The organism is Mycolicibacter heraklionensis (assembly GCF_001021505.1).
GTDB lineage: Bacteria > Actinomycetota > Actinomycetes > Mycobacteriales > Mycobacteriaceae > Mycobacterium > Mycobacterium heraklionense.
Window position 1 is genome coordinate 1 of record NZ_LDPO01000005.1, and the last position, 57,001, is coordinate 57,001.

52 protein-coding genes, 2 pseudogenes and 3 riboswitches (1 of these 57 cut by a window edge) are annotated in these 57,001 nt (G+C 69.4%); of the genes and pseudogenes, 21 read left to right on the forward strand and 33 right to left on the reverse strand.

Annotated elements, in window-relative coordinates; all coding sequences use genetic code 11:
• Positions 1-480: PPW family C-terminal domain-containing PPE protein (locus ABW16_RS08080; RefSeq protein ID WP_459542293.1), on the forward strand; the 480-nt coding region annotated here is incomplete at its 5' end.
• A 256-nt stretch (positions 481-736) separates the two neighbouring features.
• On the opposite strand, the gene ABW16_RS08085 is transcribed toward ABW16_RS08080, so the two are convergent.
• From ABW16_RS08085 to ABW16_RS08100, 4 genes are read right to left on the reverse strand one after another with little or no spacing between them, the layout of a single operon-like run.
• Positions 737-1,315: a DUF7676 family protein gene (locus tag ABW16_RS08085; protein ID WP_047318654.1), complete on the reverse strand. Its 579-nt coding sequence runs from the start codon at positions 1,313-1,315 to the stop codon at positions 737-739.
• 14 nt (positions 1,316-1,329) lie between these two features.
• Entirely contained in the window at positions 1,330-3,084 is a 1,755-nt protein-coding gene (locus ABW16_RS08090) for an ATP-binding cassette domain-containing protein (RefSeq protein ID WP_047318655.1), read from the reverse strand.
• Entirely contained in the window at positions 3,081-4,121 is a 1,041-nt protein-coding gene (locus ABW16_RS08095) for a FecCD family ABC transporter permease (RefSeq protein ID WP_047318656.1), read from the reverse strand. Before ABW16_RS08095 ends, ABW16_RS08090 begins: the two co-directional genes overlap by 4 nt.
• Complete coding sequence (locus ABW16_RS08100; RefSeq protein WP_047318657.1) at positions 4,118-5,308, reverse strand: ABC transporter substrate-binding protein; 1,191 nt, start codon at positions 5,306-5,308, stop codon at positions 4,118-4,120. The genes ABW16_RS08095 and ABW16_RS08100 overlap by 4 nt, the downstream gene beginning before the upstream one ends.
• A gap of 37 nt (positions 5,309-5,345) precedes the next feature.
• Positions 5,346-5,534: riboswitch (cobalamin riboswitch) on the reverse strand.
• A 5-nt stretch (positions 5,535-5,539) separates the two neighbouring features.
• Positions 5,540-5,636, forward strand: a riboswitch (cobalamin riboswitch).
• Between the two features lie 31 nt (positions 5,637-5,667).
• Between ABW16_RS08100 and cobN the strand changes: the two genes are divergently transcribed.
• From cobN to ABW16_RS08120, 4 genes are read left to right on the forward strand one after another with little or no spacing between them, the layout of a single operon-like run.
• The gene (cobN, locus tag ABW16_RS08105; protein WP_047318658.1) at positions 5,668-9,243 is read left to right on the forward strand and encodes a cobaltochelatase subunit CobN; all 3,576 of its coding nucleotides are present in this window, start codon (positions 5,668-5,670) and stop codon (positions 9,241-9,243) included.
• A complete protein-coding gene (gene cobF, locus ABW16_RS08110; protein WP_047318659.1) occupies positions 9,240-9,974 on the forward strand; it encodes a precorrin-6A synthase (deacetylating) in 735 nt (244 codons plus the stop codon). Before cobN ends, cobF begins: the two co-directional genes overlap by 4 nt.
• Complete coding sequence (locus ABW16_RS08115) at positions 9,974-11,425, forward strand: cobyric acid synthase (protein WP_047318660.1); 1,452 nt, start codon at positions 9,974-9,976, stop codon at positions 11,423-11,425. The genes cobF and ABW16_RS08115 overlap by 1 nt, the downstream gene beginning before the upstream one ends.
• Positions 11,422-12,156, forward strand: a complete 735-nt coding sequence (locus ABW16_RS08120; RefSeq protein ID WP_047318661.1) for a cobalt-precorrin-6A reductase — start codon at positions 11,422-11,424, stop codon at positions 12,154-12,156. Before ABW16_RS08115 ends, ABW16_RS08120 begins: the two co-directional genes overlap by 4 nt.
• On the opposite strand, the gene ABW16_RS08125 is transcribed toward ABW16_RS08120, so the two are convergent.
• Entirely contained in the window at positions 12,142-12,588 is a 447-nt protein-coding gene (locus tag ABW16_RS08125) for a hypothetical protein (RefSeq protein WP_047318662.1), read from the reverse strand. The genes ABW16_RS08120 and ABW16_RS08125 overlap by 15 nt on opposite strands.
• Positions 12,589-12,710: 122 nt before the next feature.
• Between ABW16_RS08125 and ABW16_RS08130 the strand changes: the two genes are divergently transcribed.
• The gene (locus tag ABW16_RS08130; RefSeq protein WP_047318663.1) at positions 12,711-13,001 is read left to right on the forward strand and encodes an antibiotic biosynthesis monooxygenase family protein; all 291 of its coding nucleotides are present in this window, start codon (positions 12,711-12,713) and stop codon (positions 12,999-13,001) included.
• Positions 13,002-13,155: 154 nt separating this feature from the next.
• Entirely contained in the window at positions 13,156-13,296 is a 141-nt protein-coding gene (locus ABW16_RS27140; protein WP_233424721.1) for a nitroreductase/quinone reductase family protein, read from the forward strand.
• A gap of 1 nt (position 13,297) precedes the next feature.
• On the opposite strand, the gene ABW16_RS08140 is transcribed toward ABW16_RS27140, so the two are convergent.
• The 5 genes from ABW16_RS08140 to ABW16_RS08160 all read right to left on the reverse strand — a co-directional run bounded on the left by ABW16_RS08140 (position 13,298) and on the right by ABW16_RS08160 (position 21,478).
• Positions 13,298-15,475: a glutamine synthetase III family protein gene (locus ABW16_RS08140; RefSeq protein WP_047318664.1), complete on the reverse strand. Its 2,178-nt coding sequence runs from the start codon at positions 15,473-15,475 to the stop codon at positions 13,298-13,300.
• Positions 15,476-15,646: 171 nt separating this feature from the next.
• Positions 15,647-16,570 carry an adenosylcobinamide-phosphate synthase CbiB gene (gene cbiB / locus ABW16_RS08145; protein ID WP_047318665.1) on the reverse strand — a complete coding sequence of 308 codons (924 nt, stop codon included), beginning with the start codon at positions 16,568-16,570 and terminating at the stop codon, positions 15,647-15,649.
• Positions 16,567-18,921, reverse strand: a complete 2,355-nt coding sequence (locus ABW16_RS08150) for a cobyrinate a,c-diamide synthase (RefSeq protein WP_233424722.1) — start codon at positions 18,919-18,921, stop codon at positions 16,567-16,569. Before ABW16_RS08150 ends, cbiB begins: the two co-directional genes overlap by 4 nt.
• A gap of 5 nt (positions 18,922-18,926) precedes the next feature.
• Positions 18,927-19,541: a cob(I)yrinic acid a,c-diamide adenosyltransferase gene (gene cobO / locus ABW16_RS08155; protein ID WP_047318667.1), complete on the reverse strand. Its 615-nt coding sequence runs from the start codon at positions 19,539-19,541 to the stop codon at positions 18,927-18,929.
• A complete protein-coding gene (locus ABW16_RS08160) occupies positions 19,541-21,478 on the reverse strand; it encodes a VWA domain-containing protein (protein WP_047318668.1) in 1,938 nt (645 codons plus the stop codon). Before ABW16_RS08160 ends, cobO begins: the two co-directional genes overlap by 1 nt.
• A 21-nt stretch (positions 21,479-21,499) precedes the next feature.
• Positions 21,500-21,626: riboswitch (cobalamin riboswitch) on the reverse strand.
• A gap of 46 nt (positions 21,627-21,672) precedes the next feature.
• Here ABW16_RS08160 and ABW16_RS08165 point away from each other — a divergent pair.
• Together ABW16_RS08165 and ABW16_RS08170 are read left to right on the forward strand one after the other, a co-directional pair.
• Positions 21,673-22,470: a dienelactone hydrolase family protein gene (locus tag ABW16_RS08165; RefSeq protein WP_047318669.1), complete on the forward strand. Its 798-nt coding sequence runs from the start codon at positions 21,673-21,675 to the stop codon at positions 22,468-22,470.
• Positions 22,471-22,472: 2 nt separating this feature from the next.
• A complete protein-coding gene (locus ABW16_RS08170; RefSeq protein ID WP_047318670.1) occupies positions 22,473-23,672 on the forward strand; it encodes a bifunctional cobalt-precorrin-7 (C(5))-methyltransferase/cobalt-precorrin-6B (C(15))-methyltransferase in 1,200 nt (399 codons plus the stop codon).
• Here the strand turns inward: ABW16_RS08170 and cobM are convergent.
• From cobM to ABW16_RS08200, 6 genes are all read right to left on the reverse strand, one after another.
• Positions 23,658-24,428 carry a precorrin-4 C(11)-methyltransferase gene (gene cobM, locus ABW16_RS08175; protein WP_047318857.1) on the reverse strand — a complete coding sequence of 257 codons (771 nt, stop codon included), beginning with the start codon at positions 24,426-24,428 and terminating at the stop codon, positions 23,658-23,660. The two genes, ABW16_RS08170 and cobM, sit on opposite strands and share 15 nt — an antisense overlap.
• Positions 24,416-25,927, reverse strand: a complete 1,512-nt coding sequence (gene cobJ, locus ABW16_RS08180; RefSeq protein ID WP_047318671.1) for a precorrin-3B C(17)-methyltransferase — start codon at positions 25,925-25,927, stop codon at positions 24,416-24,418. Before cobJ ends, cobM begins: the two co-directional genes overlap by 13 nt.
• Positions 25,924-26,580, reverse strand: a complete 657-nt coding sequence (locus tag ABW16_RS08185; RefSeq protein WP_047318672.1) for a precorrin-8X methylmutase — start codon at positions 26,578-26,580, stop codon at positions 25,924-25,926. The genes cobJ and ABW16_RS08185 overlap by 4 nt, the downstream gene beginning before the upstream one ends.
• Positions 26,581-26,591: 11 nt before the next feature.
• Positions 26,592-27,416, reverse strand: coding sequence for a nitrite reductase (locus tag ABW16_RS08190; protein ID WP_047318673.1), 825 nt, complete (start codon positions 27,414-27,416; stop codon positions 26,592-26,594).
• A 174-nt stretch (positions 27,417-27,590) separates the two neighbouring features.
• Entirely contained in the window at positions 27,591-28,250 is a 660-nt protein-coding gene (locus tag ABW16_RS08195; RefSeq protein WP_047318674.1) for an enoyl-CoA hydratase-related protein, read from the reverse strand.
• A complete protein-coding gene (locus ABW16_RS08200) occupies positions 28,247-28,858 on the reverse strand; it encodes a TetR/AcrR family transcriptional regulator (RefSeq protein ID WP_047318858.1) in 612 nt (203 codons plus the stop codon). The genes ABW16_RS08195 and ABW16_RS08200 overlap by 4 nt, the downstream gene beginning before the upstream one ends.
• Positions 28,859-28,936: 78 nt before the next feature.
• Between ABW16_RS08200 and trpS the strand changes: the two genes are divergently transcribed.
• A complete protein-coding gene (gene trpS, locus ABW16_RS08205; protein WP_047318675.1) occupies positions 28,937-29,956 on the forward strand; it encodes a tryptophan--tRNA ligase in 1,020 nt (339 codons plus the stop codon).
• Positions 29,957-29,963: 7 nt separating this feature from the next.
• Positions 29,964-30,860 (forward strand): inner membrane protein YhjD, encoded by an 897-nt coding sequence (yhjD, locus tag ABW16_RS08210; protein WP_047318676.1) that lies wholly within the window; start codon positions 29,964-29,966, stop codon positions 30,858-30,860.
• 21 nt (positions 30,861-30,881) lie between these two features.
• Here yhjD and ABW16_RS08215 read toward each other — a convergent pair whose 3' ends face one another.
• The 8 genes and pseudogenes from ABW16_RS08215 to ABW16_RS08245 form a co-directional block, all read right to left on the reverse strand.
• Positions 30,882-31,169, reverse strand: a complete 288-nt coding sequence (locus ABW16_RS08215) for a GNAT family N-acetyltransferase (RefSeq protein WP_047318677.1) — start codon at positions 31,167-31,169, stop codon at positions 30,882-30,884.
• A 9-nt stretch (positions 31,170-31,178) separates the two neighbouring features.
• On the reverse strand, positions 31,179-32,297 hold the full coding sequence (nagA, locus tag ABW16_RS08220; RefSeq protein ID WP_047318678.1) for an N-acetylglucosamine-6-phosphate deacetylase: 1,119 nt from the start codon (positions 32,295-32,297) through the stop codon (positions 31,179-31,181).
• On the reverse strand, positions 32,294-33,700 hold the full coding sequence (locus tag ABW16_RS08225; protein WP_412178189.1) for a sugar porter family MFS transporter: 1,407 nt from the start codon (positions 33,698-33,700) through the stop codon (positions 32,294-32,296). Before ABW16_RS08225 ends, nagA begins: the two co-directional genes overlap by 4 nt.
• 45 nt (positions 33,701-33,745) lie before the next feature.
• Positions 33,746-34,141, reverse strand: a complete 396-nt coding sequence (locus ABW16_RS08230) for a DUF4345 domain-containing protein (protein ID WP_052956808.1) — start codon at positions 34,139-34,141, stop codon at positions 33,746-33,748.
• Positions 34,135-35,358, reverse strand: a complete 1,224-nt coding sequence (locus ABW16_RS08235) for a D-alanyl-D-alanine carboxypeptidase family protein (protein WP_047318680.1) — start codon at positions 35,356-35,358, stop codon at positions 34,135-34,137. The genes ABW16_RS08230 and ABW16_RS08235 overlap by 7 nt, the downstream gene beginning before the upstream one ends.
• A gap of 172 nt (positions 35,359-35,530) precedes the next feature.
• A pseudogene (locus tag ABW16_RS28095) lies at positions 35,531-35,638 on the reverse strand (hypothetical protein); the annotation flags it as partial.
• Positions 35,631-35,834 carry an antitoxin gene (locus ABW16_RS08240; protein WP_327083212.1) on the reverse strand — a complete coding sequence of 68 codons (204 nt, stop codon included), beginning with the start codon at positions 35,832-35,834 and terminating at the stop codon, positions 35,631-35,633. The pseudogene ABW16_RS28095 and the gene ABW16_RS08240, both read right to left, overlap by 8 nt.
• Before the next feature lie 54 nt (positions 35,835-35,888).
• Positions 35,889-36,890, reverse strand: a complete 1,002-nt coding sequence (locus ABW16_RS08245; RefSeq protein ID WP_047318682.1) for an SMP-30/gluconolactonase/LRE family protein — start codon at positions 36,888-36,890, stop codon at positions 35,889-35,891.
• 52 nt (positions 36,891-36,942) lie between these two features.
• On the opposite strand from ABW16_RS08245, the gene ABW16_RS08250 reads away from it, so the two are divergent.
• On the forward strand, positions 36,943-37,857 hold the full coding sequence (locus ABW16_RS08250; protein WP_047318860.1) for a sigma-70 family RNA polymerase sigma factor: 915 nt from the start codon (positions 36,943-36,945) through the stop codon (positions 37,855-37,857).
• A gap of 2 nt (positions 37,858-37,859) precedes the next feature.
• The gene (locus tag ABW16_RS08255; protein WP_047318683.1) at positions 37,860-38,351 is read left to right on the forward strand and encodes a PPOX class F420-dependent oxidoreductase; all 492 of its coding nucleotides are present in this window, start codon (positions 37,860-37,862) and stop codon (positions 38,349-38,351) included.
• Here the strand turns inward: ABW16_RS08255 and ABW16_RS08260 are convergent.
• The 6 genes and pseudogenes from ABW16_RS08260 to sdhC form a co-directional block, all read right to left on the reverse strand.
• Positions 38,326-38,955: pseudogene (locus tag ABW16_RS08260) on the reverse strand (carboxymuconolactone decarboxylase family protein); the annotation flags it as partial. The gene ABW16_RS08255 and the pseudogene ABW16_RS08260 overlap by 26 nt on opposite strands.
• 98 nt (positions 38,956-39,053) lie before the next feature.
• Positions 39,054-39,845 carry a phosphatidylethanolamine N-methyltransferase family domain-containing protein gene (locus tag ABW16_RS08265; protein WP_047318685.1) on the reverse strand — a complete coding sequence of 264 codons (792 nt, stop codon included), beginning with the start codon at positions 39,843-39,845 and terminating at the stop codon, positions 39,054-39,056.
• A gap of 143 nt (positions 39,846-39,988) precedes the next feature.
• The gene (locus ABW16_RS08270) at positions 39,989-40,858 is read right to left on the reverse strand and encodes a succinate dehydrogenase iron-sulfur subunit (protein ID WP_230987196.1); all 870 of its coding nucleotides are present in this window, start codon (positions 40,856-40,858) and stop codon (positions 39,989-39,991) included.
• The gene (gene sdhA / locus ABW16_RS08275; RefSeq protein WP_047318686.1) at positions 40,858-42,630 is read right to left on the reverse strand and encodes a succinate dehydrogenase flavoprotein subunit; all 1,773 of its coding nucleotides are present in this window, start codon (positions 42,628-42,630) and stop codon (positions 40,858-40,860) included. The genes ABW16_RS08270 and sdhA overlap by 1 nt, the downstream gene beginning before the upstream one ends.
• Positions 42,631-42,673: 43 nt before the next feature.
• Positions 42,674-43,141, reverse strand: a complete 468-nt coding sequence (locus tag ABW16_RS08280; RefSeq protein WP_047318687.1) for a succinate dehydrogenase hydrophobic membrane anchor subunit — start codon at positions 43,139-43,141, stop codon at positions 42,674-42,676.
• Positions 43,138-43,575, reverse strand: coding sequence for a succinate dehydrogenase, cytochrome b556 subunit (gene sdhC, locus ABW16_RS08285; RefSeq protein WP_167344266.1), 438 nt, complete (start codon positions 43,573-43,575; stop codon positions 43,138-43,140). The genes ABW16_RS08280 and sdhC overlap by 4 nt, the downstream gene beginning before the upstream one ends.
• Before the next feature lie 239 nt (positions 43,576-43,814).
• Between sdhC and ABW16_RS08290 the strand changes: the two genes are divergently transcribed.
• From ABW16_RS08290 to ABW16_RS08300, 3 genes are read left to right on the forward strand one after another with little or no spacing between them, the layout of a single operon-like run.
• Entirely contained in the window at positions 43,815-44,207 is a 393-nt protein-coding gene (locus ABW16_RS08290) for a cytidine deaminase (protein WP_047318689.1), read from the forward strand.
• On the forward strand, positions 44,204-45,505 hold the full coding sequence (locus ABW16_RS08295; RefSeq protein ID WP_047318690.1) for a thymidine phosphorylase: 1,302 nt from the start codon (positions 44,204-44,206) through the stop codon (positions 45,503-45,505). Before ABW16_RS08290 ends, ABW16_RS08295 begins: the two co-directional genes overlap by 4 nt.
• 7 nt (positions 45,506-45,512) lie before the next feature.
• Complete coding sequence (locus ABW16_RS08300) at positions 45,513-46,601, forward strand: adenosine deaminase (RefSeq protein WP_047318691.1); 1,089 nt, start codon at positions 45,513-45,515, stop codon at positions 46,599-46,601.
• Between the two features lie 68 nt (positions 46,602-46,669).
• Here ABW16_RS08300 and ABW16_RS26870 read toward each other — a convergent pair whose 3' ends face one another.
• Positions 46,670-47,233, reverse strand: coding sequence for an LGFP repeat-containing protein (locus tag ABW16_RS26870; RefSeq protein WP_200900629.1), 564 nt, complete (start codon positions 47,231-47,233; stop codon positions 46,670-46,672).
• A gap of 216 nt (positions 47,234-47,449) precedes the next feature.
• Entirely contained in the window at positions 47,450-48,730 is a 1,281-nt protein-coding gene (gene satS / locus ABW16_RS08310) for a protein export chaperone SatS (RefSeq protein ID WP_047318692.1), read from the reverse strand.
• Positions 48,731-48,950: 220 nt separating this feature from the next.
• Between satS and ABW16_RS08315 the strand changes: the two genes are divergently transcribed.
• From ABW16_RS08315 to upp, 4 genes are all read left to right on the forward strand, one after another.
• Entirely contained in the window at positions 48,951-50,417 is a 1,467-nt protein-coding gene (locus ABW16_RS08315; protein ID WP_233424723.1) for a PE-PPE domain-containing protein, read from the forward strand.
• Between the two features lie 165 nt (positions 50,418-50,582).
• The gene (locus ABW16_RS08320; protein ID WP_233424724.1) at positions 50,583-51,998 is read left to right on the forward strand and encodes a PE-PPE domain-containing protein; all 1,416 of its coding nucleotides are present in this window, start codon (positions 50,583-50,585) and stop codon (positions 51,996-51,998) included.
• A 3-nt stretch (positions 51,999-52,001) separates the two neighbouring features.
• Positions 52,002-53,387, forward strand: a complete 1,386-nt coding sequence (locus tag ABW16_RS08325; protein WP_047318694.1) for a PE-PPE domain-containing protein — start codon at positions 52,002-52,004, stop codon at positions 53,385-53,387.
• 17 nt (positions 53,388-53,404) lie between these two features.
• Positions 53,405-54,028, forward strand: coding sequence for a uracil phosphoribosyltransferase (upp, locus tag ABW16_RS08330; RefSeq protein ID WP_047318695.1), 624 nt, complete (start codon positions 53,405-53,407; stop codon positions 54,026-54,028).
• A 199-nt stretch (positions 54,029-54,227) separates the two neighbouring features.
• Here upp and ABW16_RS08335 read toward each other — a convergent pair whose 3' ends face one another.
• The gene (locus ABW16_RS08335) at positions 54,228-55,838 is read right to left on the reverse strand and encodes a phospho-sugar mutase (RefSeq protein WP_047318696.1); all 1,611 of its coding nucleotides are present in this window, start codon (positions 55,836-55,838) and stop codon (positions 54,228-54,230) included.
• A 134-nt stretch (positions 55,839-55,972) separates the two neighbouring features.
• Between ABW16_RS08335 and ABW16_RS08340 the strand changes: the two genes are divergently transcribed.
• A protein-coding gene (locus ABW16_RS08340; RefSeq protein WP_233424725.1) for an ArnT family glycosyltransferase crosses the window boundary here: on the forward strand, positions 55,973-57,001 show its 5' portion. Its footprint extends 426 nt past the window's final position; the window shows 1,029 of its 1,455 coding nt (coding positions 1-1,029); it begins with the start codon at positions 55,973-55,975; its stop codon lies off the right edge, out of view.

The following is a 57,001-nucleotide window of genomic DNA, read 5'->3' on the forward strand; positions in this document are numbered from 1 at the left end:
GCCCCGGCCGCGGCCGCCGCACCGCCCCCCGGCGCGCCGCCGCCGACTCCCGCCGGGCCACCGTCGGTCACCATGCCGGCCTACATGTACATGGTGGGCGGTCTGGACATGGGCGCTCGACGGGGCTCGGGCACCAGCACTCGCAAGAAGGCGGCACCGAAACCGGACAGTGCGGAGGTTCCCGAGGCCGCCGCGGCGGAGCAGGTCGCGACGCAGCGGCGCCGGCGTAAGACGAAGGCCGGCATGCTCGGGCGCGGCTACGAGTACATGGATCTGGAGCCCGGCCCGGTGCCGGAGGTGCCGGAACTCGCCGGGGCGGTCGCCTCGAGTCGAGGCGCCGCGGCGCAGGGCTTCGCCGGTGGCACCCACCGGGTTGCCCGCGCACAGCCGAGCGGGCTGACCGCGCTGGCCGACGATGGGTTCGGGGGCGGCGCGGTCAGCCCGATGATGCCGAATACCTGGCAGGGCTCCGAGGAATAGCGGGGGACCAGCCCCAATACCGTTCAGTCAAGACTGGACGGTATTGGGGTAGGCCGTGTTCACGGCGGGCCTCGTAGGGATAGTTGCCCGCCTCTGCGCGACAAACCGCCGCGGGCGCATCCACACCCGCAGTTTGTCGCGCAGAGGTGGGCAACTCTGCTATTCCCCGGTGCCGCCGCTACGCCAAGGACTGCCCGGGGCTAGCCGCCGGGTCTGTTGGGGCGGTCCAGCTTCGGCTCTCCTTCGTCGAGTCTCGCTAACCGCCGCAGCGGATCTGACTCCCGCCGCGGTCCAGCGGGTCCGGCCCCAGGCCGAGGTACTTGTCGCGCAGCTTGTCCCACAACTCCAGCTGGCCCCACTCGGGCTCGTCGCGCATCTGCTGGTCGTTGGTGAGGAACGGGTTCGGCAGCATCACCGTCATCATCTGCTCGTCGCGGCCGTTGAACAGGCGCACGCCCCACGACTGCGGGTTGCCGTCCTTGCCGATCCGGCGGTACAGCTCGGCCCGGGTGCAGCGGCGAATCCGGCCCAGCTCGTTTCCGCTGGCTCGGTGCTTGCCGATGCAGAGGTGAAAGTGCCAGCGGCCGAAATCGATAGTGGCGTAACCGTCGAGCATGGCGATCTTGCGCGGCGCGTTGGGCGCGGCCACCTCCCAGGCCGCGCCCTGCATGATGATGCCGAACCAGATCTCGTCCCAGTACTCGTCGAAGCACAGGTGCAGCAGATCCAGCAGGCTCTGCTGGTCGGTCGGCAACGGCCAGAGTTGTTCGCGGCCGCGGTCTTCGGTGTCGACGATCGGGGGATCGGCAACGACGGTGCCGGTGTTCTCGGTCATGGGAATCCCTTCCTCTATCGGTCCAAGCGAACCGGGGGTTTGTGGGTCAGTGCGCAGTCGCCGCACAGGCCGCCGCCGGGCGTGCGATAGAACAGGCAGCAGCTGGTACGCCGGTAGTCCGTATCGGAACCGTTGAAACATATTGTGCCGGTGAGGCGTTCGTCGTCGCATAGCTTGCGGGCGAGAGCCCATCCCGGTTCGTCGGCAAGATCGCCACCGCTATGCCAGCGCAGGGCGCGGGCGGCACCCAGTACCGCGGAGGCGGCATTGCCGAGCAGCAGCCGCTCCGAGATCGGACCAAGTCGTTGCACCGCGGCGGCTAACGGCTTCAAATGTCCGGTCAAGATCATGTCGGCCAGCGCCGGCTCCAGACTCTCGTTCGCCGACGATCCCTGCCAGGCCACCGGATTCGGCAGGTGCAGGCGGACGGCCCCTTCCGAATCGGTGTACCAGAGCTGATCGGGGTCCAGGTCGATCAGCAGCCCGTGTTCGGCGAGCCCGCCCAGCCCGATCGACCACAGCCGCGCCGCGAATCCGAGGAAGAAAGTGGATACCGCCACGCGGAGATCCGGTGCCCCGATGCGCTCCCGGACGTGGGCGACCGCGCCGGCGAGCAGCTTCTCATCGGTGTAGAGCTGCGTCACCGGACGCCAGTCGGCGTCGTCTGCGATCCCGGTGGAGACCGCGAAATAGGAGCTGACAGCGGATAACTCGGCGAGCGCCGCGGTCGTCTCATTCCGGGATGCGCAACGGTGCGGGATCGTCGGCAGCGCGCGCAGCCGCTGCGGCAGGTCGCGCAGCTCGGAGAGCTGGTTGCCGCTCGCGGTGCGCACGGCGATGGTGCCGGGATCTGTTGCCGTGAGCACGATTTCGGCGGAGTCGCCGATACCCCAGCCCTCCCGGGACAGCACCCGGGTCAATGCTGAACGCAACGGTTCTCCGGCGTCGACCCGGGCGGTGCGCTCGTTCTCGTCGCCGACGAAGGTGAACATCCCGCTGCCCGGGTCGAAACGCAGGGTGTCGTTGCCGAACATGTCTCCGATCCGCCCGGACAACATCAGCTCTTCGCCGACGGTGTCCGTTAGGGTGCCCGCCGGGTCCATCAGCCACACCCGGTCGGCCACCCGCAGCGCCAGTTCCAAGTCGTGAGTGCTCAGCACCACCGCCAACTGCTGGTCGCGGGCGAGCTCGCGCAGCAGCCCGAACAGGGCGGCCCGCGACGACACATCCAGAAACGCGGTCGGCTCGTCGAGGATCAGCAGACCTGGTTGCTGGGCCAGCGCCCGCGCGGTCAGGACCCGCTGGCATTCGCCGTCGGACAGTTCGGCAGCCGGCCGCGACGCCAGATGCCGCGCGCCGGTCGCTGCCAGCGCCCAGTCGATGATCTCCTCGTCGGCCGGACGCAGCCGGCCACCCAAACCCAGGTGCGGGATGCGGCCCAGCCCGACCAGCTCCCGCGCCGACAGCAGGCCCGGGTCGACTCGTTCGGTCAGCACCACCGCGACCCGGCGGGCCAGCTCGTCGCGGGGCAGTGCGGTCAGGTCGGCGCCGTCGAGCAGAACACGCCCGCCGAGCGCGGGCTGCAGTCCGGCCAGCGTGCGGATCAGGGTGGACTTGCCGGCGCCGTTGGGCCCGATCAGCACGGTCAGCTCGCCGCGGCGGGCCTGGGCGGCCAGCCCGGCCGCCACCGTCACCGACCGGCGCCGGCTGCGGTAACCGATCACCAGGCCGGCGAGCTCGACGGCCGGTGTCACCGGAGCCGGTGTCATGACGGCAACCCCGATCCGCGACGGGCCCGCAGCAGCACGGTGATCACCACCGGCGCCCCGACCAGCGCGGTGACCGCGTTGATCGGGATGACCAGGTCGCTGCCGGGCACCTGGCTGACGAGGCCGCAGCCCAGCGCGGCGACCGCGCCCAGCAGGATCACCGCCGGGACCACCACCCGGTGATCGGAGGTACCGACCACGATGCGGGCCACGTGCGGCACCACCAGCCCGAGGAAAGCGATCGGTCCGCAGAACGCGGTCGTCACACCCGCCAGCAGGGACGCCGAGATGACCGTGACCACTCGCGCCCGATGCACGTTGATGCCCATCGTCGCCGCATAACTCTCGCCGAGCAGCAGGGCGTTGAGCGGCCGGATCGTCACCGCCGCGGTCACCAGCCCGAGGACCACCAGCGGCAGCAGCAGCTCCAAATCGGCCCAGCCGGTCCCGGCGAAACTGCCCAGGCCCCACAGCAGGTACTGCTGCACCCGCTGCGGATCGGAGTACACCATCGCCAGACTCACCAGCGCGGTGCTGGCCGCCCCGAGCATCACCCCGATCAGCAGCAGCGTCGCCGCCGAGCGGGTCCAGCGCGACAGCACCAGCACCAGCGTGAGCATCGCCGCGGCGCCCAGGGCCGCCGCGATGACCTCCCCGGCGCGGCCCGCGCCGGCCATACCGGTGGAGAAACCGGCGCCGGCTGCACCGCCGAACAAAACCACCACCGCGACGCCGAGGCTGGCCCCGGAGCTCACGCCCAGAATGTAGGGATCGGCAAGCGTGTTGCGGAACAGGGTTTGCAGCTGCAGGCCGGCGACGCCGAGCGCGGACCCGGCGGCCAGCGCGGTCAGCACCCGAGGTAACCGCATGTTCCACACGATCACCTGCCAGCGCGGGTCGGAGGGTTCGGCGCCGAACAGCACCTGCACGGTGTCGAGCACCGGAACCCGCACCGGCCCGAGCACCAAACCCAGCAGGGCCAACAGGACCACGGCAGCGCCGAGCGCGGCCAGCACCAGGGCGAGACGCGGCTTCACCGCGGCACCCGCCGGTAGAACTCGAACGCGTGGTTGGCGACGAGCTCGGGGTGCAGGATCGCGACGAGGTCGCCGAGCAGCAGATCAGGTCGCGCCGTGCCGCGTTCCCAGTAGAGATTGCCGCCTCCGGGTGTGATCGCCTTGGTGGCCGACCACACGTGACCGGTCCGCAGCGCGGTGAGCTCGCCGTAGCGGCTGTCGCGGGCCACCGCGTCGCCCAGGGTGTGCCAGTCGTCGGTGACCAGCCACACCGGCGCCGTGCCGGCACGGGCGTACACCGACTCGAAGTTCAGTTGCCGGTTCTCGGCGCCGGTGTCCGACAGCCAGGGGTAGGTGCCGCCGGCGTCGGCGACCAGACGTCCCGAGTAGCTGTCACCGGTGGGCATCGACCAGCTGCCGGAATACATGGTGCCGGCCAAGACCTCGACGGGCTTCGCTGCGGTGGCTTGGGCGGCCAGCGCGCGGTAGCGGTCGCGAATGGACTCATACGCCTGCCCGGCCTGACGCTCGGTTCCGGTCAGCGCGGCGAACACCTTCACCCACTCGGCCCGGCCCAGCGGAGTGGATTCCAGCCATTCGGCGTCGGCCAGCACGGGAATACCGGCTTCGCGCAGCTTGGCATAGCCGGGGTCATCGATCCCCTCGGTGACCAGCAGGTCGGGGCCCGCGCCTATCACGCGCTCGACATTGATCTGCCCGCCGGGGGCGTAGCCGACGATCTCACCGCTCTCGATGTGCGCGCGGATCTGCGGGTCGGCGACGGCGGCCGGGCTCGCGACCCCGGTGACCACGCCGGCTTGGCCGAGTTCGGTGATCATCGCCAGGTGCGTCGTCGAGCCCGAGTAGAGGCTGTGTACCGGGACGGTGATCCGCTGGGAGTGGGCAAGCTCGCCGGTCAGCGCCGGCGCGGGCGCGCCGCAGCGCACCAGCACATAGGACACCGGCTTACCGCCCAGGTAGGGCCGATTGACGGTCAGGATCTGGTAGCTGCCGCGGTAGGTGATGGAGAAGTTGGTGGCCTCGGTCAGCGTCGACTTGTCCGGAAAGTAGTCGGCGGCCGGATCGAAGTCGGTGATGCAGCCGGCACGTGCTTCCGGTGTGCGAGAGGCGGGTTCGCCGGAGCATCCGGCCAACGGGGTGGCCAGCGTGATCAGCAGCGCAAGGACTACCCGCAGCGCACGACACATGGGCGTGAGTCAGCTTCCTCGGGGTACACCGCCCCGGTACGCAGGACGCGATGACGTGAGTCTCCTGGCTCTCGGATCACTGCTCGCCTCGCCTTCCAACCCCACAAGTGGCGGGCCGTGGCTGATGAGGGTCGCTCCCCGATGACAGTGGCGGGACCGCGCCGGATTCGCACCGGCTTCCTCAATCGTCATCGCCTTACCGGCGACATTCTTACATGCCGTGCTGCGTTAGGCTGGCCGCCGTCTCGTGGCGTCAGGAACCCGGTGCGAATCCGGGGCGGTTCCGCCACTGTGTTAGCCAGATACTGGCCGCGGGACATCCGACTATGCGGGGCGCGAACCCCCAGGAGGAACCGGCTATGCGGCGCATCGCGCTCCTGTCCACGTCCGACACCGACCTGCTGTCCGCGCGAGCCAGCGGCGCGGCGTATCGGTTGGGCAACCCCGCACGCCACGACATCCAACCGCTGCTCGACGGGGTCGATGTGGTGGTGCTGCGAATCCTGGGCTCGTCGGCCGAGATCGCCGATGAGCTGAAGCTGCTGCGCGCGACCGGCTTGCCGCTGGTGGTGCTGGGCGGGGAGCGCTCACCCAACGCCGAGCTGATGGAGTGCTCCACGGTCCCGATCGGGCTGGCCGCGCAGGCGCATGCCTATCTCGCCGAGGGCGGGCCGGCCAACCTCGCGCAGCTGCACGCGTTCCTGTGCGACACGGTGCTGCTCACCGGGGAAGGCTTCGACGAGCCGGCGGTGATCCCGGAGTGGGGTTACGGGAAGCGGAGCGAGCCGGCCGCGGCTCCCGACGCGGTGCGGATCGGGGTGCTCTACTACCGGGCGCATGAGGTCAGCGGCAACGCCGGGTTCGCGCACGCCCTGGCCGACGCCATCGATGCCTGCGGCCGGGCAGTGGGGGTGCCGATCTTCGCCGCGTCGCTGCGCAACGCCCCCGACGAGCTTTTCGGCGCGTTGGGGCAGCTCGACGCGGTGGTGGTCTGCATGCTGGCGGCCGGTGGGGCGATGAACGCCACAGCCGGTGTCAGTGCCGGCGACGACGACGGCGCCTGGGACATCGAACGGATCGCGGCGCTGGACATCCCGGTGTTCCAGGGACTGTGCCTGGCCTCGTCACGAGCGGACTGGGAGGCCAACGACGACGGCGTGACCCCGCTGGACTCGGCCACCCAGATCGCTATCCCGGAGTTCGACGGCCGGATCATCACGGTGCCGTTCTCCTTCAAGGAGATCGACGACGACGGGCTGCCGCACTATGCCGCCGACGCCGAACGCTGCGCCCGGGTGGCGGGTGTGGTGGTGAATCACGCTGTGCTGCGCCGCATTCCGAATGCGCAGAAGAAGCTGGCGTTGGTGCTGTCGGCCTACCCCACCAAGCACTCCCGGGTCGGCAACGCCGTCGGGCTGGACACCCCGGTGTCGGCGGTGCGGCTGCTGCGCCGGCTGGCCGACGAGGGTTACGACGTCGGGGACGGCTTCGGGGTGCTGGACATCGATGACGAGACGGCTGCCGGGGATCGGCTGATCCACACCCTGATCGAGGCCGGCGGGCAGGACGAGGACTGGCTGTCCGCTGCGCAACTGTCCGACGCGCAGGTCCGGGTCACCGCGCAGCAGTACGCGCAGTGGACCGCCGAGTTGCCCGACGAGCTGCGCGACGCGATGGCGACGGCGTGGGGCCCGGCGCCGGGCAAGCTGTTCGTCAACGATTCCGGCGAGATCGTGCTGGCCGCACTGCAATCCGGCAACATCGTGCTGATGATCCAGCCGCCCCGCGGGTTCGGGGAGAACCCGGTGGCGATCTACCACGATCCCGAGTTGCCGCCCAGTCACCACTATCTGGCCGCATACCGTTGGCTGGCACATGGTTTCGGTGCGCACGCGGTGATCCACCTGGGCAAGCACGGATCGATGGAATGGCTGCCCGGTAAGACCGCGGCGTTGTCTTCCGCGTGCGCCACCGACGCGATGATCGCCGACCTGCCACTGGTCTACCCTTTCCTGGTCAACGACCCCGGCGAGGGCGCCCAGGCCAAGCGGCGGGCGCACGCCACCATCGTCGACCACCTGATCCCGCCGATGGCGCGTGCGGAGTCCTACGGCGACATCGCTCGGTTGGAGCAGCTGCTCGACGAGTACGGCAACATCGCCACGATGGACCCGGCCAAGCTGCCGGCGATCCGCGGCGAGATCTGGAACCTGATGCGGGCCGCGGAGATGCACCGTGATCTGGGCCTCGACGAGCGGCCCGAGGATGAGGAGTTCGACGACTTCCTGCTGCATGTCGACGGCTGGCTCTGTGAGATCAAGGACGCCCAGATCCGCGACGGTCTGCACGTGCTCGGCGGTGCACCGACCGGCCCGGAGCGGGTGAATCTGGTGCTGGCGATCCTGCGCGCCCCGCAGGTGTGGGGCGGGGTGGACCACGCCGTGCCCGGACTGCGGGCCGCACTGGGCCTCAAGGAAGGCGCTGCCGCCGCCGCAGTCGACGAGATCGAGGACCGCGCGCGCGAACTGGTCGAAGCCATGGAGGCGGCCGGCTGGGAGACCGGTGTCGCCGACACGCTGCATCCCGACCCCGAGGTGTGTCGGGTGCTGAGATTCGCGGCCACCGAAGTGGTTCCGCGGCTGGCCGGCACGGCGGCCGAGCTGGACTCGGTGCTGCACGCGCTGGCCGGCGGGTTCGTACGGCCGGGACCTTCCGGGTCACCGTTGCGCGGCCTGGTCAACGTGCTGCCCACCGGGCGCAACTTCTACACCGTCGACCCCCGCGCGGTGCCGTCCCGGCTGGCGTGGCAGACCGGTCAGGCGATGGCCGACTCGCTGGTGCGGCGCTACCTCGATGACACCGGCGTCTACCCGGAGTCGGTCGGGCTGTCGGTGTGGGGAACCTCAGCGATGCGCACCTCGGGCGACGACGTCGCCGAGGTGCTGGCCCTGCTCGGCGTGCGGCCGGAGTGGGATGAGGCGTCCCGGCGGGTCTCTGGGCTCGAAGTGGCTTCGCTGGCCGAGCTCGGTCGGCCCAGAATCGATGTGACGGTGCGGATCTCGGGGTTCTTCAGGGATGCCTTCCCACACGTGGTGACGATGCTCGACGACGCGGTGCGGCTGGTGGCGGCGCTCGACGAACCCGACGAGGCGAACTTCGTGGCGGCGCACGCCCGCGCCGACCTCGCCGAGCACGGCGACCTGCGCCGGGCCACCACCCGGGTCTTCGGTTCCGCACCCGGTTCGTACGGGGCCGGGATCCTGCAGGTGATCGAATCCGGAACCTGGCGTGACGACAAGGACCTGGCCGAGGTGTACACCACCTGGGGCGGGTTCGCCTACGGCCGCGGACTGGACGGCTGCGCCGCATCCGAGGACATGCGCACCAACTACCGCCGGATCAAGGTGGCGGCCAAGAACATCGACACCCGCGAGCACGACATCGCCGACTCCGATGACTACTTCGTCTATCACGGCGGCATGATCGCGACCGTGCGGGCGCTGACCGGCGCCGACCCGAAAGCCTACGTGGGGGACTCGACGTCGCCGGATGCCGTCCACACCCGCACGCTGGCCGAAGAGACCGCGCGGGTGTTTCGGGCCCGGGTGGTCAACCCGCGCTGGATCTCCGCGATGCGCCGACACGGCTACAAGGGTGCGTTCGAACTGGCCGCCACCGTCGACTATCTGTTCGGGTTCGACGCCACCGCGGGAGTGGTGCACGACTGGATGTACGAGAAGCTCGCGGCCGAGTACGTCCTGGACCCGCAGACCCGGGAGTTCCTCGACAAGTCCAACCCGTGGGCGCTGCATGGCATCGTGGAACGGTTGACCGAGGCTGCCGACCGGGGCCTGTGGGAGCAACCCGACCCGGAGACCCTGGCGGCACTGCGGCAGGCTTACCTGGACGTCGAGGGGGACCTGGAGGACCGGTGAAGGTTTGGATTCTCGGTATCGGCATGGGGCCTGCGCACGTCACCGCCGAGGTCGCCGACGCGCTGCGATCGGCCGACTACGTCGTGGCCCCCGAGAAATCCTCCGACGACGCCCTCTTGGCACTTCGGCGGGCAGTCGTGGACGCGTACGCCGGTACGGTCCCGATCGTCACCGTCTCCGACCCGCGCAGGGACCGTTCCCCGGGGCTGACGACGGCCGGGTATGAGAACGCCGTCGCCGACTGGCATGCGGAGCGCGCGGCGCGCTACGCCGAGGTGCTGCGTGAGCGGGGAGGCACTGCAGCATTTCTGGTGTGGGGTGATCCGGCGCTGTACGACTCGACGATCCGCATTGTCGAGCAGGTGAAAGCCCTTGGGCTTGAACTGGATTACGATGTGCTGCCCGGGATCAGCGCACCGCAGCTGCTGGCGGCCCGGCACCGGATCGTGCTGCACGAAGTGGGCCGGCCGGTGCACATCACCACCGGCCGACGGCTGATCGAGGCGGTCGATGAAGGCCAGGACAACATCGTCGCGATGCTCAACAGCGAGCTCGATCTTTCCGCGGTGGCCGACTGGACGATCTGGTGGGGCGCCAACCTCGGCGCGACGGGGGAGCGACTGGTCAGTGGCCGAGTCGCGGACGTCGCCGACGAGATCGCGGCCGCCCGTGGCGCGGCCAGGGCCGAGGCGGGTTGGGTGATGGACGTGTTCCTGGTGCGGCGAACCTGATGGCGGGCATCCTGATCGCCGGAACCACCAGCGACGCCGGAAAGACCGTGGTGGCCACCGGTGTGTGCCGGGCACTGGACCGCCGCGGGGTGCGGGTGGCGCCCTACAAGGCGCAGAACATGTCGAACAACTCCATGGTGTGTGTCGATGCCGACGGCTTGGCGACCGAAATCGGCCGGGCGCAATGGATTCAGGCCTGCGCAGCGCGGGCGGTCCCGGAGCCGGCGATGAACCCGGTACTGCTCAAGCCCGGTAGTGACCAGCAAAGTCACGTGGTGCTGATGGGCCGGCCGTGGGGGACACTGTCGTCGTCGAACTGGATGAACGGCCGGGCGGAATTGGCCGCGTCAGCACACCGTGCCTACGACGATCTCGCCGGGCGCTACGACGTGATCGTCGCCGAGGGCGCGGGCAGCCCGACCGAGATCAACCTGCGCACCGGCGATTACGTGAACATGGGCTTGGCGCGCCACGCCGGCCTGCCGGTGGTGGTCGTCGGCGACGTGGACCGCGGCGGGGTGTTCGCGGCGTTCTTCGGCACTGTCGCCCTGCTGTCGAGCGAGGACCAGGCGCTGGTGGCCGGGTTCATCGTGAACAAGTTCCGTGGCCAGCAGCGGCTGTTGGAGCCCGGGCTGGCCGATCTGGAGCGCCTCACCGGCCGGCGAGTGTTCGGCACGCTGCCGTGGCACCCGGAGCTGTGGCTGGACTCCGAGGACGCGCTCGACCTGGACCGCCGGCGCTCGGCGCGCACCGCGGCGCGCCGGGTTGCGGTGATCCGGCTGCCACGGATCAGCAATTTCACCGACCTGGACGCACTCGGGCTGGAACCCGAGCTGGACGTGGTGTTCGCTGCCGACCCGCGCGGGGTGTCCGACGCCGATCTGGTGGTGCTGCCCGGAACCCGGGCAACGATCAGCGATCTGGCCTGGCTGCGGTCGCGCGGAATCGACTCCGCGATCGCCGCGCACGCCGCCGCGGGCAAGCCGGTACTGGGGATCTGCGGGGGCTTCCAGATGCTGGGCCGGATGATCCGCGATCCCCAGGGAATCGAGGGAGCGCCCGCCGAAGTAGCCGGGCTGGGCCTGCTCGATGTTGAAACCTGTTTCGCCGCAGACAAGGTCCTGCGCCTGTCCGACGGCGGATACGAGATCCACCACGGCCGCATCACCCGCGGTGACGGTGCCGGTGAGTTTCCCGGCGGTGCCCGGGCTGCTCAGGTGTTCGGCACCATGCGGCACGGTGCCTTGGAGTCCGACGCGCTGCGCACGGCATTCCTGCGTGCCACCCTGGGCCTGGAACCGTCGGGTGTGTCCTTTCCCGCCGCCCGGGAGCGTCGCCTCGACCTGCTCGGGGATCTGATCGAAGAACACCTGGACGTCGACGCCCTGCTGGAGCTGGCGGGCGGCGGGCCGCCGACGGGGCTGCCGTTCCTACCGCCGGGGGCACCGTGACGCGCCTGTTGCTGCTCGGCGGCACCGCCGAAGCCCGAGCGCTCGCCGATCGGCTGGTCGCCGCGGGTGTCGACGTCACGACCTCGCTCGCCGGCCGGGTCGCCGACCCACGGCTGCCGACCGGGGCGGTGCGGATCGGCGGATTCGGCGGAATCGACGGCCTGCGAGCGGCATTGGCCGACTACGACGCCGTCGTGGATGCCACCCACCCGTTCGCGACGACGATGTCGGCCAACGCGGCCGCGGCATGCGCGGCGGCCGGGCGGCCGCTGCTGCGGCTGGAGCGGCCCGGCTGGTCGCAGCGCGCCGGACAGTTGTGGCAGTGGGCCGACTCGCACGCCCACGCCGCGCAGCTCACCGCCCGGCTGGGGCGGCGGCCGGTGCTGACCATCGGGCGTCAGCAGTTGGCGTCGTACCTGCCGGCGCTGGCCGACGCGGAGGTGCTGGCGCGGGTGGTCGAGCCGCCGTCGATCAGCCTGCCGCCCAACTGGTCGGTGATCAGGGACCGGGGTCCCTACGCGCTGCCCGGAGAACTCGCGTTGCTGCGCGATCACCGCGCCGATGTGGTCGTCACGAAGGACTCCGGGGGCGAATACACCTGGCCGAAGATGCTGGCCGCCGAGGAACTCGGCCTGCCGGTGGTCATCGTGCGCCGCCCGGCCCGGCCGGCGGGCGTGCCGGCGGTGTACGACGTCGAACGAGCGCTGGCCTGGGTGCTATCCGGCGATTGAGGCGACCTGCAGTGCGGCGCCCGCGGTCAGCAGTGCGGCGACCTTGACCACTTCCAGCCCCGCGTAGGCGTAGTGGGCGCGGGAGCGCTCGATGATGCCGCCGGGTGGGGCGGTCTGCGCGGCCAGCACCGCATCCGAGCGGCGGCGCAGTCGGGGCCGGACCACCAGCACCTGAACGGTCAGCACTGCCACCGCAACGCAGACCCCCGCCAGCGCCAGCGGCCCCGGGCGATCGGCGGCCACCGCGAGCACCACCACCGTCGCCAGCGCGATCTCCACCGCATTGAGGGCCCGGAACACCAGGCGACCGATGCCCAGCCCCAGGGGAATGGTGATCCCCGGCGCCCGGAACTTCAGCGGCGCTTCCAGGAACGAGATCGCCAACACCATGCCCAGCCAGGCAAAAACGACTGCTGCCGCGAGAGCACCCATAGCGCCACCTCCAGGGATACCTGTGTCCGTCGGTTGCAGGTAACGTATCTGTGTCGCGTCGTAACAGACAAGAGTCTTTGGTCGGTAATCCTGGCCACCCGCCGTCGGGCAGACTGGCAAGCGTGATTGTGGAACATGGAGTACTGCCCATCCGGCCGGGCAGCGAAGCCGATTTCGAAGCAGCGTTCGCCAAGGCGCGACCGCTGATCTCCGCCCAGCCCGGGTTCCTGGGCATTTCGATGTCCCGGTCGGTCGAGTCGCCGAATCTGTACCTGCTGCTGGTCCAGTGGGAGAACATCGAAGCCCACACCGAGGGTTTTCGGAAGTCCCCGGAATTCGAACAATGGCGTGCGCTGTTGCACGGTTTCTACGAGTCACCGCCGGTGATCGAGCACTTCGTGGGCATCGACTGAGGAGATGGTCGCCCGTGGACGCACAGCGAACCCTGGAGTTCAACGCCCGTAACATCGTGGAGTTCCGCAGCAGCGGCGGAAAACTCGGCGGACGGTTCACAACCTGCGGGCAAACCCCTCGGCGACTGTCGAACTCGGCACCGACACCTTCCCGGTGACGGCCACCGAGATCACCGGCGCCGAACATGACCGGCTCTATGGGATTCAGGCGCAGCGTTACCCGGGTTTCGCCAGCTATCGCGAACGCACCGAGCGGGTCATCCCGGTCGTCGAGCTGAGTCCCGTGAACAGCTAACTCAGAGGATGTAGAGCATCTCCTGATAGGTCGGGAGCGGCCACAGGTCGTCGGCCACCACACTCTCCAACGTGTCGGCGGCGGCCCGGACAGCATCCATGGCGGGCAACAGCGTCTGCTGGGCATGCTTGGCCTCGTCGAACGCGGATTCCGCCGAATGATCGGACAGGGCCTTCTTCAAGGTGTCCAGGGCTCCGATTAGCGCGCTGATCGGCTCCGAGACGTCCTGCAGGAGTGTCAGACTCGGGGTCATACCTGCCGCGGTCAATGCAGCGGCGTTCTGGGCGAGCTCTGTTTGGTAGCGGATCGCGGCCGGAAGGATGGTGGTCGAGCCGAGTTCGAGCGCCAGCTTGGCCTCGACGCCGATGGTCAGTGCGTACTGTTCCAGTCGCACCTCGTAGCGGCTGTGCAGCTCGCGTTCGTTGAAGACGCCGTATTTCTCGAAGACTTCCACCGCCTCGGGTTTGATCAGTTCCGGGATGGCGTCCAGCGTGGTCTTGAGGTTGGGCAGCCCGCGGGTGGCGGCCTCGGCCTGCCAGTTCTCGGAATAGCCGTCCCCGTTGAAGACCACCGCCCCATGTTCGGTGATGACGTCGGTCAGCAGCTTCTGCACCGCGGTGTCGAACTCTTCACCATCGGCTACCGCTGTCTCCAGCGCGGTGGCCAAGTAGTCGAACGAGTCGGCCATGATGGTGTTCAGGACGATCATCGGCACGGCGACGGTCTGGCCCGCGCCGGGTGCCCGGAACTCGAATCGGTTGCCGGTGAAGGCAAATGGGCTGGTGCGGTTGCGGTCGCCCGGGTCGGTGGGCAGCACCGGCAGAGTGTCGACGCCGATGATCATGCTGCCCTTACCTTTTGACGACGTCGCAGCGCCCTTGGCGATCTGCTCGAAGACGTCTGCGAGCTGATCGCCGAGGAAGATCGAGATGATCGCCGGCGGCGCCTCATTGGCGCCCAGTCGGTGGTCATTGGTGGCTGAGGCCACCGAAACGCGCAGCAGCCCGCCGAACTTGTGCACGGCACGGATGACCGCCGCGCAGAACACCAGGAATTGGGCATTTTCGTGCGGAGTGTCACCCGGCACCAGTAGCGAGCCCAATTCAGCATTGCCCACCGAGAAGTTGACGTGCTTCCCTGAGCCGTTCACCCCGGCAAAGGGCTTCTCATGGAACAGGCACTCCATACCGTGCTTCTTGGCGATGGTCTTGAACACGGTCATCAGCAACTGCTGGTGATCTGAGGCGATATTGGCCTGCTCGAACATCGGGGCCACCTCGAACTGAGCCGGGGCAACCTCGTTGTGGCGAGTCTTGACCGGAATGCCGAGCTTGAACAGCTCCCGCTCGGTGTCCATCATGAACCCCAGCACCCGCTCGGGGATCGCCCCGAAGTAGTGATCGTCGAACTCCTGCCCCTTGGGTGGCTTGGCTCCGAACAAGGTGCGGCCGGCGTTGATCAAGTCGGGCCGTGCCAGGAAGAAGTGCCGGTCGACCAGGAAATACTCCTGCTCGGGGCCACAGAACGAGACCACCTTCTCCAAGTCCTTGTGCCCGAACAGTTTCAGAATGCGCTCGGCGTGTGCACCCATGGCCTGTTGGCTGCGGAGCAGGGGCGTCTTGTAGTCCAGCGCCTCGCCGGTCATCGACACGAAAACCGTGGGGATGCACAGGGTGTTGCCGTTGGGATTCTCCAGAATGTAGGCGGGGCTGGTGACGTCCCAGCCGGTGTAGCCGCGGGCCTCGAACGTCGATCGCAGACCTCCGGACGGGAAGCTCGATGCGTCAGGCTCGCCCTGGGTTAGGGTCTTGCCGGCGAACTCAGCCAGCGCCTGTCCGTCCGAAACAGGCTCGAGAAAGCTGTCGTGCTTTTCTGCGGTCAGCCCTGTCATCGGATAGAACACGTGCGCGTAGTGGGTCGCGCCCTTCTCCAACGCCCAGTCTTTCATCGCCGCGCCCACCGCGTCGGCCACCGTCGGGTCAAGCTTGGCGCCCTTTTCGATGGTCGCTACCACCGATTTGTAGATCGCCTTGGGCAGCCGGGATCGCATCTCCGCCTTGGTGAACACGTTGGCGCCAAAGATCTCACCCGGGGCTTTTGCAGGGTCGAAGCTGCAAGCGGGGGGCACATGGGCTTCCACTTGCGCAATCGCCTGCAAGCGGGTGGTGTTTCCACTCAATGGAGTTCCTATCGTGACAGGTGGCGTGAGTGGCTTCACCCTAGGAAGGTTGGATGGCGGAGCTGTTACAGACGTGTCACGGGCGCAATTCAGGCACCGGCCCAATCGTTAAATTATCGACGGGCACCCGCAGCTCCGGTCGGTCAGGGGATTGGAGAGCCGCCGCCGTCCTCATCTCCCGCGACCCAGACACCACGCCACCGCGGTGAGCAGTGCACCCACGCCCACCCGCCGCGCCAGCCGCGTCGACCGCGGAATATCGGAGGGCACCGGCACCCGGCCGTAACCCATCCGCGCGCGATCCTCCCGCCGATTCCCGTAATAGGTGTTGACCCCGCCGAGCTGCACGCCCAGCGCCCCGGCGAAAGCGGCCTCGACCACTCCGGCATTGGGACTGGGATGGTGGCGGGCGTCGCGGTGCCACGCCCGCAGTGCGCCGGCACCATCAGGGCCCAGAGCAGCCGCCAGGACACCGCTCACCCGGGAGGCCGGCAATCCCAGCACGTCATCCAACCGGGCTGCCGCCCAGCCGAACCGGTCGTAGCGGGCGTTGCGGTGCCCGATCATGGCGTCCAGCGTGTTGGCTGCGCGGTGCGCGATCAGGCCGGGAATCCCAGCCACCGCGCCCCACACGAACGACCCCACCACCGCATCAGAGGTGTTCTCCGCGACGGATTCGACGACGGCGCGGGCGACCTCGTCGGGGTCCAGTGCGGTCGTGTCACGACCGACCAGGTTGCGCACCCGGGTCCTGGCCGAGTCCAGGTCGCCGGCGGCCAGGAAGGCGTGCACGGTATCGGCTTCGCGTTCCAGGGACCGGCCGCCGAGCACCGCCCAGGTAACTGCCGCAGTCAGGACCGTGCGCGCCAACGGATTTCGGGCTGCACGCTCACCCGCGCAGGCCAGTCCGATGGCGCCCCCGACCAGGATCAGAACATGGGCGACCCCGCTCGCCCGATTGTCGCGGTAAATCTGCCGCTCCAGCGCCAGTGCGCACGTCCCGAATCCGGCGACCGGGTGCCGCCGCCTCGGATCACCCCAGACGCGGTCGGCACCATAGCCGAGGGCCAGTCCGAGTGCCCGGGCCGCAATCACCGCCGCGTCCGGTCGAACGTGGCCAGCAGCTGATCGGTCAGGTCCGGGGGCCGCACCGCGATCCGCACCCAGCTGTCATCCAGGCCCGGAAAAGTGTCGGCACGCCGCACGGCAATACCGTTCTCGCGCAACGCCGTATGCGCCCCGCGGCCGACCTGGGCCAGCACAAACGGTGCCAAACCTGCGACGAACCGCACCTCGCGCGCGGCGAGGCCCTCACTCAAGTGCACCCGCCAGGACGCCAATTGCCGCGCCCGACGGTCGCTTTCGTGCGCCGCCCGCTCATCCGAGCACACCAGCATGGCCGCCAGCGCCGACGCGGACACCGACCAGGGGATCTGTAGTCGTGCCGCGTCGGCGAGCAGCGCGGGGTCGCCGAGCAGATATCCCGCGCGTACCCCGGGGATCGACCAGTGCTTGGTCAGGCTGCGGCTGACCAGCAGTCCCGAATGCCGCTCCCCGGAGAGGGTTTGCGGCTCAGCGGGTATCGCATCGAGGAACGCCTCGTCGACCAGCACCACCCGGCCCGGGCGCAGCAGTTGGCGCAGCGTCTGCGCCGGATGCAGTACCCCGGTGGGATTGGTCGGGTTGCCGACGACGACGAGGTCGGCGTCGTCGGGCACCGCGTCGGAGTGCAGTGCGAAGCCGTCGTCGGCCCGGCACAGCACCGTGCCGACGGTGTGACCGGCAGCGCTCAGCGCGGCATGCGGGCCGGTGTACTGCGGATGCACCACCACCGGGCAGCGCCACGCTCGCATTCGAGCCACCAGGTCGAAGGCCTCCGACGCCCCCGCAGTTGGCAGTACCTCCGGGGCGGTGAGACCGTGCCGGGCGGCCAACGCGGCGCGGGCCGCCGACGCCTCGGGGTACGCCACGGCGTCGTCGAGGGAGGCATGCAAGGCGTGCTCGAGCCAGTCCGGGCGTGCCCCGGCGTAGACGTTGACCGCGAAATCGAGCAGCCCCGGTGCGGCCTCGACGTCACCGTGATGGTGCAGATCCGGGCCGCTGAAACCATGCACGGCGTCGGCGAACCGCTGGGCCAGTGCGGGATACCCGGCCCAATGGGTGTGCAGGTAGGACGCATGCAGGCTCGCCGAGGCAAAGCCATCCGGCCCGTCGGGAAGCTGCCAGGCCGCGCTGACCGGGCGATCGAAAACGACCTGGGTGCGGTGAAATTCGTGCCCGGTGACCTGATCTCCCGCCCGCGCCAGCAGATTGTCGGCCACCGCCGTGGCCTGCCGGTAACCCAGCGTCAGGCGCGGGGTCATCGCCGCACAACCCGGCAGCGCGCCCACCCCGGCGTCCGCACCCACCCGGCGGGACAGGTAGGCCAACCCGCCACACTCGGCGACGGTCGGCACTCCCGCGGCCATCGCCGCCCGCAGCGCACCCAACAGCGCGGTGTTGGCCCCCAAGTGCTCTGCGTACACCTCCGGGAACCCGCCGCCCAGGTAGATCCCGGCGGTACCGGTCGGCAGACACGTGTCGGTGAGCGGGTCGAAGCTCACCACCTCGCAACCGGCGGCGCGCAGCAGCTCGAACGTCTCGGTATAGCCGAACGTGAACGCCCGCCCCGCGGCGACGGCCAGCACCGGCCGCCGCCCCGACGCGCCGGTGACCTCGGCAGCCGGATCCCAGGCGCTGCCGGTCAACTCCGGAGCCTGGCGCGCCACCGCCGACACCGCGTCCAAGTCCACGTACTGCTCCACCAACCCGGCAAGTCGAGCCGCCATGGCCGCCGCCTCGTCGCGCTCGCCCGCCGGTACCAGGCCGAGATGCCGTGACGGAGTCTGCACGCCCGCATCGCGAGGCAGCACCCCGAGCACCGGAATACCGCAGGGGCGCAACGCGGCAACGACTTCATCAGCGTGCCGTGCACTGCCGGCCCTGTTCAGCACCACCCCGGCGACGCGCACCGCCGGATCGAAACCAGCCAGGCCCGCCACCACCGCCGCGTGTGTCCGGGAGGCATGCGAGACGTCGACGACCAGCACCACCGGGGTCGCCGTCAACGCCGCGACATGGGCGGTGGAGGCCTCGCCGCCGGTGCCCAGGCGCCCGTCGAAAAGCCCCATCACGCCTTCGATCACGGCGACATCCGCGCCCGCGGCGCCGTGCAGCAGCAGCGGCACGATCCGGTCGGCGCCGACCAGATACGGATCCAGGTTGCGGGCCGGCCGGCCGGTGGCCAGCGCGTGATAACCGGGGTCGATGTAGTCCGGGCCCACCTTGTGCCCGCTGACCCGCAGGCCGCGTGCCGACAGCGCCGCCATCACCCCGACGGCCACCGTGGTCTTGCCATGCCCGGACGCGGGTGCGGCGATGACCAGACGGGGAAGGGGAACGCCCACCACGCTCACCATTCGATGCCGCGCTGGCCTTTCTGGCCGGCGTCCATCGGGTGCTTGATGTTGCCCATCTCGGTGACCAGGTCGGCGACCTCGATCAGCCGCGGATCGGCGCGCCGGCCGGTGATCACGACGTGCTGGTGGCCCGGCCGGTTGGCCAAGGTCTCCACCACGTCGTCGACGTCCACCCAGCCCCAACCCATCGGATAGGTGAACTCGTCGAGGATGTACAGGTCGTGGGTCTGCGCCGCCAGGCGTTCCTTGATCTGGGCCCAGCCTTCGGCGGCGTCGCCGGCGTGATCCTCGACGCCGCCGGCCTTGCGGCTCCACGACCAGCCCGACCCCATCTTGTGCCACTGCACCGGACCGCCCTCACCGGTCTCGGCGTGCAGTGCGCCCAGGCGCTCGAGCACGGTCTGTTCGCCGACCCGCCACTTCGCGGATTTTACAAACTGGAAGACCCCGATGTTGAAGCCCTGATTCCAGCCGCGCAGCGCCAATCCGAATGCGGCAGTGGACTTCCCCTTGCCGTCACCGGTGTGCACCATCAACAGCGGGCGGTTGCGCCGCTGACGGGTGGTCAGGTTGTCGTCGGGCACCGTCAACGGCTGTCCCTGCGGCATCAGGCGGCTCCCTTCACGATTCGGGTGAGCGCCTCGGCGTTCACCTCGGGCAGCGCGACGTAGTCGGCCCGCAGGCACTCGGCCAGGCCACGCGCCAACCCCATCCGCATTCGGCCGCTCTCGCAGTCGATGACCACCGACGAAATTCCTTGTTCGGCAAGGTGAGTCGCCGCCTGTTTGGATCGCCCGACCGGGTCGGCCCCGGCGGTGGCCCGCCCGTCGGTGACGACCACCAGCAGAGGCCGGCGGGCCGGGTCGCGCAGCCGCTCCCGCCGGATCACCTCGGCGGCTTCGGCCAGCCCCTCGGCCAGCGGGGTGCGGCCGCCGGCCGGCACCTCGTCGAGACGCACCGCGGCGATCTCCACCGACCCGGTCGGCGGCAGCAGCACCTGGGCTCCGGTGTCACGGAACGTCACCACACCGACGCGGTCCCGCCGCCGGTAGGCGTCCAGCAGCAGCGAGACAATCGCGGTCTTGACGTGCCGCATCCGCTCGACGGCGGCCATCGACCCGGAGGTGTCGACCACGAACAGCACCAGGTTGGCCTCCCGGCCCTCCCGCACGGCCCGGCGAAGATCGCCGGCCGCCAACAGAAGTCGCCCGCTGCGGCGCCCCCGGGCGACCTGATGGGGGGCGGCGGCCCGCACCGTTTCGAACAGGTGCAGCCCGCCCGCGGTGTCCGCGGTGGCGCCGACTCGCTGGCCGGCGCTGGTGCGGGCCCGGCTGCGCTGCCCGGCGTGCCCCTCACCGACTCCGTCGACCGTGAAAAGCCTTGCCCGGTATGGCGAATCAGCGCCCACGGTCGAGGTGGAGCCCCCTCCGGACGGAGTCGGTGCACCCTGGCCGGGTGCGGCCTGCCCACCACCGTCCGGGCCGCCGTCGGGATCCGGCTCCGGGCCGGAATCCTCCGGTGGGAGTAGCTCGTCGAGCTCAGCCTCATCGAGGCCCGGGGCGTCGAACGGCTTGCGTCGCCGCCGATGCGGCAGGGCCAGCCGGGCGGCCACCCGCAGGTCCTCGAGGGTGACCGCGTCGCGTCCCTGCCACGCCGCATGTGCCACCGCGGTGCGGGCACAGACGATGTCGCCGCGCAGACCGTCGACGTCGAATGCCGCGCAGATCTCACCGATCTTGACCAGCGCCGCGTCGGTCAGCGCCACCTGCGGCAGCAGGTCCTGGGCTTGCCGGATCCGGGCCCGCAGCCGGTCTTGGGCCGCGGCGTAGGCCGCGGCGAAGGCATCCGGATCGGCGTCGAACGCCAGCCGCCGGCGCACCGCCTCGGCACGCAACACCGGATCGCGCGGGGCGGACACCTCGACGGTCAGCCCGAACCGGTCGAGCAACTGGGGGCGTAGCTCGCCCTCCTCGGGATTCATCGTCCCGACGATCACGAAACGGGCGGCATGGGTGACCGAGACCGCGTCGCGTTCCACGGTCAACCGGCCCATCGCCGCGGCGTCCAGCAGCAGGTCCACCAGGTGGTCGGCCAACAGGTTGACCTCGTCCACGTAGAGGATGCCGCGATTGGCGCGCGCCAACAGCCCCGGTTCGAAGTCGACGGCGCCGGCGCTGAGCGCCCGCTCCAGGTGGATGGAGCCCACCACCCGGTCCTCGGTGGCGCCGACCGGCAGCTCCACCAGCCGCACCGGGCGGGTCTCGACGGCGGCGTCGCTGGGGAACGGGCCGTCGGGGGAGAGCGGGTTCGCCTCAGTCGGATCGGAAGAGAACCGGTCGCCGGCCACCACGTCGATGGGCGGCAGCACCTGGGCGAGCGCACGGACCAGCGTCGACTTGGCGGTGCCCTTCTCGCCGCGGATCAGCACCCCGCCGATACCGGGGGAGATCGCGCTCAGGACAAGCGCCAGCGCCATGTCGTCGAGGCCGCCCGGGGCATCCGGGTCGCCGCCGAGGACAGCGGGAAAGGGGTACAGCTGTTGCATTGAGGCTCCGCTCGTGATGCCCAGTGTTGGCAACGCGAAGCCGGTATTCGGACTGACCGTGGCGCACCGAAATGCGCCGCGGAACACCGTAGCGGGCCTGCGTCGGAGTCACACCGACTTCCCTGGCACTTCGCGCCGATACCCTAACACCCATGGCGTGAGACGCCGACCTGGGCGAAAGGACTAGAGGACCCATGACCGCACCCGAAGCAGACCTGACCGGATGGGTTGCCGAGCCGTTCACCGGCGGCGGATTCACCCACGACGTGTACCGCAAGGGCGAGGGCCCCGGCGTGGTGCTGATCCCGGAGATCCCAGGGATTCACCCCGGGGTGCTGGCGTTGGGAAATCACCTGGTGGACAACGGTTTCACCGTGGCGATTCCCTCGCTGTTCGGCGAGCCGGGTAAGGCGATCACGCCGGGCTACGCCGCGGCCACGATCGCCCGGGCCTGCGTGACGCGGGAGTTCGCCGCGTTCGCCACCGACAAGCAGCGGCCGGTCACCCAGTTCCTGCGGGCGCTGGCCCGCGACCTCAACGAGAAGACGCCCGGCAAGGGCGTCGGGGTGATCGGTCAGTGCTTCACCGGCGGTTTCGCGCTGGCCGCGGCCGTCGACGACTCCGTGCTGGCCCCGGTGCTCAGCCAACCGTCGGTGCCGATACCGCTTACGCTGAAGCAGCGCCGCGACCCGGGGCTCTCGGAGGTCGAGCTGGGTGTCGTCGCCGACCGGGCCGCGGGCGGCGAGCTGTGCGCTCTGGGCCTGCGGTTCAGCGAGGACAAGATGGCCCCCGGCGACCGTTTCGCTACGCTGAAAGCTCGCCTCGGCGATGCGTTCGAGGTGATCGAGATCGACTCGTCGCCGGGCAATCCGGACGGCCTGTCCCGGATGGCGCACTCGGTGCTCACCGACCAGGTCCGTGAGGTCGACGGCCATCCCGCCTACGAGGCGCGCAAGCGGGTGGTGCAGTTCCTCACCGAACGCCTGACCTAGCGGTGCCCGCCGCGGAACGCATCGCCGTCGTCGGCATCGGCGCCGACGGCTGGGCCGGGCTGGGCGGGCCGGCGCGGGACACGGTGCTGGCGGCCGACGTCGTGATCGGCGGGTCGCGCCACCTCGACCTGCTGCCCGCGGTCGAGGGCCAACAGCGCCACACCTGGCCGTCGCCGCTGCGGGCCGGGCTGACCGGGCTGCTCGACGGGCTGGCCGGGCAGCGAGTGGTCGCGCTGGCCTCCGGCGATCCGCTGCTGTCCGGGGTGGGCAGCACGTTGATCGAGCTGTTCGGAGCCGACCGGGTCACGGTGGTCCCGGCGGTCTCGTCGGTCACGCTGGCCCGCGCCCGGTTGGGCTGGCCCGCGGAGTCCGCCGCGGTGATCAGGGCCGCCGATGTGCACGCGGTGCTGCGCGAGCTGGCGCCGGGCCGGCGGGTGCTGGTGCTGTCGTCGGACCAGACCACCCCGGGGCAGCTGGCCGCCCTGTTGACCGAGCGCGGCTACGGGGCGAGCCGGATGGTGGTGCTGGGTGACCTCGGCGGCGCGGCCGAATACAGGCGGGACAGCACCGCGGCCACCTTTGCCGGCCCGGTGCCGCGGCTCAATATCGTCGCCCTGGAACTCGCCGGCCCGCTGGTCTCCGGCTGGGCGGCCGGCCTACCCGACGACGCCTACGAGCACGACGGGCAACTCACCAAACGCGACCTACGGGCGTCCGCGCTGGCGCGGCTGGCCCCGGCGCCCGGGCAGCTGCTGTGGGACGTGGGCGCGGGCGCCGGCTCGGTGGGCATCGAATGGATGCGCTCGCATCCGACCTGCCATGCCCTCGCTGTCGAGGCGAACGATGCCAGAGCACAACGTATCTCGGACAACGCTCGCAACCTCGGGGTCCCCGCGTTGCGGGTGGTTCACGGCACGGCCCCGCAGGTGTTGGCGGACCTGCCCGCCCCGGACGCGGTGTTCATCGGCGGCGGCCTGAGCCGGGACGGGGTGCTGGCGGCCTGCCTGGCAGCGCTGGTACCGGGCGGGCGGCTGGTGGCCCACGGCGTCACGCTGGAAACCGAGGCGCTGCTGGCGACGGCCTACCGCGAACACGGCGGCGAGCTGACCCGCATCCAGGTCGAGTACGCCGCACCGCTGGGGTCCTTCACCGGCTGGACGCCGGCCCGGGCGGTCACCCAGTGGGCGCTAACCCGGCCCTGACCGGTCCCGAGCCGGGTCATAGAGGTGGCTCTCGCCGGCACACGGATCGGGCAGATCGGCCACCGCCCGGCCGACCAGGATGACCGCGGCCGACCGCAGGCCCGCCGCCTCGACCGCGTCGGCGATGTCGGTGATCGTCCCGCGCAGCACCAGCTCCTCGGGCTGCGAGGCGCGATAGACCACCGCGACCGGGCAGTCCGGACCGTACTCGGATTCCAGCTGGGCCATCAGTTCTCGGGTCCGAGTGATCGCCAGGTGCAGTACCAGGGTGGCTTGCGTGGCGGCGAATGCGGCCAGCGATTCCCGCTCCGGCATAGCGGTGGAGGAGGCCTGGACCCGGGTCAACACCACCGACTGCGTCACCAGCGGGACCGTGAGCTCGCGGCCGAGCACCGCCGCGGCGGCCGCATATGCCGGCACTCCGGGCGTCACCTCCCACGGCACCCCGGCGGCATCGAGGCGGCGGGTCTGTTCGAAGACCGCGCTGTACAGCGACGGGTCCCCGGAGACCAGCCGCACCACCGTGCGTCCCGCCCGGTGCGCGGTGACCAGCCGGTCGGTGATCGCGTCCAGGTCCAGATCGGCGGTGTCGACGAGGTCGGCCGTACCCGAGCAGTGGGCCAGAACCTGTGGGTCCAGATAGCTGCCCGGATAGAGCACCACGTCTGCCTCGGACAACAGCCGGGCGGCCCGCACCGTCAGCAGTTCCGCCGCGCCCGGACCGGCGCCGACGAACTGGACCGCTAGCGCACCCATCGCGGCGTCCACACCCGCCCAGCCGTCACCCGGGTCGACGAGGCCCCCACCAGGACAAGGCATTTCATGTCGATGGTGTCGGTGTCCAGCTCGCCCAGGGTGGTCACGGTGAGCGACTCGGACTCCCGGCCGATGTCACGGCCGACCACCACCACCGTCGCCGCGTCCCGATGTTCCAGCAGCACCTTGCGGGCGATCGCGATCTGGTCGGGCCGGGCGCGAGACGCCGGGTTGTAGATCGCCAGCACCAGATCGGCCTCGGCGATCGCCCGCAGCCGCGACTCGATCACCGCCCAGGGCTTGAGCCGATCCGAGAGGCTCAGCACCGCGAAGTCGGCACCGATCGGGGCGCCGGCTGCCGCGGCCACCGCCTGCACCGCCGACACTCCGGGCAGCACTCGCACCGAAACATGTTGATATTGCTCGTTATCGGCCGCCTCGAACACCGCTGATGCCATCCCGAACACCCCGGCATCCCCGCCGGAGACCACCGCCGCCCGCTCGCCGCGCGCGGCCAGGTCCAGCGCGAAGCGGGCCCGGTCGAGCTCGACGGTGTTGCCCGAGGTGTGCCGCTGCAGTCCCTCTCGCTGCGGAACCCGCGCGACGTAGGGGCCGTAGCCCACCACATGATCCACCTGCTCCAGCGCGGCGGCCGCTTCGGCGGTCAACCAGCCGTCGGGCCCGGGTCCCAGCCCGATGACCAGCAGCTCGGCGGGCTGGGAAACCTGTTCGACCACGGCGGGGGCCGGCTCGGCCGACGTCCGGGAGCGCTGCCCGTTGCGGGAGTCGCCGTCCACGACGATCAGCGACAGATAGGGAACCTCGTCGGATTCGTCCATGCCGGCCACCGGCAGCCAGCGCTGTTGCGGATGACTGGCCCGCTCGACGTAGTAGGCGTGCTCCAGGCGGCCCGCCGCTGCCAGGGCCCGACGCACCGCCGGAAAGGTACGACCCAGCTTCATGATGATGGCGCCGTCGGTGTCGGCCAGCCTCATCGCCAGCTCGTGCTCGCCCAGGGTGCCCGGCAGCACGGTCAGCACGTCGGTCTGGCGCACCAGCGGCATCCCGAGCGCGGCGGTGGCGGCGCTGAATGCCGGTACACCGGGGATGATCTCGGTGTCGTAGCGCGCCGACAGCCGGTCGTGCATGTACATGAACGAGCCGTAGAACAGCGGATCGCCCTCGGTCAGCAGCGCCACCGTGCGACCCGCATCCAGGTGGGCGGCCAGCCTGGACGCCGAGGCCTCATAGAAGTCGGCGAGTGCGCCGGCATAGCCGCCGGGGTGATCGGTGACCCCGGTGGTGACGGGGTAGCGCAGCTCCTCTTCGCGGACACCCGGCCGGATCAGGTCGGCGGCGATGGTGCGCGCATACGACGCCTTGTTGACCCCGGCGTGGTAGGCCACCACGTCGGCGTCGGCGATGATCCGGGCGGCCTTGCGGGTGATCAGTTCCGGGTCACCGGGGCCCAGGCCCACCCCGTAGAAGGTGCCGGTCATTCGGCATCCGAGGCGAGTGCGTTGAGGGCCGAGGAGGTGATCGCCGAGCCGCCGCGCCGGCCGCGCACGGTCACGAACGGGATGTCGATGCCGTGGTCGGTGTGCAGGGCGGCCAACGCCGCCTTGGACTCGGCGGCGCCGATGAAGCCCACCGGGCAGCCGACGATCACCGCTGGGCGCGGCCCGCCGTCGAGGATCAGCTCCAGCAGGTGGAACAGCGCGGTGGGGGCGTTGCCGATCGCGACGACGGCACCGGCCAGCTCGGGTTCCCACAGCGAGACGGCCGCCGCCGAACGGGTGGTTCCCCATTCCTTCGCCAGCTCCGGTACCCGCTCGTCGCGCAGGTAACAGCGCACCTCGTTGCCGGCCGGCAGCCGCCCCGCGGTCACCCCGACCGCCACCATCCGGGCATCGCAGAGGATCGGTGCCCCGCCGTCGAGCGCGGCCCGGCCGGCCGGCACCGCGTCGGGGTGGATCACCAGGTCCTTGGCAACATCGGTCTGCCCGGCGCCGTGAATCATCCGCACCGCGAGCCGCTCGGCGTTCGCGGGGATATGGGACAGGTGGGACTCGCGGCGGATGGTCGCAAACGACTCGAGGTAGATGGCCGGGCCGTCGGCGATGTAGTCGTAGCGCTTGGTGGGTCTGTTCACGAAGCCAACTCCTACGCGGGGACGAAGATGCCGTGCCACGGGGTCACGACGACCTCGGCGGCGACCGGAAGCGTGCGCGCGCGATCCGGGGTGAGCACCCCGTCAGGCATCGGCACATGGGTGCCACCGGGCACCGGACCGTAGGGTAACGGACCCGACGGGGCGGGCAGGCGTACGTCGGCGGACACGATGGCGGCAAGCGGCCCGGAAAGCTCCCGGATGTGCCAGGGCGCGTCGGGTCCGTCGCCGCGGGCGGTCTGGAAGGCTCCGGCCACCGCGGCCAGCCGACCCGCGGCGTCCTCGAGACCGATCACGGCACCCCAGTGCTCGCCGACCCGCAGCTGCGCCGCCGTGCTGCTGAGCGCAACCAGGCCGATATCGGCGGAGCGGTCCAGCAGGTCGCCGCGGCCGTCATCGAGGACGAACAGGAAGCGGCCGGGCAACCCGGCGAGTCGCGGATCACCGCACAGCAGGGCGTCCAGCCGCGCCGCCACCGGCCGCAGGTCCGCCCGCCCGCCGGCGTAGCCGGTCTGCGGCGAGACCAGGATGTTGCGGACCAGCTCGTGGCTGCGCGACGGCAACAGCCCGGTCGACTCCAAGGCGGCCACCGCCCCGGGGGCCAGCTCACCCCCGTGGTCGGCCAACCCGCGCAGCTGCAGGTTGGCCCGCTTGGTCAGGTAAACCGAACCGTCGGCGAACTCGGCGCTGACCTGCAGTAAGCGGGCCAGCGATGCGGCCGGCAGCCGACCGCCGACCAGGCGCAGCCGCACCAGCAGTCCATCGTCGGCCACCCAGGGGCGCAGCACGCCCGGGCACCGGTCGGCCCTCGTCCTCATCTGTCACACCCGCCACGCGGGGGAAGGCATACCGCAGTTGCCCGCCTTTGCGCGACAACACCCGTTAAGTCAGCGCTGCCGGCGGCGGGTTTGGCGTGCACGGACTGAATTGTCGCTCAAAGGCGGGCGACAGACATGCCCCCGCCCTCCGGTGACAGGTGGGACGTGTGGGGCTCAACCGCCCAGTGCCGCCACCGCCGGGCCGAACATGGTGTCCTTGATCGCGCCCAGCGTGCCCGAGTCCTTGCCGGCCAGCGGTCGCAACAGCTCGGTCGCGACCGGAGTCACCGCGCCCTCGGCGGCGGTGCTGTCCACAATGCCGAAGGCGGCGGCGTCCACCCCGCCGAACCGGCGGCCGGTGGTCATCGACGCCACCTGGGCCTGTGGGGTGAGCTTGGCCTGGATCAGCGCCGCCATTCCCGCCGTGAACGGAATCCGGATGTCGACCTCGGGCAGGCAGAAGAAGCCGCGATCGGCGCGCATCACCCGGAAATCGTGGGCGAGTGCCAGCATCGCGCCGGCCCCGAACGCGTGGCCGACCACCGCCGCCGCGGTGGGGATCGGCAAGGTCAGCATCCGCGCGAGCAGGGCGTGCACCCGGCCGACGTACCAGTCGGTGCGGTCACCGTTGGCCATCAGCCAGTCCAGGTCCAGGCCGTTGGTGTAGAACTTGCCGCCCGCGGTGGTCACCAGGCCGTGCGCTTTCCCCTGGCTGTTGGCGTCCAGCACGTCGTCGAGAACGCGATTGATCTCATCGAGAAAGCCGGGGGAGAACCGGTTTTCGTCGTCGCCGAGGTCCAGCACCGCGATCTGGCTGTCATAGGTCAAGTTCACTTCGAGGGATCCTTTCTAGAGGGTGGTCCGACCGACAGCACGGCGCGGACCGCCGCGTGCAAGTGGGCGCGGGCGTATGTGCTGCCCAACCGGTTCCGGCTGAGCACGATAGCGGTGGGCAGGTCGACGACGCAGGTGGTGATGGTGTCGACGGCGGCGGCGTCGCGGCGCGCCCACAGCGCGTCCGCGAGCCGGATGAGCAAGCCGACCAGCTGGGCATCGGCGCCGCGCAGCTGCTCGGCCAGCTCGGGAGCAAGATCGTCGTCGGGCAGTTCGTCGCGCCGGATCGCGAACAGCAGCTTGCAGGCGTCGGGATGACGCTCGGCGAACGCCACCGGGGCGTCGGCAGCGGCCACCACGGCCTCGAGTGGGTCCGACACCGCGTCCACCAGCGCGCCCTGTACTGCCAGGAAGCGCCGGGTGGCCCGCAGCCAGGCGGCGGCGACCAACCCGGCACGCGAGCCGAACTCGTGGTAGACCGCGCCATTGGAGGCGCCGGTGGCCTCCCCGATCGCGCGAATCGTCACCGCGGCGGGCCCGGACCGCGCGGCAAGCGACTCGACGGCGTCGAGCACCTGCTCGGGGTCGTGCACGCGCGGGCGGGGCATGGCCGCCACCGTAACAGAGCGCCCGCTCTGTTACCAGGTGCGGTCGTCCGGTCTCGGGCGTGACAGGATCGAGCAATCATGAGCACTCCCGGTTCCCGTCCCGTCGTATTCTCCGGCGCCCAGCCGACCTCCGACTCGCTGCACCTCGGAAACGCCCTCGGCGCGGTCGCTCAGTGGACCAGCCTGCAGGACGATCACGAGGCGTTCTTCTGCGTCGTCGACCTGCACGCGATCACCGTTGCGCAGGACCCGGCGACGCTGCGGCGCCGCACACTGGTGACGGCCGCCCAATACCTGGCGCTGGGCATCGACCCGGCGCGCAGCACCGTCTTCGTGCAGAGCCACGTGCCCGCCCACGCCGAACTCGCCTGGGTACTGGGCTGTTTCACCGGCTTCGGGCAGGCGTCGCGGATGACGCAGTTCAAAGACAAGTCGCAGAAGCAGGGTGCCGACTCCACCAGCGTGGGTCTGTTCACCTATCCGGTGTTGATGGCCGCCGACGTGCTGCTCTACGACACCGAGGTGGTCCCGGTCGGGGAAGACCAGCGCCAACACCTGGAGCTGGCCCGCGACGTCGCGCAGCGTGTCAACGCGCGGTTCCCGCAGACCTTCGTCGTCCCGGAACCGATGATCCCGAAGGCCACCGCCAAGATCTATGACCTGCAGGACCCGACCGCCAAGATGAGCAAGTCGGCGGCCACCGACGCCGGTCTGATCAGCCTGCTCGACGATCCGGCGAAGAGTGCCAAGAAGATTCGCTCGGCGGTCACCGACTCCGAACGCGAGATTCGCTACGACCCGGAGGCCAAGCCCGGCATTTCGAACCTGCTGACCATTCAGGCCGCGGTCACCGGCTCCGACGTCGCGACCCTGGTGGACGGCTATGCCGGGCGCGGCTACGGCGACCTGAAGAAGGAGACCGCCGAGGCCGTCGCCGAGTTTGTCACCCCCATCAAGGCCCGGGTGGATGAGCTGCTCGCCGACCCGGCTGAGCTGGAGGCGGTGCTGGCCGCCGGTGCGAGCCGGGCGCGTGCGGCGGCCGCCGGAACGCTTGCGCGGGTGTACGACCGGGTGGGATTCCTGCCGCCGCGGGCATGAGCAAGGCATGAGCAAGGCCGTGACCGACCCCTCTAAGCCGGGCATCATCGACCGGCTGCGGTCGCGTTATGGCTGGTTCGATCACGTGGTGCGGGCGCAGGAGCGCTACGACGACCGCCGGGGCAACTTCTTCGCCGCCGGGATGAGCTACTACACCATCTTCGCGCTGTTCCCACTGGCGATGGTCGGCTTCTCCGTCGGCGGGTTCCTGCTGTCGCGGCGCCCCGAGGTGCTCGACGAGATCGAGCGCCGGATCAAGCACTCGATCCCCGGCGAGTTCGGCAACGAGCTGATCACCTTGGTGGACAGCGCGATCGCCTCGCGCGCCTCGGTGGGGCTGATCGGCCTGGCCGCGGCCGGGTGGGTTGGTCTGACCTGGATTGCCAACCTGCGCGAGGCACTGTCGCAGATGTGGGAAACCCGTTTGGACAAGCAGGGTTTCGTCTCCGCCAAGCTGTCGGACCTGCTTGCGATGGTGGCGGCGTTCGGCGCCATGCTGGCCACCATTGCGCTGACCGCCCTGGCCGACCCGAAGCTGATGCGAAACTTCCTGCGCTGGATCGGTGTTCCCGACTTCACGCTGCTGGGCGGGCTGCTGCGCGTCGTGTCGCTGACGATGGCGGCCGGGGTGTCCTGGCTGTTGTTCACCTGGATGATCGCCCGCCTGCCCCGGGAGTCGGTGAGCTTCGACAGCGCCATGGAGGCCGGCGCGATAGCCGCGGTCGGCTACGAACTGTTCAAACAGGCGGGCTCGGTCTATCTGCAGTCGGTGATCAACGGCCCGGCCGGGGCGGTGTTCGGGCCGGTCCTGGGCCTGCTGGTGTTCGCCTACATCACCACCCGGCTCGTTCTGTTCGCCACCGCGTGGGCGGCGACGTCGGCGGACAACCTGCCCAGCGACTGACGCCGGAGATCGTGGCGCGGTCTATTCGGCGACCGGGTCGACGAGGTCGGCGTACTCCGGGTGTTTGGTGATGTAGGCCTCCACGAACGAGCAGGTCGGCACCACGCGTTTGCCGGCCGCCCGGGTGTCGTCCAGGGCTGCGCCGATCAGGGTGCTGGCCAGTCCGCGTCCGCCGAACGCCTTGTCGATCACGGTGTGGTGGAAGATCCGCTGATCGCCCTTTTCGATGTAGTCGGCGAAGCCGGCCTGTTCGCCGTCGACGGTGATCCGGTACTGCCGGTTGTCGTGCGTGACGGTCGGTTCGCTCACGATTCTCCTTCAGCTCAGCCACGTTCCGCGGCGCATCACCCGCACCACGTGCAGGTCGGCGTTCATCACCACCAGGTTAGCCGTGGACCCGGCGGCCAAAACCCCGGCGCCGTCGAGACCGAGGGCGCGGGCCGGAGTGGACGCCGTCATGAGCACCGCCGCCCTCAGCGCTGCGTCGTCGCCGCCGAGCAGCCGCACCGCGGTCGCGAACAGCCGGTCCATGGTGGCGGTGCTGCCGGCGATGGTCGCCGTGCCCCGCAGCCGGGCGACTCCGCCGGCGACGTCGACGTCGAGCCCGCCCAGGGTGAACCCGCCGTCGCCGGCTCCGGCGGCAGCCATCGCATCGGTGACCAGCGCGACCCGGTCCGGGCCGGCGGTGGCCACCACGTGCCGGATCACGCCCGCGTGCAGGTGCACGCCGTCGGCGATCAGCTCGACGGTCACCCGGGGATCGGACAGCAGCGCGGGAACCGGTCCCGGCTCGCGATGGTGCAGTGCCCGCATCGCGTTGAACAGGTGTGTGGCCACGGTCGCACCGGCGTCGAGAGCGGCCTGCGTCAGTTCGTAGTCCGCGTCGGTATGCCCCACGGCCACAACGACTCCCGCGTCGACCAGGCGCCGGATGGCCGCGATGCCGCCGGGCAGCTCGGGCGCCAGGGTGACCATCCGGATCGTGCCGTCACCGGCGGCCAGCAGCGCGTCGATCTCGGCGTCGTCGGGGGCGCGCAGCTGCCCGCTGTCGTGCGCGCCGCAATGCAGCCGGCTCAGCCACGGCCCCTCCAGGTGGATGCCGTCCACGACACCGCGCCGGGTCGCGGCGGCCAGCGTGCGCACCTGAGCGAGGAGGGTTTCCGGAGACGCGGTCACCAGGCTGGCCAGGCCCCCGGTGGTGCCGTGCGAAGCGTGCAACGCCGCCGCGCGGTCCGGATCGTCGGCGTAGGAGACGCCGGCGCCGCCGTGCACATGCATGTCGACGAAGCCCGGCACCACCACGCAGTCGCCGAAATCGGCGTCCGCGCCAACCGGCCCGGACCCGCAGTCGGTGATCCGCCCGTCGGCCACCGACACCCAGCCGGGTCGGTGTACTGCACCGTCGAGCACGACGGCGCCGGCGGCGATGACGGTCACGCCGATGCCTCACTGCCCGGCACCAGGGCGGCGTCGTCGGCGGGCCAACGTCCGCCGTTCTCCCAGAAGTGCCGGATGTCTTCCAACTGGCGGCCCTTGGTCTCTGGGGCGTAGCGGTGGACGAAGGCCAGGCTGAGCATGGCCAGCACACCGAACACCGCGAAGGTGCCGGCGCCGCCCAGTGAGGTCAGCATGGTCAGGAAGACCGCGGCGACGATCGCGTTGGCCACCAGGTCGGAGGTCAGCATCGCGGAGGCCCCCATCGATCTCATCCTGGCCGGCAAGCTCTCCCCGGCATACACCCAGACCAGGGAGCCGAAACCGAACGTGTAGCCGACGGTGAACAGCAGCACCCCGCCGAACTTGACCACCGCCAGTACGTCACCGAACACCTCACCGGCGGCGAACACCGCGACCAGCAGCAGGTTGGCCGCGACCATCGCCGCTATCCCCGCCAGCAGGATCGGCCGCCGGCCGACCCGGTCGATGATCGCCAGCGAGACGACCATCGCCGCCAGGGCGGCGACCTGCACCAGCGCCGGCAGGACCAGCAACGCGAAATCGCCTTCGAAGCCCATCTTTTCGAACAGCCGGGGGCTGTAATAGACGATCGCGTTGATCCCGGTGATCTGGATGAAGAAGCCCAGCGTGACCACGAACAGCGTCGCCCGCAGGTAGGGCGGGCGAAGCATCTCGCGCAGTACACCGACCCCGCCGGCCTGCTCCTCGGCCAGGGTCGCACCGATCTCGGCCAGCTCGCGCTGCGCGTCGGCGCCGGGTTCAATCCGCCGCAGGGTGCGTTCCGCGTCGTCGGCGCGGCCCTTGAGCAGATACCAGCGGGCGGTATCGGGGAGGCGGGCCAACGCCCACGTCACCAGCACGGCGGGAACCGCGGCCAGCCCCAGCATCGCCCGCCAGTTGCCGGTGCCGGCCAGCAGGTAGGCGACCAGGTAGCCGGCGATGATCCCGATCACCGTGGCCACCCCGTAGGTCACCAGCAGCGCGCCGCGGGCATCGGCCGGCGCCGACTCGGCCACGAACACCGGGACCACCACCACCGACACCCCGATGGTGATGCCCAGCAGCAGCCGCGCCACGGTCAGTGTCGACACCGACGTCGCGGCCGCGCCCAGCAATGCGAAAACCGCGTAGCCCAGGGCCACCGAGACCATCGAGCGCTTTCGGCCTATCGCGTTGGCCAGCCATCCGCCGGCCATCGCGCCGCCGATCTCGCCGATCACCGTCGCGGTGGTGATCATCTCCTGCTGGGCTTCGGTGAGCCCGAAATCATGCTCGATGAACAACAGCGCGCCGGCGATATTGGACAGGTCGTAGCCGTAGATGACCCCGACGCTGGCGGCGGCCACCCCCACCAGAAGTGCCAGCGGCGAGGAGCGGCGCAGTTCCCCGATTCGGCCCATCTGGCTCACGGTAGGGGATGCGGTCGTCTACCGAATGCCCGAGTCGCGGTGATCAGCCAGGCTCGCGTACCAGTAGGTCAGCCCGGCCGCGACGAATTCGACGGCGCACGCCGCGGTGAAGACCGGATGCGGCATGCCGACATCGGCCATGGACATCAGCCGGGACACCCCGAGCAGCGCCATGGTGGCGGCCAGCAGGCGCACGGCTCCGGCCGGGATCGGGGAGCGCCGAAAGGCCTCGAGGTAGCCGACACCGAAGCCGATGAGCAGGGCCCCGGCCGCGCGGCTCTCGCTGTCCACGGTCGCGTTGACGGCCTGGCCGTCCGGAATCGAATCCAGCGAGAACGCCATCCGGCTGATCCCGATCCCGATCAGCAGCAAGCCGGCCAGCCAGCCGAATGCTCGCAGCGCCTTGATCACCATGCCGAGCCCCTTCTGGGGCGGCGGTTCACCGCCCGTGCACCCATGATGAGCCCGAACACGACGATCGTCCCGAAGATGCCCACCCCGACGCGCACCGGCACCGTGTCGTCCGACGGCGCCAGCAGCATGGCCTGGGGGTTCGCCGCGTCGGCCGGTCCGCGGGGCGCCACCAGCGAGGGGTCGGGTTCGATCAGCGTCCCGACTCGGGTGCCGGCCGGGACGGAGAAGCCGTAGTCGAGCAGCTGGGCGGCCTGCTGCCAGGGCGGGATCGGCTGCCGGGTGCCGCGCAGCAGCACCGCCACCAGCCGGCGCCCGTCCCGGGTCGCGGCGCCGACGAACGTCTGCCCGGCGTCGTCGGTGTAGCCGGTCTTGCCGCCGAGGGCGCCCGGGTAGTTGTAGAGCAGCTGGTTGTCGTTCTCCAGCTGGTAGCCCGGCGTATCGCCGTAGCCGGGAAAGTCGAAGGTGCGGGTCGCGACGATGTTGGCGAACGCCGGGTTGTTCCAGGCGTAGCGGTAGAACAGCCCGATGTCGTAGGCCGAGGTGCTCATGCCCGGCCCGTCCAGCCCGGAGGGGGTGGCGGCGCGGGTGTCGCGGCCGCCGAGCCGCGCGGCCAAAGTGTTGATCTTGTGCAGCGCCACATCCCAGCCGCCGAGTTGCATGGCCAGGGCGTGGGCGGCGTCGTTGCCCGATCCCATCAGCAGGCCGTGCAGCAACTGGTCGACGGTGAAGCGGCCGCCGGGGCCGACGCCCACCCGGGTGCCTTCGGCGTTGGCGTCTTCCTGGGTGCCGAGAACGACGGCGTTCGGGTCCAGCTCGTTCAGCGCTGCCATCGCGGTCAGCACCTTGATCACGCTGGCGGGCCGGTGCCGCCCGTGCGGGTCGCGGGCGGCGATCACCGCACCGCTGTCCAGGTCTGCCACCAGCCACGACTCGGCGGAGACCTCGCTGGGCACCGGCGGGGTGTCGGGTGCGGCCACGATCCCACAGCCGGCCAGGGCCTCACCGCCGACCGGGGTGGCCGGCACGGGCAGCGGCAGCGGGGGAGCACCGGCTTGGGGCACTTCGGAGGCGTCCACGGCGGGAGGGGTGCTGACCTGGTACGGGCAGCCGACCGTTCCCGCGTTGAGGCCCGGGGTGGGATCCGCCGTCGCCAGGGGTGCGGCCGCGGCGAGAAAACCCGCCGCCACCAGGGCTGACACCGAGCGCAGAGCAGTCATCGTGTGTGCAGGGTAGGCCAAAAGCGCGCTGAAACCGGGGAGCCACGCTGTGGCTGGTGGTTCAGGAGTTATGTCTGTGGTGTAGTCCAAAGGCCCAGGATCAGCCTGAGCCCCCGTTCGATCTCGTGCATGGTTTCGGGAGTCAGCGTGCCCAGTCGCTCCAGTAGGCGGCTGCGGGGCGGTGCGTGCCCGGTTCGCCGGTTCGAGCGGCGCCGAGGGCGACGAGCCAGAGGTCGCCGCGGTGCGGTTCAACCCGTGGGTCCGGTCTGCGTTCAGTCAAGGCCGTCGCCGCCAGTGGTGTCCCAGTCGCGGTTCTCGTCGACAAGGGTGTGCAGCGCAGCTTCGGCCCGCGTGGCGTCGCGTTCGGCGCGGAAGGCAGCTGCACGCTCGGCGTCGGCGGCTAGTTCCGAGAGCAGAACGGCTATCGAGACACCTCGCTCGCGTGCCTGGGCGGCCAATCGGTCGCGTGTCCGCACCGGCACTGGAATTGTAGTAGTTGGCGTAGACATAATTTGTCGTCTTAGTAGGCGCTAGCTTTCGTGCAGCTCGAAGTACGCCAGGCCAGACCCGGCGATCCGCCCCATCCACAACCGGCCGTCGGACTCCACCACGCCGGTGGCCAGCCCGAAGTCGGGGTGTTCGGTGCGGAACTGGGCCAGCACCCGCCCGTCGTCGGCATCGAACGCGACAACCCACACCACCGGCGTGGGGTCGGGCAGCAAGCGGTAGGGCAGCAGCCGCCAGAGCAGGCGGCGCAGCACCGGCGCGCGGGGACTGAGCCAATCGGACAGTGCATTGCGATCGGAGACCATCGCGACCCAGATCCGTCCGTCGGTCCCGGTGGAGATGTTGTCGGGGTGGCCGGGCAGTTCCTCGACCAGCGGGGTGATCGAGCCGCGGTGGGGACCGGTCAGCCAGTACTTGGACAGTCGCCGCCCGGTGCTCTCGGCGAACACGACTGCCGATTCGTCGGTGGTCAGCGTCACGCCGTTGGCGAAGTGCAGCCCGTCGGCCAGCACGCTCACCGCACCGTCGGGATCGCGCCGCAGCAGCGACCCGCTGCCGCGGGCCTCGATCACCGAACCCTTGTAATGCTCATAGTGGAACCGGTTGGTGGATTCGGTGAAATAGATTGTGCCGTCCGCGGATTCGACGGCGTTGGAGCAGAACGTCAGCGCCTGCCCGGCCACTTCGCTCACAAGCGTCTCCAGTCGCCCAGTCTGCGGGTCATAGCGCAGCAGGCCGCGGTGGCTGTCACAGATCAGCAGTCGGTGATCACCGGTGAAAGCCAGTCCCAGCGGGCGCCCGCCGGTGTCGGTCACCACCCGTGGTGCGGTGCCGTCCGGGCCGACCGCGACGATGCGCCCGTCCTCGACGCCGGTCCAGATGCTGCCGTCGGCGGCGGCGACCACGTCTTCGGGTGCGGTGCCGGGAATCTCGACGATTCTCAGCGCCGGGGTGGGATCCGGCGGGGGTAGCGGCCGCGAACCCGGGGGCTGCCAGCGGACGGGGTCGATGTGCGGCTTGGCCATTGCTGCATTGTGTCTGACCGGCCGAACCCGATTTGTGCCTAGGCTGGTGGCGATGACGGCATCGGTGGAGGATTTCGAGGCGTTACGGCCTCATCTGCTGGCGGTGGCCTACCGGCTCACCGGCATGTTCGCCGACGCCGAGGACATCGTGCAGGATGCCTGGCTGCGGTTCGACGCCGCCGAGCGTGACCGCATCAACGACCCGCGGGCCTGGCTCACCACGGTGGTGAGCCGGCTCGGCCTGGACCGGCTGCGTTCGGCGGCGCGGCGGCGCGAGTCCTACGTCGGCGAGTGGCTGCCCGAGCCGGTGGTCACCGGCGTCGACGACGCGGATCCGCTGTCGACGGTGGTGGCCGGCGAAGACGCCCGGTTCGCCGCGATGGTGGTGCTGGAGCGGCTGACTCCCGATCAGCGGGTGGCCTTCGTGCTGCACGACGGATTCGCGGTGCCGTTCGGCGAGGTGGCCGGGGTGCTGAACACCACCGAAGCCGCGGCCCGCCAGCTCGCCTCGCGTGCCCGCAAGGCCGTCACGGCTGACCCGCCCCCGCAACCCGATCCGCGCCACGACGAGGCGGTCGGCTCGTTGATGGCCGCGATGGCAGCCGGTGACCTGGCGGCCGTGGTGGCGCTGCTGCACCCCGACGTGACGTTCACCGGCGACGCGAATCGCCGGGCGCCGACCGCCCCGCGGGTCATTCGCGGTCCGGAGAAGGTGGCCCGGTTCCTGCTCGGCCTGGCGCGCCGCTACGGCCCGACTCTGATCACCGCGAACCAGCTGGCGCTGGTCAACGGTGAACTCGGCGCCTACACCCCGGGCGCACCCGGCGCCGACGGTTTCTCCGAGCTGATGCCGCGGGTCACCGCGATGACGGTGCGCGACGGGCGGGTGGTGGCGATCTGGGACATCGCCAACCCGGACAAGTTCACCGGAACCCCGCTGCGCCCCACCGAGTCGAACGGAGAATGAGCATGCCCAACAGCATCACGACGAAGATGGGCGCGTTGATGTTTCGCGCGATGGACAAGATGCGCCACCGCGACGCCTTCGACATCGGCGATCCCACCGGCACGGACTTCACCGGCTTCGACACATCTCGGCAGATCGTGCTGGTCACGTTCAAACGATCGGGTGAAGCGATGCCGAGCCCGATCAACCACGGTGTCGACGCCGGACGGATCTACGTCCGCACCGATGCCTCCACCGGCAAGGTCAAACGAATCCGCAACAACCCGAACGTCGTGGTGGTCCCCAGCAGCCTGCGCGGAAAGCCCACCGGGCAGCCGGTGGCGGGAACCGCCAGGATTCTGCCCGAGGCTGAGCATGCGCACGCCGAACGTGCGATCGCCGCCAACTGGAGTCCGGCGATGCGGATCTTCGAGCGCGGCCTGGACAAGGGCAGTGCGGCAGCGGGACTCCCGATCGCCTACATCGAGATCACTCCTGCGAGTCAGCCTCGGTGATCCAGGGCACCCGGCAGGCATCCCCGGAGTTGAAGCCCTGCTCGGTGATGCCCAGCGCCGAGTACATCCGGGATCGCATGTTCTCCACCCCGATCTGGTAGGTCAGCTCGATCACGCCGGCGTCGCCGAACCGCTGCCGCAGATCGGCGACTTGGGCGTCGGTGACCGAATGCGGATCGGTGGTCATCGCGTCGGCGTAGGCGATCGCGGCCCGCTCGTCCTCGGTGAAAAGCGGAGAACTCGCGTAACTGTCGATTTCCTTGAGTCGCTCGGTGTCCAGGCCCTCCAGCCGGGTCAGCATGGCCCCGAAGTCCACGCACCACGAGCAACCGACGGTGCGGGCGGCCCAGAACACCGCCAGGTCCCGCGGACCGGCGGGCAGCTTGCGCGACGCGGACTGCAACAGGCCCTCGTGCACGGCGTTGGCCACCAGCAGGCGCGGGTGGTGGGCGATGACGGCGAAGGGTTCCGGGACCTCACCGAAGCGCCGCTTGGTGTAGCGGTACATCGCCCGCACCAGCGGGTTGGCCTTCTTGGGGGACAGCGGTTCGATTCGTGTTCGAGTAGTCATACCAGTAAGACGAGGCGGCCCGCCGAAGTGTGACGGCCCCTTTTTTTTTCGCGCCAGCGCGCGTGTTTGCACGGCGACACGCCGCTACAGCTGTACAACTGTGAACGCTCGCGCACCGAGGTAGGCGCGCCTCAGATCAGGAACGGCACCAGCGCCTTGCGGTCGGTCGGGTAGTCGGCGAACTTCTCCTGGTACCACCGGTGGGTGCCCAGGGCCCGGGGGATCAGATTCCCGGCGGTGATCAGCAGGATGGCGACGCCGGGCAGCGCCCAGGTCAGCACCGCGAAGCCGGTCCAGGCGATGATCTCGCCCAAATAGGCGGGGCTGCTGACGAACCGGAACCCGCCGCCGAACGGAATGCGGTACTCGGCGCCACCGGGATTGTTCTTGTCGCGCAGGTTGCGCACGATCGACTCGGAGTTGACCAGCAAGGCGAATCCGCACAGGTAGATCACCAGGCCCACCAGGAACCGCGGATCGGTCAGCCAGCGGGTGCCGTACTGACCGAAGTAGTCATGGCTGAACAGCGCCCCGTTGAGATAGCCGTGCATGGACGTGACGAGCATGCCCATCACCACCACCGAAATGTTGAAGGTGCTGCGCTTGCCGGGCACCTGGCGGATCGCCAGCGGGAAGAACCAGCCCCGATTGGCGTAGTGCAGCGCCCAGATCCCGGCGAGCACCAGCGACGTCGGCTCGAACCGGGCCGGCCCGCTCAGATAGGCGGCCAGGAACACCACGGTCGCCGGGATCTCCATCAACCACCAGCCGAACTTGGGGTTCAGGTTCAAGCCGAGCTTCGTCGTCGAGAACCGCCCGTAGGAGCTCTGGCCGAAGAAGCCGCCGACGATCACGAACGCCGCGAAGGCGAACGCTGCGGTCAGGACGGTGTCGTAGACGGTGTTGCCGGTGTACCAGTTCATGCTCAGTGTCCTATCACGGTCGCGGCCAACCTAACGCGAGGGTGCACCGTTGTACGCCCGTAAGCGGCGTGTCCCCGGACAAACACGCACTCTCGCGCACAAACAAACGGACGCACGCTGGAGCACAAAGGCGCGCGGGCAGGTCAGCGGGCGAACATCAGCGCCCGCTTGACCTCCTGGATCGCCTTGGTGATCTCGATACCGCGCGGGCAGGCGTCCGTGCAGTTGAACGTGGTTCGGCAGCGCCACACCCCGTCGACCTCGTTGAGGATGTCCAGGCGCTCGGCGGCGGCCTCGTCGCGGCTGTCGAAGATGAACCGGTGGGCGTTGACGATCGCGGCCGGACCGAAGTAGGCGCCCTCGCTCCAGTACACCGGGCAGCTCGTGGTGCAGATGGCACACAGGATGCACTTGGTGGTGTCGTCGTAGCGCGCGCGGTCGGTCTGGCTCTGGATGTGCTCGCGGGTGGGGTGGTTGCCGGAGGTGATCAGGTACGGCTTGACCGCCTTGTAGGCATCCATGAACGGTTCCATGTTGACCACGAGGTCTTTTTCCACCGGCAGGCCACGCAGCGGTTCGATGGTCAGCGTCAGCTCCTTGCCCGGCTTCTTGGGCAGGATGTCACGCATCAGCAGCTTGCAGGCCAGCTTGTTGTTGCCGTTGACCCGCACCCCGTCCGAGCCGCACACACCGTGCGCGCAGGACCGGCGGAAGGTCAGCGTGCCGTCCAGGTAGCTCTTGACGTAGATCAGCAGGTTGAGCAACCGGTCGGTGGGCAGGGCCGGGACCCGGAAGCTCTGCCAGCCGCCGGTGGCGGCGTAGGCGTCGGGGTTCTCCGGGTTGTAGCGGGCGATCTTGAGCGTGACCATCTGCGCGCCCTCGGGGACCGGGGGCAGCGGCGGGTCGCCGGCGGGGGCGTTGTCGACCAGTGCCGCCGGTGCCGCGCTGGACGGCCCGGGCGAGCAGCAACCGCCCTCGGACGAGCAGCAACCGGAGTCAGCTGAGGAGGACATCAGTACTTCCGTTCCTTCGGTTCGTAGCGGGTCTGCACCACCGGCTTGTAGTCCAGCCGGATGTCGGCGATCAGATCGGTGCCCTGCTTATCGGCCCCAATTTCCTTATAGGCCATGGTGTGGCGCATGTAGTTGACGTCGTCGCGGTTCGGGTAGTCCTCGCGGGCGTGTCCACCGCGCGATTCCTGTCGGTTCAACGCACCCACCACGGTGACCTCGGCCAGCTCCAGCAGGAAGCCCAGCTCGATCGCCTCCAGCAGGTCGGAGTTGAAGCGCTTGCCCTTGTCGTGCACGGTGATCCGGGCGTAGCGCTCCTTGAGCGCGTGGATGTCGCTCAGCGCCTGCTTGAGGGTCTTCTCGGTGCGGAACACCGCGGCGTTGTTGTCCATCGACTGCTGCAGCGCGCCACGGATGTCGGCGACCCGCTCGTTGCCGTGCTCGGAGAGGATGTCGCCCACCCAGCCGACCACCATGTCGGCGGGGTTCTCCGGCAGCTCGACGAAGTCGTGGGCATTGGCGTACTCGGCGGCGGCGATGCCCGCGCGGCGGCCGAACACGTTGATGTCCAGCAGCGAGTTGGTGCCCAGCCGGTTGGCGCCGTGCACCGACACGCAGGCGCATTCGCCGGCGGCGTACAGACCCGGCACGGTGTTGGTGTTGTCGCGCAGCACCTGGCCGGTGACGGTGGTCGGGATGCCGCCCATCACGTAGTGGCAGGTCGGGTAGACCGGCACCAGCTCCTTGACCGGGTCCACGCCCAGGTAGGTGCGGGCGAACTCGGTGATGTCGGGCAGCTTCTCCTCGAGCACCTCTTCGCCGAGGTGACGCACGTCGATGTAGACGTAGTCCTTGTTCGGCCCGGCGCCGCGGCCCTCGAGCACCTCAAGCACCATCGAACGGGCCACGATGTCGCGCGGGGCCAGGTCGACGATCGTCGGGGCGTAGCGCTCCATGAACCGCTCACCGTCGGCGTTGAGCAACCGGCCGCCCTCGCCGCGCACGGCCTCGGAGATCAGGATGCCCAGGCCGGCCAGGCCGGTCGGGTGGAACTGGTGGAACTCCATGTCTTCGAGCGGGAGTCCCTTGCGGAACACGATGCCCAGGCCGTCGCCGGTCAGGGTGTGCGCATTCGAGGTGGTCTTGTACATCCGGCCCGAGCCGCCGGTGGCGAACACGATGGCCTTGGCGTGGAAGACGTGGATGTCACCCGTGGCCAACTCGTAGGCGACGATGCCGGTGGCCACCGGGCCCGACGGCGTCTCGGTGAGCACCAGGTCCAGCGCATAGAACTCGTTGAAGAACTCCACGCCGTGCTTGACGCAGTTTTGGTACAGGGTCTGCAGGATCATGTGGCCGGTGCGGTCGGCGGCGTAACACGCGCGGCGCACCGGGGCCTTGCCGTGATCGCGGGTGTGCCCGCCGAACCGGCGCTGGTCGATGCGGCCTTCGGGGGTGCGGGAGAACGGCATGCCCATGTTCTCCAGGTCCAGCACCGCGTCGATGGCCTCCTTGGCCATGATCTCCACCGCGTCCTGGTCGGCCAGGTAGTCACCGCCCTTGACGGTGTCGAAGGCGTGCCACTCCCAGTTGTCGTCCTCGACGTTGGCCAGCGCGGCGCACATGCCGCCCTGCGCCGCGCCGGTGTGGCTGCGGGTGGGGTAGAGCTTGGTCAGTACTGCAGTGCGGGCCCGCGGGGCCGCCTCGACGGCCGCGCGCATCCCGGCGCCGCCGGCACCGACGATCACCACGTCGTATCGATGTTCTTGAATCACCGCGATATCACCCGTTCGCTAGGAGAATCTGCCGTCAAGACCGTCAAGAAATGTTCGCGTCGAAGCTCAGCAGCACGTAGCTGCCCAGCACCAACGTGAAGATGATCGACACCGCCAGCAGCGACATCAGCCAGAACCGGCTGCGGGAGCTGCGGGTGTAGTCGCCGATGATGGTGCGCAGGCCGTTGCCGCCGTGCAGTTCGGCCAGCCACAGCAGGCACAGGTCCCAGATCTGCCAGTACGGGTGGTGCCAGCGCTCCGCCACGTAGTTGAAGTCGATGCGGTACACGCCGTCCTGCCACATCAGCATGACGAACAGGTGGCCGAGCACCAGGAAGATCAAGACGGCACCGGAGAACCGCATGAACAGCCAGGTGTACTTCTCGAAGTTGGGCATCCCGCTGTGTCGCTGCGGCGCACGCGGGTCGCCGAGGCTGGCCGGGCGGTCGCGGTCCGGGCCGCGGACCGGGGCTATCGGGCCCCTGCTGCGTTGCACGTCAGTTGTGCTCATAGGAACCGCTCCACCATGTGCATACCGATCCGGACCATCACCGGGACCATCACCACCAACCAGATGACGCCGACCGCCACCAGCATCTGGCGGTGCCAGCGGGTGCCCTGCCACCAGAAGTCGATCAGGATCAGCCGGACCCCGTTGAGGCCGTGGAACAGCACCGCGGCCACCAGTCCCAGCTCCATCAGGCCGACGAGCGGGGTCTTGTAGGTCGCGATCACCTCGGTGTAGGCCTGCGGGCTGACCCGCACCAGGGCCGTGTCGAGCACGTGTACGAACAGGAAGAAGAAAATGGTCGCACCGGTGATCCGGTGCAGCGCGAACGCCCACATCCCCGGATCGCCCTTGTACAGACTCTGCCGCCGGAACCGCGTCGCATCCGACCGCGTTCCCGGCAGCGCAGTCGTATCGGCGGATGTCGCCGTCATCAACGCCTCCAAATTTTCTGCAGCGGCCCGCTGCGCCCGGCTATACCGTGCGTACGGTCGCTCCGCAACGCCATCGCTGTCAATAAACCTCGGCAAGGACTCTAAACCCATCAACAGGCCCGAAACGACCACGCGAAAGTTACTGACGAGTAGTCAGGGCCTGCGGCTACGCTGATTTTTGATCGTTGCCGACGGACGGACGAGGTGATGTGGTGCGCTCGGGTCGACAAGAGATCTGTTGAATGACTCACCAAATCGACTGGGACATGTTGCGGCGCAACGCAATCAAGGTTGCAGCTAACGCCTACGCGCCCTACTCGGGCCTGCGGGTGGGCGCTGCCGGACTGACCGACGACGGCCGGGTGGTCACCGGCTGCAATGTGGAAAATGTCTCATATGGGCTGGGCCTGTGCGCTGAGTGCGCGGTGGTCTGCGGGCTCTACGCGGCCGGTGGCGGGCGGCTGGTCGCGCTGTCGTGCAGCAATTCCGACGGGAAGCTGCTGATGCCGTGCGGTCGGTGCCGCCAGGTACTGCTCGAACACGGGGGTCCCCAGTTGCTCATCGACCACCCGGCGCGGCCGCGGCCGTTGGCCGAGCTGCTGCCGGACGCCTTCGGGCCGGATGCGCTGCCATGAGCCCCCTCGCCTCCTTTGATGCCCCGACGCTGATCGCCACCAAGCGTGACGGCCACCGGCTGCCCGACGCCGGGATCGACTGGCTGATCGAGGGCTACACCACAGGCCTGGTCGCCGAAGAGCAGATGTCGGCGCTGCTGATGGCGATCTACCTGCGCGGGATGGACACGGCCGAAACCGTGCGCTGGACCGCGGCGATGATCGCCTCGGGCGAGCGGATGGACTTCACCGACCTGCGCCGCGGCGGCAAACCCCTCAAAACGGTGGACAAGCACTCCACCGGCGGGGTCGGCGACAAGATCACCCTGCCGCTGGTTGCCGTCGTTGCCGCCTGCGGAGCTGCGGTACCGAGCGCGTCGGGTCGCGGCCTGGGCCACACCGGCGGCACCCTGGACAAGCTGGAGGCCATCGCGGGTTTCGACGTGGCGCTGTCCACGGCGCGGCTGCGCGAGCAACTGGCCGGCGTCGGCGCGGCGATCTTCGCCGCCGGCGCTCTGGCGCCTGCCGACGCCAAGCTCTACGCGTTGCGTGACGTCACCGCCACCGTGGAATCGCTGCCGCTGATCGCCAGCTCGGTGATGAGCAAGAAGCTCGCCGAGGGGACGGACGCGCTGGTCCTCGATGTCAAAGTCGGCTCGGGGGCGTTCATGAAAGAGCGGGGCGACGCCCGCGAGCTGGCCCAAGCGATGGTCGGGCTGGGCGCGGCACACGGGGTTGCCACCCGAGCCCTGCTCACCGACATGAGCACGCCGCTGGGGTGCACGGTCGGCAACGCGATCGAGGTGGCCGAAGCCCTCGAGGTGCTGGCCGGCGGCGGCCCGGCCGATGTGGTGGAGCTGACGGTGCGGCTGGCGAGCGAGATGCTGGAGCTGGCCACAATCGACGGCGCCGACCCCGCGCAGACACTGTCCGACGGCAGCGCGATGGACCGATTCACCGCGATGGTCGCCGCCCAGGGCGGGGACCTCGGTGTTCCGTTGCCGGTGGGGAAGTGCTGCGAGACGGTGACCGCTGATCGGGGCGGCTTTATGGGGCACATCGATGCGATGGCGGTCGCCCTGGCGGCCTGGCGGCTCGGCGCCGGCCGGTCCAGGCCGGGGGAGCGGGTGCAGCACGGGGCGGGGGTGCGGATTCACCGCCGGCCGGGCGAACCGGTGGCGGCCGGCGAAACCTTGTTCACGCTCTACACCGACACCCCCGAGCGGCTCGGACCGGCGTGCGCCGAGCTGAACGGCGGCTACTGCGTCGGCGACACACCGCCGCTCCCGCGTCCCCTGATCATCGAGGCGACCGCATGATGAAGTCATGAGTACACCGGTGAACCTGGAGACCATCCGGGAGGTCCCCAAGGCGCTGCTGCACGATCACCTGGACGGCGGGCTGCGCCCGGCCACCGTCGTCGACATCGCCGGACAGGTCGGCTACGACGACCTCCCGGCGACCGACCCCGAAGAGCTGGCGACCTGGTTCCGCACCCGCTCGCACAGCGGGTCGCTGGAGCGCTACCTGGAACCGTTCAGCCACACCGTGGCCGTGATGCAGACCGCCGACGCGCTGCATCGGGTGGCCCGCGAATGCGTCGAGGATCTGGCCGCTGACGCCGTCGTCTACGCGGAGGTGCGGTTCGCGCCGGAACTGCACATCGAGGGCGGGCTGTCGTTCGACGAGGTGACCGATGCGGTGCTGGCCGGTTTCGCCGACGGGGAGCGCGACGCCGCGGCAGCCGGCCGGGAGATCACCGTGCGCTGTCTGGTCACCGCCATGCGCCATGCCGCGCTGTCGCGGGAGATCGCCGAACTGGCCATCCGGTTCCGCGACAAGGGCGTAGTCGGGTTCGACATCGCCGGCGCCGAGGCCGGATATCCGCCGACTCGGCACCTGGACGCGTTCGAGTACATGCGTGACCACAACGCCCGTTTCACCATCCACGCCGGCGAGGCGTTCGGGCTGCCTTCCATCCACGAGGCGATCGCGTTCTGCGGCGCGGACCGCCTGGGGCACGGGGTGCGCATCACCGACGACATCACGGTCGGCGATGACGGCAGCTTGCAGTTGGGTCGGCTGGCGGCGATCGTGCGGGACAAGCGGGTCCCGTTGGAGTTGTGCCCGAGCTCCAATGTGCAGACCGGAGCGGTCGACAGCATCGCCGAGCACCCGTTCGACCTGCTGGCCCGCGCTCGGCTGCGGGTGACGGTCAACACCGACAACCGGCTGATGAGCGACACCAGCATGAGCAAGGAGATGCTGGTGCTCGCCGAGACCTTCGGGTATGGCTGGGCAGATCTGCAGCGGTTCACGGTGAACGCGATGAAGTCGGCTTTCATCCCGTTCGATCAACGGGTGCAGATCATCGAAGAAGTGATCAAGCCGCAATATGCGGTGCTGATCGACTGACCACAGCGGCTGAAAACTTCGAAGGCCGGACAATCGCGGTGGCGATTGCCCGGCCTTCGATCCAGAGATCAGTGCTCGGTGACGGTGGCCTCAGCGTCGCCCTGCTTCCAGGTGACGATGCCGTGCTCGAAGGTGGTCTGCTTGGACCCGTCGGCGTTGGTGGTCTCGTCGCTGGTCGGGTAGCCGAGCTTGCCCTGCGAACCGCCCAGCTCGTTCCACTTGTCGCGGATCTTGCCCCACACCACGTACGAACGGGTGGTGTGAACGATCACGCCGCCGTCGAACTGCTGGTAGGTGCCGCCGTCGGGGTTCTTCTGCTCGGCGCCGGTGGGCTCGCCCAGGTCCTGCTTCGCGGCGGCGTCCAGCGAGTCGAGCTTGGCCAGGATCGGCCCGGAGACGGTGTACTCCTTGCCGTCGGCGCCGGTGATCACGGTGGAGCTGGCGGCGCTCTCCTCCGACGGTGCGCTGACCGCGGACGAGATCACCGAGCTGGCCGAGGACGCAACTGAGCTGGCCGAACTCAGGGCCTCGCTGGTCTTCTCCTTGGCGGTGCTGCTGCAACCCGTGCCGATCAGCGCGACTCCCAAAACTGCTGCGGATACTGCTGCGGCCCGCTGTGTTGCCTTGCGCATGTGTAGTCCTTTCGAATTGGAAGGCCCCCGCAAACCGCACGGCCCGGCCCGAGTGTTATCGGGCCAAATGCTAGTCGTGAATATGACCACTCGGCAATGAAATGGGGCAAATGATTGCCGCAATTCGGAGTGAATATCCGCAGCACCCGGCAGGTTGTCCTGCGTGGGGCTTCGGCCCGGCTACCACCGGGGGTGGGGCGACCGGGCGGCAAAGCCTTATTCGCGCCGCAGTCGCGACTGCACGAACTGTTCGAGCTGCTCCCATTCCTTGACGGCGGGAGCGTACGGGCGCTGCGGCTCGTTGACCGACTCCCGGTCGAGCACGTAGCTGACCATCCGGCCCAGCGGACGGTCCGGCTTGAGGGTCTCGGCGACCACGCCGTCCTCGGCATAGGTGCCCACGTCCTGCAGGAACTCGACGGCCAGGTCCAGCTGCTCGCGGTCCACCGCGTCCGGCCCGTCGGTGAGGTCGTCGACGATCCCGGAGAGCACGTAGACGTTGTCATCGGTGATGTCGATCGACAGTGAACCGTCGGTGGCGGCGGTCCGGATGTCGTCGTAGGTGCTCAGATCCGACAGGTCATGGTCGTGCTCGTCGGCCAGGTAGCGGGCCAGGGCGCGCTCGGAGCCGAACACGCTGATCCGGCCGTTGCGGCCCAGGAACACCGGCTCGTCCCCGAGGTAACAGCGCAACGTGAAGAACGTCCCGTTGTCGGTGATGACCCGAACCGGGTCGATGCCCACCTTGGTCCAGAAGTTCGCGTCGCCGCCAAGCACCACCCGGTCGCCGGAGGCCCGCTCGCCGGTCGCGGCGGCTGTCTCGTCGTCACCGCTGCTTTCCGCCTCGGCGGCTTCGTCGTCCTCGGTCTCCTCGGTGTCCGGCTCCGGTTCGGCCGGGGCTTCAGCGGCCAGTTCATCGGCTGCCTTCGACACCGCGGCGGCGTCGACGTTGGGGGTGGTGATGATCTCTTCGATGGCGGTCAACACATTGCCCCAGTTGCGGCCGATGATCTCGGCGATCGTCTCCCAGCGTTTCCGACCGGACCGGCCGGTGAAGTTGTCGACGCCACCCGCCAGCCAACCCAGGTTGGGGTTTCCGTTGAAGAACTTGGTCACTGCCGGCAGGTCGCACACCGATCCGATCGCCGAGACGATCTCCAGTGCATTGGCCAGGGTCTGAACGGACTGCTTGGTCGGCTTCTCGGTCAGCAGTTCCTCGACCGCGATGAGGTCGTATTGCCGGTTGCGAGCCGGGTCCAGCTTGTGGGCGTTGGCCCGCACAAGCTGCGGCCAGCCCGGGTGGTCGGCCAGGTCGTTGTTGGCGTTGATGCGTACGAACGCCACCAGTTCGGCCACGGTGGGGAAACCGTAGAGGTCTTCGTCCCTGCCCAGGAACGCCTGCCACTCGTCACCGGAGTCGCGCCAGCTCGGCGCCCACAGGGTGTAGCGGTCACCATCGGTCACCGCGAGGCGGATCGGTACGAGGTCAGCTGCCATGGCGCACAGAATAACGATGTAGCCCGCGCGGCCTGACGGCGGGATTAGCCGGGGATTGGCCGGCGATTGGCCGCGCGGCGCCGGGCATCGCGTATTAAAGAAACCTGAATTTTGCGGCGATCGGGTTAGCGGTATGCGCCGGGTGGCTAGCGTCGCCGCCAGGGCGAAGCGGGTCGTCGCCGATGACCGAGCGCAACAAGCCGGGGCCGGGGAGGTCGCGATGACGACTGATCGGATGCGCCCCCTGGGCGCGATGCTGTGCGCCGCGGTGCTGGGCACGGCGTCGGTGCTGTCCTCGGCGGCGGTCTACGGCGTGGACCAGCTGGCGATTCGGCTGCGGCTGCTGGCCGACCAGGGCTGGATCATGAACGGAACCGGCCAGCCCGATCCGACCGTCGGGCCCTACCTCGGCCAGATCCTCGCCGGATACCTGCAGCCGTCATCGCCGCACTTCCCCGACCAGCCGACGTTCGCCGGCTACTCCTTTCAGGGCCTGACCACGCCGGAGCAGTTCTGTCCGTTCGTGTGCATCCCGGGCCAGCCGCCGATGGACTTCGGCGTCTCGCTGAACACCGGTGTGGGCCTGCTGGATCAGGCCATCCTGGCGCCGTTGCTGGCCGGCGACAACGTGACGGTGTTCGGCTACTCGCAGAGCGCCGCCATCACGACGATCGAGATGAACAGTCTGATCGCCAACGCCGGCACCGCCGGTTACCCGACCCTGGATCAGCTGGGCAACATGCACGTCGTCCTGATCGGCGACCCGAACAATCCGATCGGCGGCATCCTCGATCGCTTCGAATTCCCCGGCGACCAGCACCTGCCGTTCGTCAACATTCCGCTGAGCCTGGAGGCCACCCCCACCGACCACATCGCGTCCGACATCTACACCGGCGAGTACGACGGCTGGGCCAACTTCCCGCAGGATCCGACCAACCTCCTGGCCGTCATCAACGCCCTGATCGGCATCCTGACCGTGCACCCGTACTACCCGGACTACACCGCCGAGCAGCTGGCCAGCGCCGTCAACGTCGGCACGATCGGCGACGCGAACTTCTACATGATCCCGCAGAATCTGCCGATCCTGCAGTTCATGTTCAACGGCGGGACAGCCGGGCAGTTCTTCGGCGACTTCTTCTCGCCCTGGGCTCGGCTGTTCATCGACTGGGGCTACGGCAACGCGGGCGACCCGGAGGTCAACGGCCTCTACCGGATCCCGGCCGGCGACTTCATCAACGGCAGCGCCTACCAGCAGGCATTCGGGGTGGCCGGCGGTCCATGGGCGATGACCCCGACCGGTGAGCTTTACGACGGATCCAGCGCGATGGGCCTGTTCGAGCGGATGGACCCGCTGCAGATGCTGGCCGGTGTTCAGAACGCACTGATCCAGAGCCTGGTCGGGCCGTGGGCCGACGTCGCGGCCGCGGCCAGTGGCGGCGTCCTCACCGCCGGTGACATCGTCACCATCACCGGCATCACCGATTTCCTGCAGACCATCACCGGCTACGACCTGGTGAACTCGCTCGACCAGTTCCTGATCAACGGCTGGAGCGCCCTGGCCGATGCACTGAACCTGGGCGCCGTGCTGGGTCCCGACGCGCTGCTGAGCGGGGTGGGGGTGCCCGGTGACGGGCTGCTCGACCTGATCGGAGCGGGCTTCAGCGTCTTTAACTTCTTCGGCGCGTAGACCGGCGCGGGTCAGCAAACTCCGGGCGGATTCTCGCCGATTTGACAACACGCGTTTTCTCAAAGAAGGTCAATGCTTAATTCCACCTAATAGATTAATGTGCTCATGGCAGGTGGAAGCACAAGATCACCGATGACGTATTCGAGGCGACCTGGGAGGTCTGCGATGACGGTTAGGCGAGTGCATTCGCTGGGGGCCACCTTGCTGGCCATGCTGTGCGCCGTCCTCCTGGGCATGTCGTCGCTGATGACTCCGGCGCTGGCGTCGCGGCTGGAGAAGATGATCGCCGACGTCGCGCTGCTGGCCGGCGAAGCCTGGATCATGACCGGCACCGGCCAGGCCGACCCCACGATCGGCAGCTACATGGACGTGGTGCGCGACTTCTACCTCCAGCCCGTAACCCCATGGTTCGCCGGGCAGACGTCGTACCCGGACTACGCCCTGAACGGCCTGACCACCCCCGAACAGTTCTGCCCGATCGTCTGCCAACCGCTGCCCATCCCACAGCTGAACTTCGGGGACTCGCTGGCGCAGGGCGTGGCCAACCTCGAGGGTGCGATCCGCCCCCAGCTGGAGGCCGGTGACGAAGTCACGGTGTTCGGCTACTCGCAGAGCTCCGTCATCGCCACCCTGGCGATGCACAACCTGCTCGCCAACGCGCCGGGCGGCGACTACGACCCGGACAACCTGCACTTCGTGCTGATCGGTGCCCCCAACAACCCCATCAGCGGCATGTTGACCCGGCTGAGCTTCCCGGACGGGTTCGACGGAAACATGCAGCACATTCCGTTCCTGAACATCCCGCTGGGCATCGACCCGACCCCGACCCTTCCGTTCGCGACCGACGTCTACAGCACCGAATACGACGGCTGGGCCATCTTCCCGCAGGACCCCACCAACCTGCTGGCCGTGATCAACGCGGTGATGGGGATCGGGGCGGTGCACAACGCCTACTTCACCGACAACCTCGCCAACGCCATCGACCTGGGCACGATCGGCAACACCAACTACTACATGCTGCCCGAGCAGCTGCCGATCCTCGGACCCCTCTACGGGCTCGGCGACATCGGCAAGTTCGCCGCTGACGCGCTGGCGCCCATCCTCAAGACGGTCATCGACTGGTCCTACGGCAACCCCGGTGCCCCGGACGCCGGAATCACCGTGAACGGTGTCGACCCGATCGGCGCGGCCGGGGCCTGGGCGGTCACCGCGACCGGCCAACTGTCCGAGGATACCGGTGTCGCCGGGTTCCTGCTGCGGATGGACCCGCTGCAGATGCTGGCCGGACTGCAGTACGCGGGCGTGCAGAGCCTGACCAACACCATCAACAACCTGCTGGACTTCGCCGGGCAGGGCCCGCTGTCGGACTCGGTCGTCGAGACGCTGCTGTCGGGCTACAACCTGACGCTCGGCCTGGACCAGGCGCTGCTCACCGGATGGCAGGACCTGGCCACCCAGTGGAACGTGGTTGACGTGCTCGGGCCCGACGCCATCTTCAACGGTGCGCCGTTGATCTCCGCGCAGCCGCTGCTGGACCTGCTCGGGGTTGGCTTCAGCCTGGTCAACCTTCTCGACGCCTGACCCATGCTTCGCCGGCGCCCGCCCGGGGCGGTGCTGCTCGCGGCGGCCGTGCTGGTGGCGGGTTCGGGGCTGGGCGTGGCGGGGCTCGGCGCCCAGGACCGGCATGACGTCACGCTGCTGGCCAACGAGGGCTGGATCATGGGGCCGACCAGCATTCCCGACCCCACGGTCGGCGGCTATATGGACGCGGTGTTGGACCTGTTCCTGCAGCCGGCCTCGCCGTGGTTCCCGGGGCAGCCGACGTTTCCCGGCTACCAGTTCGAAGGACTGGTCACCCCCGAGCAGTTCTGCCCGCTGGTGTGCCTGCCGCCGCCGAATCCGTATCTGACCTTCGCCGAGTCGGTGGCGCGCGGCGTGGAGATCCTGCGCGCCGCGTTGGCGCCCCAGCTGGCCGCCGGCTCGGACGTCACGGTGTTCGGCTACTCACAGAGCGCCACCATCTCCACCCAGGAGATGATCAACCTGCTCGCGGCGGGCCCCGGTGGTGGTGGTTATGACCCCGCCGACCTGCACTTCGTGCTGATCGGCAACCCGAACAACCCGCTCGGCGGCGTCCTGACCCGCTTCCCGGCGTATCCGCTGTTGGGCGACCAGCCGGTGCATCTGCCGTTTCTGGGCATCCCGTTGAGCATCGGACCGACCCCGACGAGCGGGTTCGACACCGACATCTACACCGGTGAGTACGACGGCCTGGCCAACTTCCCGCAGGACCCGGCCAACCTGCTGGCCATGGTCAACGCGCTGATCGGCACGGCGACAGTGCATTTCTCCTACATCGACTTCGACAACGTGGCCGACACCATCGATCTCGGCAGGGTCGGGGATACCGACTTCTACCTGATTCCCCAGCAGCTGCCGATCCTGTGGCCGCTCTACCAGCTCGGGGATGTCGGCAAGGTGATCGCGGACGCGCTGGCGCCGATGCTGAAACTGGTCATCGACTGGGGCTACGGAAATCCGGGCGACCCGTTCGTGGGCGTCAACGGCACAGACGCCGTCGGGCCTTGGGCCGTCACCGCCGGCGGGCACCTGGCCGACGGCTCCGACGTAGCCGGCTTCCTGTTGCGGATGGACCCGCTGCAGATGCTGGCCGGCCTGCAGTACGCCGGGGTGCACAGCTTCGTCGATCCGATCAACGACGTGTTGGGTTTCGCCGGGCAGTCGCCGCTGTCGGATTCGTTCGTCGATGCGCTGCTGACCGGCTACCACGTCACCAATGCCGTGGACGCCTATCTGCTCAACGCGTGGAACGAGCTGGCGGTGTCGCTGAACGTCGCCGATTGGCTGGGCCCCGACGCCGTCTTCAACGGCGAGCCGTTGATCTCGCTTGCGCCGATGCTGGAGATGGGCGCGGTGGTCTTCGAGATCCTCAACTTCCTCGGCGCATGACCCGTAGGGTCCCAGGCGTGGATGTGTGCGTCGTCGACCACCCGTTGGCCGCGGCGCGGTTGACCGCACTGCGCGACGAGCGCAGCGACAACGCGGCGTTTCGGTCGGCACTGCGGGAGCTGACCTGGATGCTGGTCTACGAGGCCACCCGCGACGCGCCCCGCGAGGACATCGACGTGCGCACCCCGCTGACCGGCACCGTCGGGGTGCGGCTGGCGCGGCCACCGCTGCTGGTGCCGGTGCTGCGCGCCGGGCTGGGCATGGTGGACGCGGCGCATGCCCTGATTCCCGAAGCCGACGTCGGTTTCGTCGGCGTGGCGCGTGACGAGGCCACCCACCAGCCGGTTCCGTATCTGGCATCGCTGCCGGCGGACCTGAGCGCGACACCGGTCATGGTCCTCGACCCGATGCTGGCCACCGGCGGCTCGCTGGTGCACACCCTGGGGCTACTGCTCGATCGGGGCGCAACCGACATCACCGTGCTGTGCGTGGTGGCGGCGCCGGAAGGCGTTGCGGTGCTGGCGGAAGCGGCACCGGGGGTGCGGCTGTTCACCGCCACCGTTGACGACGGGCTGAACGAGAACGCCTACATCGTTCCGGGCCTCGGCGACGCCGGCGACCGCCAGTTCGGGCCGCGCTGAGATCCCCACCGTCACACCGGTAACCGGCGGGCGGGTATGCGGTTGTTGCCCACCTTTGAGCGACAACCGTTGTTGCGTTGGTGGAGTCAGCCCTCCCGGCATCCGTTGTCGCTCAAAGGCGGGCGAACATCACACCCCGCCGGGCTGGTGGCAGGTGAGCCGGGTGCGGCGGCTGGTGACGAATGGGGCGAATGAGGCGCTACCAGGAGCGGACCGCGTCGGCGACGGCCGCACACACCCGCTGCGCCTCGGCGCGGCCCGCGGCAACGTCATCCGATGGCGGCCGGGCGACCTCGAGATAGCACTTGAGCTTCGGCTCGGTACCCGATGGTCGCACCACCACCCGTACCGAGCTACCGTCGCGCTCGCCGGTGAACTCCATCGCGTCGGTGACCGGTCCACTGCGGTGCAGCAGATCGGTTGCGGTGACAGCGAATCCGGCCAGCGTGGCCGGTGGATCAGCGCGCAGCCTGGCCATCACCGCGGCCGCCTCGGCGGGGCTGGCGACCCGGCGCGACACCGCGTCGGTGACGTGCACACCGTGCCGACGGGCCAGTTCGTCGAGCGCTTCGGGCATGGAGCTGCCCCGATCCCGCAGTGCCGCAATCAGATCACAGACCAGCACCGCGGCGCTGATGCCGTCTTTGTCGCGCACCGCATCCGGGTCGACGCAGTAGCCGATTGCCTCCTCGTAGGCGAAAACCAGGGTGGCGCCCGGCAGGCCGTCATCGGCGCGCGCCAGCCATTTGAACCCGGTCAGCGTCTCCACATGGTGGGCGCCGTAGCGCTGCGCGATGCGCACCAGCATCCGCGACGACACCACGCTACTGGCCACCACAGCGCTGGCTGCTCGGCCGGCGGGTAGCCGCGACAGCAGGTAATCGCCCAACAGCCAACCGGTTTCGTTGCCGGTCAGCATCCGCCAGCCGTCCGGGCCGACGATGCCGACCGCGCATCGGTCGGCATCGGGGTCCAGGGCGATCGCGACGTCGGCGTCGACCTCGGCGGCCAGCTCCAGCAGAGCGTCGGTGGCGCCGGGCTCTTCCGGGTTGGGGAAGGTCACCGTGGGAAAATCGGGATCGGGGTCGAATTGGGTTTTCACCGTGTGGATATCGGCCAATCCGGCGGCGCGCAGTACCTCGACCGCAACCTTGCCGCCCACGCCGTGCAGCGGTGTCAGCGCCACCCGAACCCGACCGCCGTGCCGCCGCACCGCAGCGGCCCGCCCGATGTAGCGCGCGATGAGCTCATCTCCGGCCGGTGTGACAGGACGCCGGGCAATCGTGTCGGCCGGGGGAGCGGCGGCCATTGCTGCCTCGATCTCGGTGTCGGTCGGCGAGACGATCTGCACGCCGCCGTCGAAGTACACCTTGTAGCCGTTGTCGGTCGCCGGGTTGTGCGAGGCGGTGATTTGGATGCCGGCTGCCGCGCCGGTGTTGCGCACCGCGAACGCCACCACCGGCGTCGGGCACGGCTCAGGCAGAAGCAATACCGAGAATCCCGCGCCAGCAAGCACTTCGGCGGTCGCGATGCTGAATTCCGCTGAGCCGTGACGCGCGTCGCCGCCGACCACCACCGTCGAACCCATTCGATGATGAGCGGCGAGCACCCGCGCCACCGCCCAGCTGGCGCGCAGCACCACGGCGAGGTTCATCGCGTCCGGCCCACCCCGCACCGGACCGCGCAGCCCGGCGGTGCCGAACCGCAGCGGCGCCGCGAACCGGGCGGCCAACTCATCGGGGCTGCACGCTGCGAGCTCCGCGGCGGTCACCGGGTCGGGATCGTGGGCGATCCATTCCTTGGGAGTCACCTGTCAATTGTGGCAAGCGGCTAGTCGACACGTGTCAACTACTTGCTACGCTGCCCCGGTTTGTGCCCGATATGACTGGAGTGCCGGTGACCGATTCGACGTCCTTGCTGGCGAGAGTTTCAGCTGCCTCGCCTGTGAGCTGGCGAAACATGATGCCGGTAGGCATCGTGGTGGCCGTCGCGGCCGTCGTGCACCTGGCGGTCGCCACGCACTACGGCTGGCATACCGACGAGTTCTACTACGTGATCTGCGGTCAGCGCCCGGCGTGGGGATACTTCGACCACCCGCCGCTGGTGCCGCTGATGGCCCGGGTGGCGGCTCTGGGCGGCTTGTGGGGGCTGCGGCTGTTGGCCATCGCCATACACCTGAGCTGCATCGTGCTGGCGGCGCAGTTGGCGGCCGAATTCGGCGGGCGTCGAGTGGCGCAGGTGATCACCGCGGCCGCCGTGGCGGCCAGCCCGTTGTTCATGGGTGCCGCGATGTTCTTCGGGACCACCGTGGTCGACCAGCTGATCTGGATCGCGGTGCTGCTGCTGGTGACGCGGGCGCTGCGGATCGGAACGACGTTGGCCTGGCTGCCGGCCGGAGTGGTGGCCGGCATCGGGCTGGAGGCCAAACAGACCGTCGCGTTGCTGCTCATCGGCATCGGGGTCGGTCTGGCGATCTTCCGGCGTGATGCGCTGCGCGGCTGGGGTCCCTGGGCGGCGGGCGCGGTGGCGGCGGTCTTGGCGGCTCCGAACCTGATCTGGAACGCCGCCCATGGCTGGCCGAGTCTGACGTTCGCCCACGCCATGTCCGTGCGCATGGGCGGCTCGGTGGGGTCACTGTCCCAGATGCCCCTGCTTGTCTTGCTTTACGCCGGCCCGCTGTTGATAGTGCTGTGGTTGATCGGCATCGGCTGGCTGGCCTCCCCGGCGGGGGCGGATCACCGCTGGGCGCTGGCAGTACCGGTGGCGGTGGTGGTGTTGGTCGTCATCAGCGGTGGGCGCTGCTACTACGTGGGCCCCGTGTTCGCGGTGCTGTTCGCCGCCGGCGCGATGCGTATCGAAGCCGCGAACCCCGACCGGCTGCCGCCGGGGTGGGCAGTTGCGCTTGTCGGTCTGTTCGTCGGCGCGGCCATGCTCTGCCTGCCGATGCTGCCCGTGACGGCCGCCGATTCGCTG

Excerpts from the sequence above, each read along its gene's own strand:
- ABW16_RS08085 (WP_047318654.1), bottom strand. The coding sequence starts at position 1,315 with ATGACCGAGAACACCGGCACCGTCGTTGCCGATCCCCCGATCGTCGAC.
- ABW16_RS08090 (WP_047318655.1), bottom strand. The coding sequence starts at position 3,084 with ATGACACCGGCTCCGGTGACACCGGCCGTCGAGCTCGCCGGCCTGGTG.
- ABW16_RS08100 (WP_047318657.1), bottom strand. The coding sequence starts at position 5,308 with ATGTGTCGTGCGCTGCGGGTAGTCCTTGCGCTGCTGATCACGCTGGCC.
- cobN (WP_047318658.1), top strand. The coding sequence starts at position 5,668 with ATGCGGCGCATCGCGCTCCTGTCCACGTCCGACACCGACCTGCTGTCC.
- ABW16_RS08115 (WP_047318660.1), top strand. The coding sequence starts at position 9,974 with ATGGCGGGCATCCTGATCGCCGGAACCACCAGCGACGCCGGAAAGACC.
- ABW16_RS08125 (WP_047318662.1), bottom strand. The coding sequence starts at position 12,588 with ATGGGTGCTCTCGCGGCAGCAGTCGTTTTTGCCTGGCTGGGCATGGTG.
- cobO (WP_047318667.1), bottom strand. The coding sequence starts at position 19,541 with ATGCCGCAGGGACAGCCGTTGACGGTGCCCGACGACAACCTGACCACC.
- ABW16_RS08160 (WP_047318668.1), bottom strand. The coding sequence starts at position 21,478 with ATGCAACAGCTGTACCCCTTTCCCGCTGTCCTCGGCGGCGACCCGGAT.
- ABW16_RS08165 (WP_047318669.1), top strand. The coding sequence starts at position 21,673 with ATGACCGCACCCGAAGCAGACCTGACCGGATGGGTTGCCGAGCCGTTC.
- cobM (WP_047318857.1), bottom strand. The coding sequence starts at position 24,428 with ATGGGTGCGCTAGCGGTCCAGTTCGTCGGCGCCGGTCCGGGCGCGGCG.
- cobJ (WP_047318671.1), bottom strand. The coding sequence starts at position 25,927 with ATGACCGGCACCTTCTACGGGGTGGGCCTGGGCCCCGGTGACCCGGAA.
- ABW16_RS08190 (WP_047318673.1), bottom strand. The coding sequence starts at position 27,416 with ATGAGGACGAGGGCCGACCGGTGCCCGGGCGTGCTGCGCCCCTGGGTG.
- ABW16_RS08200 (WP_047318858.1), bottom strand. The coding sequence starts at position 28,858 with ATGCCCCGCCCGCGCGTGCACGACCCCGAGCAGGTGCTCGACGCCGTC.
- trpS (WP_047318675.1), top strand. The coding sequence starts at position 28,937 with ATGAGCACTCCCGGTTCCCGTCCCGTCGTATTCTCCGGCGCCCAGCCG.
- yhjD (WP_047318676.1), top strand. The coding sequence starts at position 29,964 with ATGAGCAAGGCCGTGACCGACCCCTCTAAGCCGGGCATCATCGACCGG.
- ABW16_RS08230 (WP_052956808.1), bottom strand. The coding sequence starts at position 34,141 with ATGGTGATCAAGGCGCTGCGAGCATTCGGCTGGCTGGCCGGCTTGCTG.
- ABW16_RS08235 (WP_047318680.1), bottom strand. The coding sequence starts at position 35,358 with ATGACTGCTCTGCGCTCGGTGTCAGCCCTGGTGGCGGCGGGTTTTCTC.
- ABW16_RS08245 (WP_047318682.1), bottom strand. The coding sequence starts at position 36,890 with ATGGCCAAGCCGCACATCGACCCCGTCCGCTGGCAGCCCCCGGGTTCG.
- ABW16_RS08250 (WP_047318860.1), top strand. The coding sequence starts at position 36,943 with ATGACGGCATCGGTGGAGGATTTCGAGGCGTTACGGCCTCATCTGCTG.
- ABW16_RS08255 (WP_047318683.1), top strand. The coding sequence starts at position 37,860 with ATGCCCAACAGCATCACGACGAAGATGGGCGCGTTGATGTTTCGCGCG.
- ABW16_RS08265 (WP_047318685.1), bottom strand. The coding sequence starts at position 39,845 with ATGAACTGGTACACCGGCAACACCGTCTACGACACCGTCCTGACCGCA.
- ABW16_RS08270 (WP_230987196.1), bottom strand. The coding sequence starts at position 40,858 with ATGTCCTCCTCAGCTGACTCCGGTTGCTGCTCGTCCGAGGGCGGTTGC.
- ABW16_RS08280 (WP_047318687.1), bottom strand. The coding sequence starts at position 43,141 with ATGAGCACAACTGACGTGCAACGCAGCAGGGGCCCGATAGCCCCGGTC.
- ABW16_RS08290 (WP_047318689.1), top strand. The coding sequence starts at position 43,815 with ATGACTCACCAAATCGACTGGGACATGTTGCGGCGCAACGCAATCAAG.
- ABW16_RS08295 (WP_047318690.1), top strand. The coding sequence starts at position 44,204 with ATGAGCCCCCTCGCCTCCTTTGATGCCCCGACGCTGATCGCCACCAAG.
- ABW16_RS08300 (WP_047318691.1), top strand. The coding sequence starts at position 45,513 with ATGAGTACACCGGTGAACCTGGAGACCATCCGGGAGGTCCCCAAGGCG.
- ABW16_RS26870 (WP_200900629.1), bottom strand. The coding sequence starts at position 47,233 with ATGCGCAAGGCAACACAGCGGGCCGCAGCAGTATCCGCAGCAGTTTTG.
- satS (WP_047318692.1), bottom strand. The coding sequence starts at position 48,730 with ATGGCAGCTGACCTCGTACCGATCCGCCTCGCGGTGACCGATGGTGAC.
- ABW16_RS08315 (WP_233424723.1), top strand. The coding sequence starts at position 48,951 with ATGACGACTGATCGGATGCGCCCCCTGGGCGCGATGCTGTGCGCCGCG.
- ABW16_RS08320 (WP_233424724.1), top strand. The coding sequence starts at position 50,583 with ATGACGGTTAGGCGAGTGCATTCGCTGGGGGCCACCTTGCTGGCCATG.
- ABW16_RS08325 (WP_047318694.1), top strand. The coding sequence starts at position 52,002 with ATGCTTCGCCGGCGCCCGCCCGGGGCGGTGCTGCTCGCGGCGGCCGTG.